Genomic DNA, 57,671 nt, shown 5'->3' with positions numbered 1-57,671 from the left:
ACTATTTAAATAAGCTTGAGATTTGTCTTGATATTGCTGCTGATTAACATGATGTTGGGTATTCATTATTATTCCAAAAAAGAATCGTGGTGCTTTTTAAAATAGCCAACTCATTATAAAAATAAAAATGATGAATTTTAATAAAATCAATAAAAATAAGTTATCAATTAAAACCCGATCAGACTTGCTGCAACATTGATTGCGACCGCCAAAATCACCGTATTAAAAACAAAAGCCAGCACACAATGAAAAATATTAAGATGCCTGACTTGAGAATTGGTAATCGAAACATCAGCTGTCTGCGCCGAGGTACCAATAATATAACTAAAATAAATGAAATCGAGATAATCAGGTTGTTCTGTTTTAGGAAACTCCAAGCCAGTCTCATCTGAATGACTTTTTGCAAGGTAATAATCATGCGCATAATGAATAGCAAATAAGGTATGTAATAACAACCATGTAGAAAAGATTGTCCCGATTGTTAGTAAAATTAGAATACCTTTCAAGACGGCATTATCTTTGGGAACATGACTCAACTGCACCACAATTGAAATAAAACACACGACAATCGCGATTAATACAGCGACCAAGATCATCCATTTGCCTTCATCTTGCTGTTTCGCTCGCTCAAGAATATGTGCCGCATCTAAATGCCACATCATTTTTAGCGTCAAAAATAAATACAGCCAAATCGCAATATTCCATCCTAGTTGCAAGCATGTTGCCCAATGCCACTGAGTAAAAAAATGCAAAACTGCATAAATCAACAAACCCAATGAAAAAGTTGCTGATAAATATGGGCGGTGCTTCACCCCTCTGGCGAAACGAGATGCAAATGCTCGCATGATCGACCTATCTATTATGTTTTTACTAAAATTATTTCTTCTATTTTTAGCACTGAATCTCGCTGAATAATTGAGTTAAAAGCCTTCTTTTACTGAAACTAAACAAAATAAAGAAATGCTCCATATTTACATCGGACAAAAATGTCCGTTAAATATTAGTTAAGTTTCTAATCGAATTTCTCTCATGGTCAAACGTCAACAATTGGCAGCTCACAATCGTGATGAATTACTGAATGCTGCTGAAGAAGTCTTCAGAGTACAAGGCGTTCATGTGCCATTACAGGTGATTATTGATCATGCAGGTGTTGGCCGAGCAACCTTTTATCGAAACTTTGCCGATCGTAAGGCACTGATAGCAGCATTATTAGAACGTGCAATTACACGTTTAGAGCAAAGAGCACAGGCTTTGATGCCCTATGACGATGGTTTCATTCGTTTGATTGAAAGTAATTTGGAACAACTTCCTCAGCTCGTTGTACTGATTGATTACTGGCGCATTATTGATCGCCAAGACCCAATCATGCTAAATATTTATGAACGGCGAGATAAAGCATTACAACCACTCATTGATCAAGCTATACAACATCATTTATGCCGCCCTGATTTAACCACGCGAGATTTTGCGATGATCACGGCGATTTTAGGTTCTTCATTTCAAGGACATACTGCTGCCGATCAAGTTAGGCTCGCTAGACGTGCAATAGAATTATTATTAAACGGCATTAAAATTTAGTTCGAGGATAATATGGATAAAACACCTCGCTATCTTGAAACCCCTCCAAACTGGTCTGTGGATGAGCGTCCAACTTTGCCCGGGTCACCTGCGGCTATTGCCCATGCAACACCGAAGCGCTTGGCCTATTTTGTTATTGGTTTATTTATCGCGATTGCAGCAAGTCTAAGTAACGGCTTTATTGTTGCAAACTTACCCATTTTTCAGGGTGAATATGGCTTAACACCATCACAGGCAGCATGGTTACCTGCTGTGTATGTGATGGCGAATGTCAGTTCCAACTTGATTCTATTTAAAGCGCGTCAGCAGTATGGTTTACGCTTATTTTCAGAAATTGGTCTGCTGGTTTTTATCGGCGTTTTGATTCTGCATATCTTTGTTAAGACCTATGAAATGGCACTTTTCGTGCGTTTCATCGCGGGTTTAGCTGCTGCCCCACTCAGTTCATTAGGCATGTATTACACCATGCAAGCCTTTAGCCGTGCAGATATGCCGAAAGGGATTTATTTGGCTTTCGGTTTCCAACAACTTGGGCTGCCATTAGCTTGGATTATTTCGCCTTTTCTTTTGAGTGCGAATCAGTGGGATGTGATTTACACCTTTGAATTAGGCTTAGCAATTTGCTGTTTTGCAATGGTCGTGTCGCTCAAACTACCACGAAGCTTACGTTTAGATGTTTTCGAGAAACAAGATTTCTTTACCTTTGCTTTACTCGCACCCGGTTTTGCTTGTTTATGTATTGTTTTAACTCAAGGCCCTATTCTTTGGTGGTTCAATAGTCCATGGCTGGCCTATATCTTGATTGTCGGTTTTTGCCTCATCGTACTTGGCCTAACCTACGAACACTATCGTAGCAACCCACTGATCATGACTCGATGGCTTGCAGCAGGAGAGTTATTAAGCTTTATCGTGAGCGCCTTTGCTCTACGCTTATTAATGTCGGAACAAAGCTATGCCGCAGTGAACTTTTTGAAAACTATGGGAATGGGACCTGACCAATTTGTGCCACTTTATGTTGTGATCTTCTGCGGAACGATTGCTGGTTCGGTTTTCAGTGCGATTACCTTTCATCGTGAGCGTTTGATTTTAAATTTATTCCTCGCCGAAATTTTAATTTTAATTGCTTGTGCATTGGACTATCACCTGACCAGTGATGTCCGTCCAGCAAACTTTTATCGTAGTCAATTTTTAGTGAGTTTTGCAGGCGGTGTATTCATTGGTCCACTGCTACTAATGGGTTTCATGCGGACATTACAACGCGGTCCACAATATGTCGTGACCTTTATCGTGTTGTTCTCGGCAACACAGAACTTTGGTGGTTTGGTTGGCTCATCATTTTTTAATACCTACCAACAACACCAAACCAATAATTATAAAGTTGAGATCAACAGCAACTTGGATCCAACAAACCCACTTGTCGCACAACGTTTACAGACTTATCAGCATAGCGCCATGGTTACAACCAATGATCCTGTTTTGCAAAGTAATCAAGCTGCTCAGAACTTAAATAAAGTCGTCACTCGTGAAGCACAAGTTCGTGCCTATAACGATGTGATCGTACTGAATGGCATTTTTGCCGTCATTTTACTGCTATGGGGCTTGTTTAAGTATGTCCGCAATAAGTACATCACCCGAAGAAATCAGCAAGCAGCAAATTAACCCTTATAGTATTTGATTGAGAAAAGATTATGTCAGACGAAAATCAAGAGAAACCCGAAAATCAGGCAACCCAAGTGGAGCAAGCCAAAGCGGAGACGGAGACGGAGACGGAGACAGCGAAAGCATCTGAAACACCAAATCAATTGCCTCCTCCGCCACCTCCTCCAACGAGTAAACTGATTAAAACCAAACGCTCAACCTTGTGGTGGATGTTATTGGTATTGCTGGTCGGGATTACCATTATTTTATGGGCTTGGAGGATTGGGCCATTCCATACAGCTGTTGAACAAACAGATAACAGCTATGTAAAAGGAAAAACAACGATTCTCTCGTCGCAAATCAATGGTTATATCAAAGATGTGTTAGTAAAAGATTTTGATCACGTTAAGCAAGGTCAAGTACTAATGCATATCGATGCAACAACCTATGACCAAAAAGTGACTCAGGCTGTTTCTGGCGTAGAACAAGCACAAAATAGCCTTGCTAATCAAACTCAAGCGATTGCACAACGCCAAGCAGATGTAGTTTCAGCACAAGCGAAACTGGATCAAGTGAAAGCACAATACGATTTGTCTGTTGCACAGCTTAAACGCTATCAACAACTTGGAAATAGTGGTGCTGCTTCAAAATCTGAACAGGATAAAGCTGCGGCAGATGCACAAAATAATTTGGCTTTACTCAAACAAGCTCAGGCCAATATTTTAGTTGCTCAAGAAGCGTTAAAAACGGCTCAAGTTGCCGAGAGCGGATTAAAAGCGCAGGTCAATAGTGCTCAAGCTCAATTAGATCAAGCCAATACCACCAAAGATTACAGCACGATTACTGCACCGCTTGATGGTCAACTGGGTGAGGTCAATCCTCGAGTTGGACAATATGTCGCCGCTGGAACACAACTACTTTATTTGATTCCCAAACAAACTTGGGTGATTGCCAACTTTAAAGAAACTCAAATTGCCAATATGAAAATTGGACAAAAAGCCTATTTCACAGTAGATGCGCTCAATCATCAAAAGTTTACAGGACACGTTGAGCAAATTTCTCCTGCTGCTGGTTCAGAGTTTAGTGTGCTTAAACCAGATAATGCGACGGGTAATTTTACGAAAGTCGTTCAACGTATCTCAGTACGTATCACGATTGATCCAAATCAAGAAGGTATCGAAAACCTACGTCCAGGGATGTCTGTGATTACCTCAGTCAACACAGATTCCTAAAGACCTACTGACAGTCTCAATCAAATACATTTACAATGTGATCAAACCGATTTCTGATGTTGAAACATGTTTGATCACATTGCTTTTCCTACCCCTTATCAAACATTAGATACCCCTTATCCTGTTCAGATCACGGTGAAGCGCCTTGACCTGATTCATCCTCAAATCTCAGGAAATAAGTTTTTTAAACTCAAATACAATCTACTCGAAGCACAGCAACTAGGTTTTAAGCAAATCCTTACCTTTGGCGGTGCTTATTCAAATCATATTGCAGCAACGGCGTATGCGGCACAGTTATTCGGCTTTCAAAGCATCGGCATTATTCGTGGTGATGAGCTACACACACAATCACTCAATCCCACCCTACAAACCGCCAATGATTTTGGTATGCAACTTCATTTTGTCAGTCGAGCTGAATATCGACTACGGCATGACACGGATTATCAGCTACAACTAAAACAACACTATCCTGATGCGTATATCATTCCTGAGGGTGGAACAAATACATTTGCACTCAAAGGAACACAAGAGATTTTATCGCCCGAAGATCAAACAAATTATGATGTCATTTGCTGTCCAGTAGGTACTGGCGGAACGATTGCAGGAATCATTGAAAGCAGTTCAAATCGACAACAAGTTTTGGGGTTTTCTGCATTAAAAGGTGAATTTCTTCGACACGATATTCAACAATGGACTGATAAACTTAATTGGTCGCTCACTGATCAATATTGCGGTGGTGGCTATGCAAAGAGCTCTCCTGAGCTGCTGCAATTTATGCTGCAATTTGAACAGCAACATGCCATTCCCTTGGAGCAAGTCTATACGGCTAAAATGATGATGGGTTTATTTGATTTAATTGGAAAAAATCATTTTCCTACTCATACTAGAGTTTTAGTGATTCATACAGGCGGGTTACAGGGGCGCATCAAATAAAAAAGCCGCCCGCAGGCAGCTCTGATTTTTTAAAAATGAAACTTAAAACCAACCATCCCCAATCGGTTTGTTATCCATAAACACGACCAAGCCTTTGACAATTCGATAAATAAACCAAATCGAAGCCGCAAGTAAAACAGGTATGCCAATCAAAACAAATGTCAGGACAAAACCAATCAGTCCAGCGATTAAAGTAATCCAAAATGTTTTTATCTGCCATTCAAAATGACTCTCAAGCCATGTGCCTTTAACCTCATCACGCTTGATATAATTCATAATCACAGCCGCAATACTGGTCAAACCGACAAAAATACTGGCAGCATATAATCCATAAGCAATCAGTGTGTATTGTCTCAATTGATCTTGTTTATTTGGCGAAGTATCTTCTAAAAATGTCTTATCATTCATTATTCTAATCCCCTCTATCGAGACCAACTTTATAACATGCTTTAATTTTAAAAGTATATTTTTTAACCCAACAATCAACATACTCAAAATGCTTTAAATCTTTTATAATTGCCCGCTTTTCATATTCTATCGAGTATTGCTCATGGTTCATCAAGTGGATGTTGTCGTTTTAGGTGCTGGTGCATCGGGCTTGATGCTGGCTGCCGAAGCAGCTAAACGTGGGCGCTCCGTGGTGGTACTCGAAAAAGCCAATAAAGTAGGCAAAAAGATTTTGATGTCTGGTGGTGGTAAATGTAACTTTACCAATCTTGATGTTGAGCCATCCAACTATCTTTCAGAAAATCCACATTTCGTAATTTCCGCATTGACTCGCTACACCAATTGGGACTTCATTGCTATGGTCTGTGAATATGGCATCGAATATGAAGAACGCAAGCATGGTCAGCTTTTTACTTTAAAAGGCGCAAAAGAAATCCTAGAAATGTTGCTCACAGAATGTGAAAAAGCAAAGTACGTGAATATTCAAACGCATTGTGAAGTTCAGAATGTCCAAACCAAATCTGATTCAGGTTTTATCGTTGATACCAATCAGGGAACTTACCAATGTGAATCTCTTGTTGTCGCGACTGGCGGTTTATCTATTCCAACTTTGGGTGGTTCTGGATTCGGCTACGAGCTTGCACAACAGTTTGGACACCATGTTTATCCAACCCGTGCGGGTTTAGTTCCATTTACCTTTTCAGATCAGTTTAAAGAAGTAACGACTCGCTTGAGTGGTAATGCTTTAGATGCAACGTTGATCAATGACCGTCATCAATTCACCGAAGCCCTACTCTTTACACATCGTGGTTTAAGTGGACCAAGTTCATTGCAACTGTCTAACTATTGGCATGTCGGTGAAAGTTTTAAAATTGACTTCTTCCCAAGCCAAGATTTAACTGAATTTTTTAAAGAAAAGAAAAAAGCGCAACCTAAAGTTCTACTCAGGACTTTACTGAATGAATTCACCGCGAAAAGTATTGTCTTAGAATTGCAGCAACTGATTTGGGCAGAACAAAGCGAAACCGCGATAGGAAATATTAGCGATGCTCAGCTTGAACACATTGCAACACATCTTCATGCATTTTCAGTAAAACCATCTGGCACAGAAGGCTATCGAACAGCCGAAGTCACACTAGGTGGTGTCGATACCAGCGAAGTGTCATCCAAAACGATGGAAAGCAAAAAACAGAAAGGCTTATATTTTGTCGGCGAAGTACTGGATGTGACAGGTCATTTAGGCGGATATAACTTCCAATGGGCATGGTCATCCGCACAAGCTGCTGCTCAATTCGTTTAATTCCAGTGTCGATTCGGCAGATTATGATGGATTTAACTATGGTGATCTGAGGAATTGGCCGCCTCTGAAGAAGGTGCTTGCTGTGCATTCGAAACCGTCTTCTCTTTGCTTGGACTGGATTTAGCAACCACAAATTTATAAGCACTAGCTAAAAAGCCAACAGTGATTCCAGCAATAATAATTGGCGCAAATACGCGGTTAGGCTTCTTCATTTAATTCTCCTATAGACTTTTTATTTAGAGACTATTGATACTTTATCTATAAATGAATTGCATTTTAGGTCAAGTTTTTCTTTCTAGACATTTAACACTCAAAAAAATTGCTTTATATCTGAATAAAATGTCACTTAACTGCCTTGTCGCAATACCCAATAGTGACCAATAGCGCGTATACAAACAAAACGACCACCCTGCTTAGAGTGGTCGAATTGATTAAAAAAATCAAAGATTATTTTTACTATTCATCAGAATATGGCGACGATGGTGGTGTAGATGTCGGGTTTACACTCGATGTCATTTCATTCTGTTTCAGCGGATTAGGCTGTTTTCCTTCAGCTTTCGCTTTGTCCAACAAATCACCTAACAAACGCTCAGCAGGCTGACGACCACCTAGACCGAATGCCAGTGCGAACGCGACTGCAACTGAACCCAACGTTAAACCAAATGCTAAATTGACGATAGAGTCTGCAATGCCCATGGCTTTTAAACCCATCGCAATCACTAAGCCCATGATCAAAATACGAACTAGATTTCCCAACCAACGAGAACTATTGTATTCACCACGCTGAACCACGTTTGCAACAATGTTTGCTAACCAGAAACCAATCACTAAAATCACAGCACCAAGCAAGATATTTGCACCGAAATGGATAAACATTGCGATGAGTACACTCACCTGCTCAAGTCCAAGACGATTTGCAGCTTCTGAAACAGCAAATAGCATTGTGAAGAAAACAATCAAATAGCCAACAATATCCGAAACGCGTGTTTGACCAAGGAAACGTTGTAAATCCAATTTCATTGGAATTTCATCAACGCCTGCACCCGAAATTAACTCAGCCACTAAGCGTCCAACAAAACGGGAAACCACATACGCTACGATTAAAATCAAACCAGCAGCAATAATTTGTGGTATCGCATGCATGATCTCATTCAACATTGCAGTTGCTGGTTGAGAAATAGCTTCTATACCCAATGCTTCAAATGCAACGATTAACGTCGTGATAATAATGATCGCGAAAACAAAAGAACCTAAGAACTTAGATACGCTTGAGCTTTTAAATAATCCAATTTTCTCAGCTTGTGCTTGCAGCCCCAAACTATTGGTTAAGCCCTCAACAATACCGCGTACAATTTTTGCAAGAATATATCCGACAAAAATAATCACACCTGTAATGAATAAGTTCGGAACAAAAGCAATTGCCTCATTGACCATATTTTGAACAGGGATCAATAAGCCTGTTAAGCCAAGAATAGAAAGTACAATTGGTAAGAATAATAACAATACTAACCAATAGAAAATCTCGCCAATATTACTACTCAGCGAACTGACACCAACTTCACTACTTAGTTTTTCATCCAAGTCCGTTTTAGCCAATACATTGGTCAATCCAACTCTCACGAGACGAGCAATAATCCAACCAATAAAACCAACAGCAACAGCAGCCAATAGATTTGGTATATAGGCAAGCACTCGCCCGACCATATTACTGAATGGGTCACTTACACCACTAATATTTAATACGTTTAATGCTCCAACGACAGCGAGAATCATAACGAACCAAAACACCAGTTTTGAGATTAGATTTTCAATGTTTGAAGGATGGCCTGTAGCCGACGACAATTTATGATTGGTATCAAGTTTTTGTAATAGCTTCTTCACGCCAGCGGCAACAACTAAAGCAATAATCCAACCTAACAGTAAGATTACAACTGCCGCTAAAATCGGATGAAATTGATCCCAATAATACATTGCATCAAATCCCCCTCTCTGAGATGGACCACCAAAAAAATCATTCATATGTTTTTATCCTTATGTCGTGTTTTAAAGTAAAACCCAGCTACCCACGATTATTCTTTGAACGAATAACAAGAATTATGGATGCCTAAACCTTAGTTTTTGTCTATTTATCAATCAATAAATGGCAGCACTAATACAACAAAAAGCACTCAAAAATAAGCAAAAAAGCCCACCAGTTCACACCAATGAGCTTTCAAATCAATTTAAATGGTCTGAAAGTATGATTGGCTAAGCATTCAATAATGCCGGCTGCAAATGTGACATCATCACTTGTGCAGTTGGATTTGCAGAATGGTCAGCAACCATATAAACAAGTAAAGCGATCAGAAATATTCCAACAATGATTAACATATACACTGGCAATTTCCGTTTTTTCGCAATTTCCTCTTTGCTCGCCACATGAGGATGTGGCTTACTAAAATCATGCATGATAGCAACCCCTCATCTTTTATTTCTCACGTAATCATCTTAGCAATAGGCTTTGTTGCATTGTGTGAAAAATCTTCGGACTATCGTTGTTCTGGTTGCAGAACTCTACTTTTTCTCGTTTAGGTTATTGTATAAAATATAGGCGCTTTTAGAATGCAGTAAAAATAAGCTATAATGTTCGATTGCCGTTTCTTTAATGTTTTGCTCTATGTCCTACAGCCGAGAAAGTGTTTCTCTTGATTTAGACACTGATGTTACACATCAATGTTTTTTGCATCACACTCGTGATGAACATTTGATTGGGATTATCGAGTTTAATAAACCGAGCTATATATTAAAGTGGGGAGATCTAGAGTATTTCCGTCGTCGTACAGAAGAGTTTTCTGTGATGCCACTACCTGATTGTATCAACGCGATGATCGTTGATATTCGTAATGTACAGCCATTTTTAGACAATGAAGTGCCGATTCTTCCTTGGCGTTTACTTGAAGAAGATTGTCCTGTACGTTTGGTTGTTCCACAAGAACGGTTAGAACATTATATTGGTTTATTTGAACCGACTTGGCTCACGACTGACGTTGATACCGCCATTCAAGAAATCCGTGAAGTTATGGATATGTTTGTTCATTAAACATATCCATCATCCCTAACCTATAGCAGCCTTAGCGCTAGTTCATTACCAATAATTCTCTACTGCGATATTTCCTTCACCACGACGATTCATGGTTAAACCGCGTTGTTTAAGCGCCTCTTTGGTATCCTCCACCATTTGAGGATTACCACAGAGCATCACATGACTAGTTTCAGGATCGAGTGCTAAGCCTACAGACTTTTCTAGTTCACCATTTGCAATCAGAATCGGTAAGCGATCATGTAGTGCTGCATTTGGATCACGCGTAATGATCGGAATAAATTTGAATCCTGAATGTCCATCACCAAACATTTCAGCAATTTCCTGAATCCGCTCAACGTAAGCCAACTCTGAGGCTGTACGCACGCTATAGACTAAATTGATATGCTGATATTTAGTCCACGTCTCAAAATCTTGCAACATAGATAGAAATGGCGCTAAACCCGTCCCTGTGGCCAGTAACCATAAATCTTGCGGTAACGGTTGCTGATAACGCGCCAATGTTAAATAGCCATAAGATATTTTTTCAAGATAAAGTTCATCGCCAACACTGAGGTGTTGCAAATTCGAAGTGAAAGCACCATCAGGAACAACGATTGAGAAGAACTCTAAGGTTTCATCAAAGGGCGAAGAAACAACAGAATAAGCTCTCACCACTAGTTCGCCCTCGACCATCAAGCCAATACGGGCAAACTGCCCCGCAGTAAACTTAAAATGAGCTGGGCGGGTCATCGTGAAGCTAAAAAGATTGTGAGTCCAACGGTGTACAGATAAAACTTTTTCTACGCTAAATTTTTCAATTGACATGATTTGAACGTGGCACGAAACAGTAAGCTCATGTTAGCATGATCGAATAATTGATGGATACTCAAAACATTAAGGCTATTTAACATGCGCATGACCTTACGCCAATTGGCTGTTTTTGTGGCGGTCGCTCAGGAAGGAACCGTAACCAAAGCTAGTGATGCTGTCCGACTCACCCAAAGTGCGGCAAGCATGGCCTTAGCTGATTTAGAAGATGGTCTTGGTGCACCTTTGTTTGATCGTTTAGGCAAACGCCTACAACTCAATGATTTGGGACGCTTCCTACTCCCACAAGCTTTAGAGATTTTAGGTCGTTGTGAATCATTCGAGCAAGCAGCTAAAGGCGAATTGCAAAGTATTGATTTACGTCTAGGTGCAACACTTACCATCAGTGATTATTTGATGCCTGATCTTATGGCTGATTTCTTACAGCGCCATCCACAAGCACATCTACAATTACAAGTCGGTAATACCCGCCAAATGATTGAAGCGGTTAATCAATTCCAACTTGATTTAGCATTAATCGAAGGTTCATGCCATTTACCACAATTACAGTGCATTCATTGGCGAGATGACGAGTTGGCTGTGTGTTGCGCACCTGAACATCCATTAGCGCAATTAAATCGCCCAATCACACCCACTGATTTCCATGATGTTGAATGGATTTTACGTGAAGAAGGTTCAGGTACTCGAGAAGTATTTGATAACGCGATTTTGCAAGACCTACCTGATGCAAATATCCGTTTAACACTTGGTCATAACGAAGCTATTTTAAAAATCGTTGCAGGTGGCTTAGGCATGTCATGTGTATCAAGACTCGCTATTGAACCTTTAGCTGAAAAAGGACAACTTGTTATTTTAGATACACCATTTTGGCAGCTTACTCGCCCACTCTTTATGCTGGTACATCGTCAAAAATATCAAGGTCCTGGCCTAAAAGCATTTCTACAATTCTGTGAAGATCAGGTTTAAACCTGATCTTTTTTATCTCCAACGAGAATCATTTTCACACGGTTCTCCATCATTATCACCATCCATTTTAGTATTCGGACAGTTTCTGACAAACCATCGAGCTTCCTCAAGCGACCTCATTTGTGAACAGTGCTGTCGTCCATCACAACTAAATTTTTGAGTTGCAGTTACAGGAGATGCATTATATGTCTGTACTGGCGGTGTTGGTGGGGCTTTCAAAGCATGTTCCGTCTTTTCCGAGAGTTTAACTTCAGGCAGCTCACCCACTGCTTCTCGTTGTTGCTCAACTATTCTTTTTTGCTCTTCAATTAATTGAGCCGTTTTCAATGCTTTGGCTTGTTGAAAAGTTTGATACTTTTGGAAAACGAGCCCTGCTAAAATTGCAATGATAATAAGGCCAACGATGGTAAATGCCAGTCCCTTTTTACTACTCTGAGTAGGTTTTAACATCAGCTTTGGATCACTTGCCCCATTATCAGAATGATTTGGATAGTTTGTACTGACTGTCTTCAAATCCAAACGTACAATATTCGCAGCTTTAAATTTTCCGTTATCCTCAACAATCAAAAACTTTAGCTTTTCACCAATTTTAGGTTCGCCTGCTGTTTTAGGAAAATCTTTAATATGGAAGAAAACATCAGCGTGATCACCATCAACGTCAATAAAGCCAAAACCTCTTTCTGAATTGTATTTTTTAATTTTTCCCTCAAGAAACATCTTTCACACTCTATTTTTATATTGACACTATTCTAATAAAAAAGAGGCTAAAAAGCCTCTTTTTCCATGATATTTCAATGAAAATCAACGTCTAAAATTTGATAATAATTCCGATGTAATTGCTTTATTATGATTTGAGATTTGAGTTTTCTTAGTTTTTGCTGGATTTGGATCAATACGCTCAATCTGAATCGCTTTAAACTTGCCTTGATTTTCTACTACAGCAAATTTCACTTTTTCATTGCGCTTAGGCTCACCCTCTTCCGCAGGGAAATCTGAAATATGAAAAAAGACATCACCCTCAGTTGTACCGATAAAACCAAAGCCCTTGTCAGGATTATATTGTTTTACTTTGCCTTGATAAAAATCTTGTTTCATGACGTTTACCCTACTTTTAAAAACCGATATTCATAGTATATAGAAAATAAAAAAGAGACTTTAGATCTCTCATAAAATTTATGACAAGATCTTGTCTCTTTTATTTATTTTTAAAAATTAATCTTTTTGGACACTACCAAAAATCTTATCACCAGCATCACCTAAACCAGGCACGATATAACCATCTTCATTTAAGCCTTGATCGATTGAAGCTGTATAAATGCGTACATCAGAATGTGCGGCTTCTACTTTTGCAATTCCTTCAGGTGCAGCAACAAGAACCATCACACGAATATCCTTACAACCGCTTGCTTTTAAAACGTCAATCGCCGCGATTAGAGAGTTACCAGTCGCCAACATTGGATCAATAATCATGGCAATACGATTCGCAACATCAGGGACTAATTTTTTATAGTAGGTACGAACTTCTAAAGTTTCTTCGTCACGCTCTAAGCCCAAAACACTGACTTTAGCACTTGGGATCAAGTTCAGCACCCCTTCTAGCATACCAATACCAGCACGAAGAATCGGTACAATAGTAATTTTTTTCCCTGCGATACGTTGAGTTGAGACTTTCCCTGCCCATCCATCAATTTCATGATCAACAACAGGAAGATCCTTTGTTGCTTCATAGGTCAATAACATCGTGACTTCTTGCGCTAACTCACGAAAATTCTTGGTACTAATGTCTGAACGACGTAATAGACCAATTTTATGGCGAATAAGCGGATGGCGAATTTCTTGGATAGACACGAGTGGGTACCTAGGTAATATTAATCTTCGGTTATTATAAAGTGTTTTTTTACTCTTCAATAAAAAAGCCCCCAATTTTTGGAGGCTTTTTTGTACAAATCAGATAATTACTGTTGTTGTGACAACATAAAATGCAATGGAGAAAGAATCTCTGCCTTCAATGCTAAGTTAATCATTGGATCTGGATAGATACCTAGGAATAACACAAGCAATGCAGCACCTAATACCATGATACCGCCTACTTTAGTACCCCAATGTGCATCTGCATCAATACGTGGTACGTCTGGTGGTGTCATATACATCACAACCATTACACGTAAATAGTAGTATAAACCGATACCACTACCCACCACGATCATTGCAGCTAAGAACCAGTGTTGTGTTGTCACCGCAGCCATAACGACGAGGAATTTACCAATGAAGCCTGCTGTTAGTGGAATACCCGCTAAAGACAACATCATCACAGTCAGCGTTGCAGTTAAAATCGGACGGCGCCAGAACAAACCACGGTAGTCTGCAAGGCTTTCAGCCTCATCAACGTTGTTGTATGGACTCGACATTAAAGCAACTGCACCGAATGCACCAATTGTCGTTAATACATAAGTGATCACATAAACAGTTACACTACCTAAACTTGCATAAGTCATGCTGAGTAATGCAATCAGTAAATAACCAAAGTGTGCAATTGATGAATAACCTAAAATACGTTTTAAGTTTACTTGACGCACAGCAAGTAAGTTACCCACCAAGATCGATAACACTGCAATCACGGTTAACACAGTAACTAGCGATTCAACTAAGATCGCACCTGAAGTTAATAAGTAACGTACAAACAGACCAATCGTTGCAACTTTTGCAGCCGTTGCCAAGAATGTCGCCATTGGCGCTGGTGCACCTGCATATACATCTGGCGTCCATTTATGGAACGGTGCAAGTGAAAGTTTAAATGCAACTGCAAAGATGATTAAGCCTAAGCCTAATAACACCATTGGTTGTTTAATCGCAGTCATCAACGCTTGAACAGAATCATAGAATGACAATGATCCTGTGTACGCATAGATATATGCCATACCCATCAGCAACATTGCAGAAGCCGTTGCTGAAAGTACAAGGTATTTAATCCCTGCTTCCAAAGACTGACTACGTTGATACGTGTACGCCAACATGCCGTATACAGGAATCGACATCAACTCTAAGCTGATGAAGAAAGCTGCATAGTGAGAGCTTGCAACCAATAACATTGCACCTACAACTGAAGACAGTAGCAAGATGTAAAGTTCTTCGCGGTTTTCTTTATAGGTCTCAATATAAGCATGCGACAAAGTACAGCACGCTAATGCAGCAATCAAAATCAAGAATTGATAGAGCATGGTAAATGGATCAACCATAAACATGCCCATGACATTTGTAGGTGCAAAATGTCCTGTATATGCAGTGTATGCGATATAAATTGCAGCGAGGTTTAAACCTACGACTGAAGTTGTCGCGATAAGATTGTGATTACGTTTGATCGCAGTCAACAACATCACAACAATTGCAGTCAATGCCACAATCATTACTGGAGCAAGAGGCATTAGCTCAGAAAAAGAAATTGTGAAGTTCATGATTTATTGCATCTCCACATGTTCAAGTTGAGTTGCAGCCTGTTGAACAGTTTCAACAACTTCTTGTACTGGCATATAACTATTTACTAACCATTGCATGCTTGAATGAGACATATCCAAGAATGTTTGTGGGTAAATACCTAACCAAACTAGACCGATCACACAGATCATCAAAATACCAACTTCACGCGCTGATAGATCTTTCAATGGACTTGTATAGTGCTGCTGTTGCTCTGGATTTGGTGTACCAAACAATGCTTTATGAATCAAAATCAAACCATAAAGACCAGCAAACACCAAGCTTACTGCCGCAATAATCGTGAATACAGGATAAGCTTTGAATGAACCCATCAAGATCAGGAATTCACCAATAAAGTTACCTAAACCTGGTACACCCACAAGTGCAGCTACAAAGAACATTAAGAAAAATGGAAGGTACTGCAACTGACCGCGTAAACCACCCATTAAGCGTAAATCACGTGTATGTAAACGCTCATAAACCTGACCAGACATGATAAATAATGCAGCAGATGATAAGCCATGTGCCAACATCATGATCATAAGCCCCTGGAATGTCAGGATATTACCTGCGTAAATAGCAAGTAAGATGAAACCCATGTGCGAAATAGACGTATACGCAAGCAAACGTTTCATATCTGTTTGCTGGTACGCTAAGAATGCACCGTAGAAAATACCAATCAAACCAAGAATGATCGCAATATCAGCAAATTGTGCTGATGCTGCTGGGAAGAATGGGATAACGAAACGAAGTAAACCATAGGCTGCTGTTTTAATCAAAATACCAGCTAAGTCCACAGAACCTGCAGTTGGTGCTTGTGCATGCGCATCGGGTAACCAACCATGTAATGGGAACACAGGTAATTTCACAGCAAAACCGATGAAGAAACATAGCATAAATGCATAAGCAACTTCAGGCGGTAAGTGGTTCGCCACAGCCAATAAATAGTTGTAATCGAAGCCAATCATACCTGTCATCATGTATCCATAAACCACAAGGCCTAAGATACCGATCAACATAATCAAACCAGCAATTTGCGTGTATAAGAAGAACTTGGTTGCAGCATAAACACGTGAACGACCATTCGAGCCTTTATGACCCCATAACGCAATCAAGAAGTAGATTGGTACGAGCATCATCTCCCAGAAGAAGAAGAACAAGAATAAGTCAATCGCCAAGAATACACCGATAACACCACCTAAACTCCACAGGAGGTTTAAGTGGAAGAAACCAACATTCTTTTGGATCTCACCCCATGAACAGCCAACCGCAAGTACACCAAGTAATGCAGTCAGTAATACCATGAGTAAAGATAAACCATCCACTGCCAAGTGAATGCTAATGCCTAGTGTCTGAATCCAAGGTAAATGGAACTCAGCCGCCCAAGTTGGAACTTTACCACCCAGCTCGTAACTAAATGTACCACTTTGCCAAAGTGCAATGCCTAAACCAAAGGTAATAAGCATACCAATTAAGGCAATCCAACGCGGTAATTGTTGGTCGAATTTATCAACCAACCAACAAATAAAACCAGCAATGAAAGGAACTAAAATCAGTGCGGGTAAAATTAAATTGTTTTCCATTTTATTTCCCCACAACCTGAATCACGATCAAGATCATCAATAGCACCACTACACCGAGTGACATGCTTGATGCGTATTCACGTAATGAACCAGTTTGACGCGAACTAGTAAAGGTATTACCACCTTTCACAATCGCAGGTAATACTAGCCATAAACCATCAACTGGATCACGACCTAAGATTTTCGCAATCAATAAATAAGGTTTGACGAATACGATGTCATACAAAGCATCAAAACCAAATGCTGTACGGCAAATATGTGCTAAACCAGCGCCCAATGATGTTTGAGCAAATGATTTAACAGCACCATATGCAAAGGCAAATAGGAAGATACCTACTGCTAAACCAGCAAGTGCAATACCACTCGCCAAATGTTCTGCATGCACAACAGCTTCATGTAAAGCTTCAGGGATAACAAAACTTGGAATACTTGCAGCAGTCAATAAATTTGCAACTGGTGCTTGCAAGAAGTAACCAATTCCTGTTGATAACACAGCAAGAATCGCAAGTGGTGCCCAATATGTCACACCATGAATTGCATGAGCGTGAGTTTTTTCTTCACCGAAGAATACGACCCAAATTAGACGGAACGTATAAATAGAAGTTAAGAACGCGCCCGCTACACCAACCCAATACAATGTGTTGTAAAGTGGAATGTTTGCAATTGTAGACTGTGCATATACTGCACCCAAGATCGCATCTTTAGAGAAGAAGCCAACAGTCACGATTGGAAGCGCGGCTAATGCACCACCACCGATCACAAAACACCAGAATACGAATGGAATCCTATGACGTAATCCACCCATTTTGAAAATATTTTGTTCGTGATGACATGCCAAAATCACTGCACCTGAAGAAAGGAACAATAACGCTTTGAAGAATGCGTGAGCCAACATATGGAACAAACCAGCTTGGTACGCTTCAGCACCCACAGCCATGAACATATAACCGAGCTGACTCATAGTTGAGTATGCCAAGATACGTTTGATATCGGTTTGAACCAATGCCGCAAAACCAGCAACCAGTAAAGTCACAGCCCCTGTAATCGAGATGAACTGCATTACTTCTGGCGCCATTTCCATCACAGAGAACATACGGCAGCATAAGTACACACCCGCTGTAACCATTGTTGCAGCATGGATCAATGCAGATACTGGTGTAGGACCAGCCATCGCATCAGCTAACCAAGTTTGTAATGGAATTTGCGCTGATTTACCCGCCGCACCTAAGAACAACATCAATGCTGTCCAGATCGACAATGATGAGCTTTGCGTCATTACAGTTGCTGCATTTTCAACGATGTACTGTGTATTCAACGTACCAAATTGTTGATAGAGCAAGAACAATGCGATGAGTAAAAATACGTCACCCACACGTGTTACTGTAAATGCTTTGATTGCTGCCCAACCATTTGCAGGGTTAGAGTAGTAGAAACCAATCAACAGATATGAGCACAGACCAACACCTTCCCAACCTAAGAACAATAACGCTAAGTTATCACCCAATACCAACAACAACATGCTGGCAACGAATAGGTTGAAATAAGAGAAGAAACGCGCATAACCTTCTTCACCACGCATATACCATGATGCGAAAATATGAATCAGGAAACCCACACCTGTGATCATGCCTGTCATGAGTAATGACAAACCATCCAAATGTAAACTGATACCTGGCTCAAAACCGCCAACACTGAACCAAGTCCAAAGGTGTTGAACAAACACTGCTTCGCCACTGTTGGTAAATGCAATACCCGCAATTAAAGCAAATAGAGCAGATAAACCAACTGAACCCACACCAATAATAGCGGCTACATTTTCAGAAAGTTTGTCACGCCCTGCCGCTAACAGGATAAAACCAATGAGCGGAAATAAAACGGTTAAATATAATGTACTCATCCGCGCATCTCACTAGCAGCATCCACATCCAAGTGATGGAAGCGATGATAAAACTGAAGGACGATCGCAAGACCGATACACGCCTCTGCAGCAGCAAGCGTCAGAATCAAGATGAACATGATTTGTCCATCTGGCTGCGCCCAAACGCTACCCGCTAAAACAAATGCTAACGCAGCAGCATTCATCATCACTTCGAGGCTCATAAGCATAAATAAAAAGTTACGTCGTACCATTACACCGTAAAAACCCAGTGCAAAAAGGATGGTCGCAACGATCAAACCATGTTCTAAAGGGATGTGTCCCATTATTCTTTATCCTCTTCTGCACCTGGTTCACGTTTGCCTAAGTGGAATGCTGCAACAAGTGCTGCAAGCAATAACATCGCGGCAACTTCTACCAATAATAGATAGTGAGTAAATAGTGCTTGGCCGACTGCTTTAGGCCCAACAATTTCTGTACCCATAGGTGCAGAAATTGTGGTGTATTCACCGCCTAGCATCCATACCAAAATCAAGCCTAAAATAAAGCTCAACATTGCTGGATAAGCCCAAGCATCCGAAGACAACCATTTGCTTTCTTGTTCAATCGTATCTTGTCCAAGATTCAACATCATGACAACGAAGACGAACAAGACCATGATCGCACCAGCATAAACAATGATCTCAAGCGCAGCCGCAAACGGCGCGCCCACGATCATGAAAATACCAGCAACAGCAAGAAGTGAAACGATCAAACTTAAAAGTGCATGCACAGGATTCGTATTGGTTACAACACGAACTGTTGAAACGATGGCCACGAGCGCCATCAAATAAAATGGCCACATCATGGTAATAAGCTCCGTACATCAACTGGTGCACTTTCTTTCTGTGCTTGACCTTTCTCTTTACCGCTAACCGCCATACCTGTTACACGGTAGAAGTTGTAGTCAGGATATTTACCCGGTCCAGAGATAAGTAAGTTTTCTTTCTCATAAACTAAGTCTTGACGTACATATTCACCAAGTTCGAAATCTGGTGTGAGCTGAATTGCAGTTGTTGGACATGCTTCTTCACACATACCGCAGAAAATGCAGCGTGAGAAGTTAATGCGGAAAAACTCTGGATACCAACGTCCATCTTCTTTTTCCGCTTTTTGCAATGAAATACAGCCAACTGGGCAAGCAACCGCACAAAGGTTACATGCCACACAACGCTCTTCACCATCAGGATCACGCGTTAAGATAATGCGACCACGATAGCGTGGTGGAACAATTTGTTCAGCCGGTACTTCTGGATATAAAATCGTGTCACGTTTACGCGTTACATGGCTAAACACCATCCATAACGAACGAACAATCGATCCGAATCCAGCTAGAATTTTATACATTTTGTACTCCCTGCTGTCCTAGGCCTGATTCATCAGAATCACAGCACCAGTCACCAACAAGTTGACCAACGCCAATGGCAAACACACTTTCCAACCAAAGTTCATGACTTGATCATAACGAGGACGCATTAACGAACCACGCGCCAAGACAAACATCATTACAAAGAATGCTGTTTTAATCACGAACCAGAATACTGGTGGAACAAATGGAATTTCTAAGTTAAATGGTGCAAGCCATCCGCCGAAGAATAAAGTCACGATCAAAGCTGAGATCAAAACAACGTTGACATATTCCGCAACGAAGAACATCCCCCACTTCATACCACCATATTCAACATGGTAACCTTCGGCCAACTCTTGCTCAGCTTCTGGTTGGTCAAATGGATGACGGTGAGTCACAGCAACACCAGCAACCACGAAGATTAAGAAACCTAAGAATTGCGGAATGATGAACCACATATCACGTTGTGCTTCAACGATTTCACGAAGGTTAAATGAACCTGCGATTGCAACCACACCCATCAACGAGATACCCAAGAACACTTCATAAGAAATGGTTTGAGCAGCCGAACGAAGACCACCGAGTAATGAGTATTTGTTGTTTGAAGACCAACCACCAAATAACACCGCATAGACTGCGATACCCGCCATTGCCATAAAGAACAATAGGCCGATACTCATATCAGCAACACCTAGTGTAGGACTCACTGGGATGACCATGAATGAGAGTACCGCAGTTGCCATCGCAACTGCTGGTGCTAAACGGAAAGTGAGCTTGTCAGCAAACTTTGGTGTCCAGTCTTCTTTAAACATGATCTTGAGCATGTCGGCAACGATCTGGAACATACCACCCGGACCAACACGGTTTGGACCGTAACGGTCTTGCCATAATGCTAACAGACGACGCTCAATGAATGACATCAAAGCAGCAACCAAAACCACCACAAGCAAGATCACAATGGCTTGAATCACTGAATAAGCAATTGGCCAATTTTCAGCCCAAAGTGGCGTTTGACGTATAATTTCTTGATTCATGAATTACACTCCTACCGCCACAGACACTGGCTCTGCCAATGAAACTGTTGGTGCTAAACCAATTGGATAACCAATATAGCCTGTTGGTAAATATTCAATCACTTGTACAGGTAAACTGATGCTAGTTTCGCCCGCTTGAACTGTAATTCGTTGACCATCTTGAACATTTAAACGTGTCGCATCTTGTTCACCCACCGCAAACATTGCTTCAGGGATACGAGATTCCATCGCAGGTGTTTTAATGGTGAATTCGCCAGAACCAAAAATATGGTGCATTGGTACAAGACGGAAGCTTTCAGGATTCACAACAACAGCCGACGGTGCTACATAGCTACGTGCAGGACGTTTTGCTAAGCGATCAAATAGACGTACACCTGAATCACCACCTTTTAAGTGACCACCCACCTCATCTTGGTATTTGTTCCAAGCTTGAGGAGAGTTCCAACCCGCAGACCATGCGAATGGTACTAATGAAGATGCTGTCTGATTACCCACATAACCTTCCATAGAGAACGTTAATGCTGAATCTGGATCAGTCGGTTGTTTTGGTTCATGAATCGATAAAGGCGCACGAATTGCTGTACGACCAGAATAACGGCGTGGTTCACGTGCAATTTTCAAACCGTGAATACGATAGCCAGCATCTGGAGCAACATCTTCAATTGCAGCAAGCACAGGAACATTTTTCACGATGTCTTCAATGACATCGTCCAACAATGTCCAATCGACTGCTTTGCCTTTAAGACCCGTCTCAACGGCATGTAACCAGCGCCATGATTCTTTGATCGCATATTCAGGCTTGTAATAGCTTGGGTCATACACTTGATAGAAACGTTGCGCACGGCCTTCTTGGCTCACAACAGTACCATCACCTTCAGCAAAGCTTGCAGCAGAAAGTACGATATCAGCAAGTTTCAAAGTCTCAGTTTCACTATGATCCAAAACGATCACAGTTTGAGCTTTATCAAATGCAGCTTGAACTTGAGCAACTGGCAAACGACGCGTTAAGTCATTTTCTACAACAACGACTGCATCATAATCTAGTGCAAAAGCTTGTTCTAGGCTTAAACCACCGAACAATGCCAAGCCCATTGTGTTCACTTCAGGAACAGTCAATGACAAGCCCGCATTTTCACCTAGATTCTGTGCAACTTGTGCAGCTGCTTCCATAATCGCTGGATCTTGTAAGCTTGTACCAGAGATAATCAATGGCTTTTTCGCTGCTTTCAACGTATCCGCAATGGTTTGAGCAAATGCTTTTGCATCATCAGCTAGGCCAGCAAGTGACTCACCTTTAACCGCAGCAGCAACAGCAAAACCTAAACGTGCAATATCGTTTGGCGATGCGACGACTTCACCCGTTGCTACATCTGCTAAACGAGTTTGCGTAGCCGCAAGGATATAAATTGGAGATTTTGCATCTTGACCAATACGTTGTACAGGTTCAGCTAACCAGTCTGGCGTACGTGTTGCAGCCGCCATTTCTTTGGCTTTATTTTTCGCCGCTTGACGTACTGACAAAGCCATACGTGGTGCAGTTTGCGTTAAGTCTTCACCTAAGATCAACACCGCATCATAGCTTTCAATTTCACGCATGTTCGGGTTGTAAATACCCTGCGTTTGCATGATTGATGCAGCTAACTCAGCCAATTTCTGCTCTTTTTGAGACATTCCTGTTGAGTAGTTGTCTTGTCCAACCAATTCGCGAAGTGCGTAGTTTGATTCCAAGCTTGCGCGTGGAGAACCAATACCTAACACTTTTTTACCTTGAAGCTGTGCAATCACTTGATCAAGTGCTTGATCCACAGTCACATTCGCAACAGTTTCACCATTACGGAATTGTGGTTGACGTGGACGATCTTCACGGTTGACATAACCCACACCGAAACGACCTTTATCACAAAGGAAGTATTGGTTTACAGAGCCATTGAAACGGTTTTCAACACGACGGATTTCACCATAGCGTTCACCCGGAGAGATGTTACAACCCGAAGAACAACCATGACATACACTTGGTGCATATTGCATATCCCACTTACGGTTATAACGTGCTGAATGTGTTTTATCCGTGAATACACCTGTTGGGCAAACTTCAGTCAAGTTACCAGAGAATTCAGATTCTAAAGTACCTGACTCTGGACGACCAAAGTAAACACGTGAAGCATTGGCATATACACCAAAGTCCGTACCACCCGCATAGTCTTTGTAGTAACGCACACAACGATAACACGCGATACAACGGTTCATCTCATGCGCAATGAACGAACCTAACTCTTGGTTATAGTGAGTACGTTTGGTAAAGCGATAGCGACGACGATCGTGCTGAGTCATTACCGTCATATCTTGTAAATGACAGTGACCACCTTCTTCACACACTGGACAGTCATGTGGGTGATTCGTCATCAAGAATTCAACGATCGACGCACGGAAATCCGTTGCTTCTTTGTCTTCAATCGAGATATAGGTATTGTCAGCAGCGGGTGTCATACATGACATCACCAAACGTCCACGTGTGTCCTCAGGATTTGCATACTGAGTCACCGCACATTGACGACAAGAACCAACAGAACCTAAGGATGGGTGCCAACAAAAATACGGGATGTCGATGCCAAGGCTAAGACATGCTTGTAGCAAGTTTTCTGAGCCGTTGACTTCATACGATTTTCCATCGACATGAATTGTAGCCATAGTCGAATTCCTTAAGCTTGTTCTACGTCTAGAGCTGGAGCATGGGTCTTAACCTTTGCCTCAAACTCGCTACGGAAATATTTAAGTGCGCCCATAAGCGGCTCCATCGCACCTGGTGCGTGAGCACAGAAAGTTTTACCGATCCATAATTTACGAGTCAGTTCTTGTAAATGGTCGATATCTTCTTTCTTACCTTCGCCTGTTTCGAGTGCTTTAAGCGCTTTCACTGCCCAAGGTAAACCATCACGGCATGGTGTACAGAAACCACAAGATTCACGCGCAAAGAATTCTTCTAAATTACGTGTAGCAGAAACCATACATTGAGTTTCATCAACAACCATCAACAAACACGTACCTAGACGTGAACCTGCTTTCATGATGCTTTCAGCATCCATAGGCAAGTCAATATGTTCAGCCGCTAAGAAATCTGTTGATGCACCACCCGGTAACCATGCTTTTAACGTTAAACCGTCACGCATACCGCCCGCATGATCTTCAATCACTTCGCGCGCAGTTGTACCAAAAGGCAGTTCCCAAAGTCCTGGGAATTTAACTTTGCCAGATGCACCGTAAATCTTAGTACCTGGGTCTTTAGACTTATGTGCTGATAAGTTGATGTACCACTCAGGACCACGCAACATAATTGCAGGCAAGTTATTGTAGGTCTCAACGTTGTTTACAATCGTTGGGCGACCCCATGCCCCTGCAACTTGCGGGAATGGTGGCTTAGTACGCGGGTTCGCACGACGGCCTTCCAATGAGTTGATCAATGCCGTTTCTTCACCACAGATATAACGACCAGCACCTGTGTGAACATGCATATCAAAGTTCCAGCCTGTTCCAAGGATGTTGTCACCCAAGTAACCTTTGGCACGGATTTGCTCTAATGCTTCATTTAAGTATTGAGCCGCTTCAACATATTCACCACGAATGAAGATATAACCTTGAGTTGCTTCTAAGGTATAACCTGCAATCAGCATACCTTCGATCAATTGATGAGGAAGTTTTTCCATCAACAAACGGTCTTTAAAAGTACCAGGTTCCATTTCATCAGCATTACAGATCAAATAGCGTGGACCACCATCATTTGGTGCCATCAATGACCATTTAATCCCTGCTGGGAAACCTGCACCACCACGACCTTTGACCGTTGCAGCTTTAATGACTTCAAGCACGTCTTTTGGTGGCATGCTCAATGCTTTTTTAAAGCCAGCATAACCCTCAAGTGCTTCGTAGTCATCAGCAGCGCGAACGTGTTCTTGTTTGCTCAAACGCCAAGTCAGCGGATGAGTTTCTGGATTACCGTCGCCATAAATTGGTTTTGGTTCAGTATTCATACATACTTCTCCAATAACTGTTTAACTGATGATACGTCTACAAGACCATGCGTATCTTCATCAATCATTAACGTTGGACCTTTATCACAGTTGCCTAGACAGCAAATTGGAAGCAAGGTAAAACGACCGTCTGCTGTGGTTTGTCCATACTGGATACCCAACTCACGCTGAAATGCTTCAGCTAAAGTCTCTGCACCCATCAAGAAGCATGCAATTGAGTCACACAATAGAATTACATGGCGACCAACTGGCTGACGGTAGATACGGTTATAGAAAGTTGCAACACCTTCAAGATCCGCCACGCTCATAGTCAACAACTGCGCAATTGCATTCATTTGTGCATCATCTACCCAACCATTACGGCGTTGTACACACTTCAATGCATCTAATGATGCTGCACGTGGGTACGGATAGTGACCAATGTGATGTTCAATTTCATGAATTTCGTCAGCAGTCAAAATTCCTTCAACATTCACACGTGGTTTTTTATCAGTCAAAATCATCATAATCGTTTACCCCTAGCGATCCACGTCAGCCATAACCACGTCAATGGTTGCCAAGTAAATGATCAAGTCAGATACCAAGCTGCCGTTAATCACGGAAGGAATTTGCTGTAAGTGTGTGAACGTTGGTGTACGAATACGGGTACGATAGCTCATTGTTGACTTATCTGATGTGAGGTAATACGTACTTGCCCCCTTCACCACTTCAGTCATAAATGATGCTTCACCCGCAGGCATTACAGGGCCCCATGACACGCTTAAGAAGTGCGTAATCAAGGTTTCAATATCTTGTAATGTCTTATCTTTCGGTGGCGGAACTGCCAATGGGTGATCCGCTTTATATGGACCAGAAGGCATATTATCCAAACACTGCTGAATGATTTTTAATGATTCAGTAATTTCACGGAAGTGAACCAAGACACGTGCATAAGCATCGCCTTCATATTCCACTGGAACATCAAAGTCAAAGTTTTCATAGCCACTGTATGGACGATATTTACGAACATCAAAATCAATACCTGTCGCACGTAAACCAGTACCTGTAATACCCCAAGCCAACGCAGATTTTGCATCGTATTGCGCAACATTGCGGGTACGACCAATAAATACTGAGTTTTTAAGCGCAGCGGTATAGTACTCATTCAAGCGTTTCGGCATCCACTCCAACAGTTCCTTAACTAACTTTTGCCAGTTATTTGGAAGGTCGTGTGCTGTACCACCGATACGGAACCATGCTGGGTGCATACGGTAACCCGTAATCGCTTCAACGATGTCATAGACTTTTTGACGGTCAGCGAACATGTAGAATACAGGGGTCATACCACCCGCATCCTGAATTGCTGTACCACAGTAAAGTAAATGGTTGTTGATACGGAATAATTCGTTCAACATCACACGAATCACTTGTGCACGTTCAGGTACTTTAATCCCTGCAAGCTGCTCAACAGCCATCACATATGGCATGTTTTGCGCACAACCACCAAGGTAGTCGACACGATCCGTATAAGGAATGAATGAATGCCATGTTTGACGTTCAGCCATCTTTTCCACACCACGGTGGTGATAGCCAATATCAGGCACACAGTCTTTAACTTCTTCGCCATCTAGCTGTAAAACGATACGGAACGCACCATGTGCAGATGGGTGGTTAGGACCTAAGTTCAAGAACATGAAGTCTTCGTCATCGTTCCCGCGTTTTAGACCCCAGTCTTCTGGCACAAAGCGTAAATGTTCTTGTTCGAAATCTTGCTTCGCTTGGTCTTGCATATACGGGGTGTATTCTGTCGCACGCGCAGAATATTCTTTACGTAAAGGATGACCTTTCCAATAAGTTGGTAGCAAGATACGACGGAGCATTGGATGCCCTGCGAAATCAATACCGAACATATCGTATGCTTCACGTTCGTACCAGTTGGCATTTGGCCAAATGTTGGTTGCAGTTGGAATGCTTAAATCATTTTCATTCAATGCAACTTTAATACGAATGTCACTATTACGCTCTAACGATAATAAGTGATAGAACACAGTGAAATCAGATGCTGGTAACCCGTCACGATGAACACGTAAACGCTCATCAACCGCAGACAAGTCAAACAACATCACATAAGGACGTTCCACTTTACGGAGGAACATGAGGACTTCTTGCACGCGTGCGCGCTCAACCCAGACTGTTGGAAACTCTTCAAAAGTCGCCTGCACGTAGAAATTCTCACCAAATTTGGTTTTGAGCTCTTCTACGATTGCAAATGCTGGGCGTGAATCAACTTGCGTTGATTCTGGCATAGCAATGTCAGTTTCAGCCATTGGCTTGGCTTCCTATTTAATACAAATTCTGGCAATTTTTCCGATGACCATACTCATCACGAATATGTCAAAAACTCATCGTTAAAATTATTTAATTTCATCCATAGAGCGTAGGTTTTTCACCGCAATACGATCAGCATTTTTACGATCACGTTCTGGCATCATCTTTGGCTTATACACAGGCTGAAGATCATCACCAATAACGGCTGAAAGTGGACGGCGCTCTAATTGAATTTGGTCTTGAAGTAACATCAATGCTTGGATTAATGCTTCTGGACGAGGTGGACAACCCGGGATGTACACATCAACAGGAATGATTTTGTCTACACCTTGAACCACAGAATAGATGTCGTACATACCACCAGAGTTAGCACAAGCACCCATTGAAATCACCCATTTAGGCTCAAGCATTTGTTCATACAAACGTTGAATTACAGGTGCCATTTTGACAAAGCAGGTTCCTGCAACGATCATCAAATCCGCTTGTCGTGGTGAAGCACGAATAACCTCAGCACCGAAACGTGACAAGTCATGTACGCCTGTTAATGTCGTTGCATACTCAACGTAGCAGCAAGATGTACCAAAGTTAAATGGCCACAAAGAGTTTTTACGCCCCCAGTTCACTGCTGTATGCAACACATCTTCAAGACGTGTCATCATCACGCTTTTATTAACTTCTTCCTCAAGAGGATCAGTTACGATTTGACGATCTTGTAATGGATATTGATCGGCATCCGGATTCGCACGGGTTAAAGTATATTTCATCCCGACTTACTCCTGTTCAGATGATGATGTAGTCGGTGTTTTAGATTTAACACGACCAGAAGACTGTGCTGGAATATGACCAGTAGGATCGACAACCAACTCTTCAATGTTATTGAATCGAGTAATGTCAGCAATATTCATATTTGGCGAACCGATATTCGTTTTAATACCAGCCGCTTTACGACGATCAGAAGGTGCCCAGTTCAGCGCGCCAGTTGAAAGTTCATAAATCAGACCAATTAATAAAACGAGAATAAAGACTGCAGCAGTTGCAAAACCAACCCAACCAACTTCACGTACTGAAGTTGCCCAGGCATAGAGATAGAGGGCTTCTAAATCGAAAACCACAAAGAAAATTGCAACTAAATAGAATTTGGCTGACAAGCGGATACGAGCACCGCCCGCACTAACTACACCTGATTCAAACTGCTCTTGCTTTGCACGTCCCCATGCTTTACCCCCTAGGAGTAAGGGAACAGTGAGCATAAAAACGCAAAGAAATGTAACGCCGATCACGAAGGCAATAATTGCCCAATCGTATGGAGTAATGGCACTCATGCGGGGATAACTCCTGGCAGGCCTATTTTTAACAAAGAATGTATGTATTGGCCTTCAAATACACCAAACACAAAATTAATCCCGCCAATTGTACCTGATTTCTAATTTCTCATGCTAGTTGAAGCGCTTTAGTCTTTCGGATGATTTTGTCCATAAATTTGTGGATATATCCAAGATCACTGTTAATTCGCCCCTAAAAATCGAATAATCAAATCAAATGCACAATATTGATCATTTTTTTCTTTATCCATGCATTAAAAACATTCTTATTTTGTAGCCAATGTTCAAAATTCTTGCGCGATGAACTAAATCACTGCATTAATATAAATTTATGATGAAATTTTGAACAAAATTTATATAATAACCAACCTTATCCCCCTATAGAAATACGTCAGGATGTCACGAGCGAACCTTGCGTTAAAACCACAATCATTTTTTAAACTATTTGCACTCTTTACTGGAGTCATTCTGCTTTGCTGTCTGCTAGGGATCGCCACACGTCATCTCACTTTTCTTGCTTCATTTTGGCCAGCAAACTCTGTATTTCTTGGGTTATTAATTCGATTTCCACAAACCCGCCATCCAATTAGTTTTATCGGTGCTGCGGTAGGTTATCTTCTGGCAGATGCGTTACAAGGTACGCCTTTTTTATTAAATATATGCCTAAACTCGGCCAATTTAGTTTATGTCATCACCACACTAATACTTTATATAAAGTTTAATTCCTACATCCGCTCGATGCACCAAGGCTACTTTTATTTAACCTTATTTAGCTTTTGCTGTATTGGTGGTTTAGCAAGTTCGTTGTTTGCGGCAAGTACACTTCCATATATGAATACTCAATTTTCTTTAGGTTCATTTTGGATAGATTTTGGTTATTGGTTTACCGCCGAAATTCAAAACGCACTATTGCTTTTACCCGCAATCATTAGTGCGCCACGTTTTTCAGAATTCAAGCAACAACTTATTGAGTTTAAAACACAAACTGTTCAAGAAAGCCTCCCCCTATTTGCCGTTATTTTTTCTATTGCTATAGGTTATTACGACAATGGCCCCGGCTCACTTCTTTACCCAATCGCTGCACTGATTTGGTGTGCACTTCGATATCGTCATTTTTCAGTTGCTATTATCACTTCGATAAGCTGCGCTTTTGTGATTTACCATGTATCGCAAAACTATCTACTACTTTATCCAGAACAATATCTCAACAATACGATTTCCATTCGCCTTGGATTAATTATGATGACGATCGCTCCTTTGACCGTCTCCAGCATCAATATGGTTCGAAGCAAATTGATTCAAGAGCTACAACATACCATTGCTCATGATGAGTTAACGTCAAGCTTAACACGTCGCCAGTTTCTACAGTCTGTGCAACTCTTACAGCACCAAGCATCCAATGCTTCGCAAACCACTGCTTTTCTAATGCTAGATATTGATCACTTCAAACAAGTGAATGATAACTATGGCCATCAAGCAGGAGATCTCGCACTACAAAGTTGTGTGCAAAATATTCAAGCACTGTTAGCTCCAAATGATTTACTGGGACGATTAGGAGGTGAAGAGTTTGCAATATTTATTACCGATACAAATCCTGAAGCAGTTTATCAATGTGCTGAACGTATTCGTCAACAAGTCAGTAACACCCCTATTCAACTCGACAAAAAACAGCAGTTTTCTATTCAACTCAGTATCGGAATTTGCATTTGCACACCTGAAAATCAACATTCGATTGAGCAATTATTTAAACAAGCAGACGATGCGCTTTATCAAGCAAAACGACAAGGTCGTAACCAAGTCGTATTTTCGACATAATATGTTGCAATTCAGCTACATGGTTTAATTAACTTTATACACTGCTGACCGAATAGATGAGTATTCTAAAAGAAGCAAACAAGGAGAAAAATATGCATCTAGAATACACACATGACTCAGATTATTTCTTTTTTTCACAGCTCTTGATGCGTCACGTTGAAAGTTATATCCGAAAACATCCCGATGCTGACAATGCGATTTTCGACTTAAGAGATATATACGAAGTTTTTAGAGAGGATTTTGCTGCGACAACGACAAATCTTGAAGGTATTCTGAATATTGCTGATGCGTATAAAGTAGAAACACTGAATGGTGACACGGCACTTATTGAAAAATATAAAATTGATATTAAGAACAATGCACTACTCATTGACTTTAATGCAGATGCGCTAAAAAACTTAAAGTCTGGCCATCCATTGATAGAACCAGACTCTTCGGTGCAAGAATAGTAAGCTTTTGATCAAAACCCCAATATTGGGGTTTTATTTTTTCACATGCTGTTTATAACGTTTTGCTGGCCATGTCATGATAAATCGAGCACCACCGAGGTTAGGACTTTGATCCACTTGGATTTCACCACCAAACCAATATGCAATTCGACTTACAATCGATAAACCTAGTCCATAACCGCCAGAAGCACGGGTTCGACTATCATCTAAACGTGCAAAGGCTTCAAAGATCCGCGCTCGCTCTTGCTCAGGAATCCCAGGACCATCATCTTCAACGCATACATAAGCCTTGCCATCAGCACGAATACCACCACTGATGCGAACTTTATTGTCACAATAGCGCACTGCATTTCCAACGAGATTCTGTACAACACGATGCAGATAACGTCGCTCAGCATCAACTCGCAATGATAATGGCGGTGCAATCAACTCGATTTCTTTTTGAGTTTTCAATGCTTCCGTTTCCATCGCAACTTGATCAAGCACTTCCACCAAGACAATATCTTCAATATCAAGTGATGGTGTCCCCTGCTCTAGCTTGGCATAGGTCATGATTTCATCAATCAAAGTATTCAAAGCTTCGATGTCTTTATCAATCATATCGACTTGTTGAATACGATAACTATAATCATCTTCCTCAGCCAACATTTCCATACCAAAACGAATACGGGCAACAGGTGTCCTTAACTCATGCGACACCGCACGCATTAATTCTCGCTGTGCTTCGATCAAACGCTGGATATGATCTGACATGTTGTTATAACTTGACGCCAAGTTTGCCATTTCATCCGTACCTTCAATAGGCACACGCAATGAAAGGTCACCAGACTTCATTTTATTCAAGGCATAACGTACCTGACGAATCTTACGTTCAAGCGGTAAAATTAAACCATATACACCAAGACTCAATAAGAACAAGCTAAATAAGGTAATACCAGCTGAAAGCTGGAACGGCATCCAGTTAAACATTGGAACTGGGCCAAGTATCAGCACTTGGGCAGGATGATTTGGCATTGGTGAAACAATCGAGATCGTCGTACCACGCACAGTTGCACTATCTTTATATAGAAGTACACTCTGATCTTGACGCAGACGACCAATTTGCTCTGAATCTAAATTGATATCTCGAATATTTGCAATTTCAATAGGATAGTAGAAATGCTTTTTGATTTTAGCTAAATATTCTCGTTCTTGTCCTGGATAAAAAATCAAATAATCCAGCACAAAAATTGGCAGCGCCTTCATTTGACGCTCACCGATCTTATCTACTTTTATATAAATAAAATGCTCTGGATCATCTTTTAATCCAATAATGATATAACCAATACCATTATTTGCATCGTAGCGAACCACCGATTTTTGCTCAGCAATTCGTTTCTTCTCCGTACGAGAAAGTTCTACGCGCTCAGCGCCAACATAATAGATCGGCAATTCCAACAAATCAGAAGCATCTGAGATCCAATCTAATTTTTGTTGTTTTTCTGGCTGACGAGATACCCCCTCACTGATGACATACGAAATACCATCTGTAAGAGACTCGCGATATTCTTGCGCTCTTTGGTAGTTAATGATTTGCACCAACAAATAACAAAATGCGGCAACCACAACAACCAATACAACCAACCCAGCATAAATACGCAAGAATATGCTGTTTTTAAGTACTCGACTCACCATAAGGTAAATAGTTCCAAGCTAATTTTGAATCACCCCTCACCTCCCACTGATCAAGGGAGGTAAGCTTTTCTTTGAAAAGTACGGCGTGATTAAAGCTCTGAAGAATGAGATTTACATCCCGTTGGTTTCTTTAACGAATAAATAACCTTTACTACGCACTGTTTTAATACGCTTTGGATTTTCTGGGTCATCACCAATTTTTGGACGAATACGAGAAATACGAACATCGATTGAACGATCTTGACCATCGTATTCAATACCGCGTAAACGTTCAAAGATATCTTCACGAGATAAAATACGACCAGCGTTTGAAGCTAATAACCATAATAAGTCATATTCAGCACTTGTGAAGTCTACTAAATCGCCATTTAACGTTACTGAGCGACCACCGTTATCAATGACAAGATCGTCAAACTCAATACGCTGTGCAACTTCATCTTCTACAGTTTTGTCTGTACGACGCAATAATGCACGGATACGCGCGAGTAATACACGCGGTTGAACAGGCTTGGCAACATAGTCATCTGCGCCCATTTCTAAACCAAGTACCTGATCCATATCTTCAGTACGTGCAGTAAGCATCAAGATCGGTTGGTGATAATGTGGACGAACTTCTCGACAAACGGTTAAACCATCTGCACCCGGTAACATCACGTCTAGCACCACTAAATCTGGTTGCTCACTAATAATGCGACGAATGGCACGATTACCATCAGTTTCAACCCCAACTTCTAAACCGTTACGGATCAAATACTCTTGTGTTAAGCGCGCTAAACGTTCGTCATCTTCAACGATCAAAATCTTCGGTAACTTTTCTTCTTGGCTCATTTGTTTGCCCCTACAATTGGAGAGAATCTATCTATAAAAATCTGACAGATACATTGGTTTATGATTTGCAATATACACACGTTTACATTGTAAACAAGTAGGCGTTCACCAAACTGATACACGCCTACATAGTTTTGTTATATTTTTATTAAAATTATGAATTTTAATATATTTTTCTATTTTTACAGCTACTTTTAAATAGGATGAATATTGAGTATAGATTTTGTACCAGTATTAAACAATTTGTTTCTTATCTATCCAAAAATAATTTAAGTGTTTGTTTTTTGAGTTATCCACAGAGTTATCTATAAGCCTTTTTTAACTGCTTTGATATGCTATGTGCCTGTGAATTCAGCAGTTAAGACATGAAAAAAACTTTACCAAAATGTCAAGGATTGATCTGCTGCCAAAAATCCCGTATCTTGTGTTGAAAATAAACTTTAACCACTAAGTATTGTGTTTATCCCTCAAACATCGTGGCATACTTTTTGCTCGATTCAAACGGTCCATGAACATAAAAATAGATGATAATGGAGCTATGCTGACATGAGCATCATCACTTCTACTCCTGGCCAACTTCAGGTCATTAAGCGCACCGGTGAGATTGCGACATTTAATGCCGAGAAAATTTCTGTTGCGATTGGGAAAGCATTTTTAGCCGTTGAAGGTCAACAAGGTACTGACTCTAGTCGTATCCATGACCGTATCTCTCAACTCACAGAGATGGTTATGAATACCTTCAACCGCCGTTTACCTTCTGGCGGTACGATTCATATTGAAGAAATTCAAGATCAAGTTGAGTTAGCGCTGATGCGTACTGGCGAACAAAAAGTTGCTCGTGCATACGTCATTTATCGTGAACAACGTGCCTCTGCTCGTCAGCAAGCAGGCGCAAACCACCATCCAACATTACAAATCACTGACAGCAATGGCCAGCTCCAGCCATTAGATCTTGATGCGTTGACTGCAACCATCCAGACTGCAAGTGAAGGTTTGGAAGGGATAGATGTTCAAGCGATCGTTGATGAGACCGTTAAAAACTTATATAACGGCGTAAAAGAAAGCGATATCGCGACGACCATGATGATGGCGACCCGTACGCGTATCGAACAAGAGCCAAACTATACTTATGTGACTGCACGTTTATTATCAAATGAATTGGTGAGCACAGGTCTTGAATTCTTGGGTCTACCTTCAGATACACTTGAAGGCAATGCTTTAGAAACTTTCTTAAAGAAAGGTATCGAGCTTGATTTACTTTCAGAAGATTTGCTGAATTTCGACCTTGCTAAATTAGCTGCTGCGATCAAACCAGAACGCTCAAACCAGTTTACCTATTTAGGTCTACAAACTTTATTTGACCGTTACTTCATCCATTCAAATGGCGTGCGTTTTGAGTTACCACAATTATTCTTTATGCGTGTCTCAATGGGCCTTGCGCTCAATGAAGAAAATAAAGAAGACCGTGCAATCGAATTCTATGACTTATTGTCTAGCTTCGACTATATGGCTTCTACGCCTACCCTGTTTAACTCAGGTACATTACGCCCACAATTATCAAGCTGTTACTTAACAACTATTGGTGATGACCTGTATGACATTTACGGTGCAATGCGTGATAACGCAATGTTATCAAAATGGGCAGGCGGTTTAGGAAATGACTGGACACCTGTTCGTGCGTTGAACTCTTATATCAAAGGCACAAACGGCAAGTCTCAAGGTGTTGTGCCATTCCTTAAAGTTGCCAATGATACTGCTGTTGCGGTAAACCAAGGTGGTAAGCGTAAAGGTGCAGTCTGTGCATACTTAGAAACTTGGCACTTAGACGTTGAAGAATTCCTAGAGCTACGTAAAAACACGGGTGATGACCGTCGTCGTACACACGATATGAATACTGCAAACTGGGTTCCAGACTTATTCATGCAACGTGTGTTTGAAGATGCTGAGTGGACATTATTCACGCCTTCAGAAGTACCTGATCTACACGATCTAACTGGTGCTGAGTTTGCTGAGCGCTATGCACACTATGAAGCGGTAGCAAAAGAACAAAACATGCTACACAAGAAAGTACGTGCAAAAGATTTATGGCGCAAAATGCTTTCAATGTTGTTTGAAACTGGTCATCCATGGATCACATTCAAAGACGTATGTAACTTGCGTTCACCACAACAACACGTTGGTGTAGTTCACTCATCAAACTTGTGTACAGAAATCACTTTAAATACAAACCAAGATGAAATCGCGGTATGTAACTTAGGTTCGATCAACCTTGTACAACACGTTCAAGGTGGTGTGTTAGATCGTGAGAAATTAGCTCGCACGATTAAAACAGCAGTACGTATGCTCGATAACGTCATCGACATTAACTACTATGCTGTACCACAAGCGAAAAACTCAAACATGAAACACCGCCCAGTGGGTATGGGTATCATGGGCTTCCAAGATGCACTTTATGAAATGGGCATCGCTTATGGTTCAGATGCAGCTGTTGATTTCGCTGACGAATCGATGGAAGTGATTAGCTATTACGCAATCGAAACTTCAAGCAACCTTGCGATCGAACGTGGTTCCTATTCGACATTCAAAGGTTCATTGTGGGATCAAGGGATTCTTCCAATCGACTCTTTAGAGCTTGTTGCAAAATCTCGTCCAGAGCGCATGTTTGAAGTTGACCGTACACAACGTTTGGACTGGGACAGCTTACGTTCTAAAGTTCAAAAAGATGGTATGCGTAACTCAAATGTAATGGCGATTGCACCGACTGCAACTATTTCAAACATTTGTGGTGTGTCTCAATCTATTGAGCCAACATTCCAAAACTTATATGTGAAATCGAACCTTTCTGGTGAGTTCACTGTGATCAACCCTTACCTTGTTCGTGCATTAAAAGAACGTGGTCTTTGGGACACAGTGATGGTAAATGACCTAAAACACTTCGAAGGCTCAGTGCAAAAGATCGCGCGTATTCCTGAAGAATTAAAAGCAATCTTTGCAACTGCATTTGAAGTGGATACACGTTGGATCGTAGATGCTGCTTCACGTCGTCAAAAGTGGATCGACCAAGCACAGTCTCTTAACCTTTACATCGCTGGTGCAAATGGTAAGAAACTTGACATCACGTATAAGATGGCATGGTTACGTGGTCTTAAAACGACTTACTACCTCCGAGCTTTGGGTGCGACATCTGCTGAGAAATCAACCATCAATACGGGTGCATTAAATGCTGTTAAACCAGCATCTGTTGAAGCGCCTGTGGTTGCAGCTCAAGCAGTTGAAGATAAAAAACCAGAGGTTCAAGCTGAAGAAGATGGTTTTACTACAGCAGCTCCAGTGCCAATGGCATGTTCAATCGACAATCCAGATTGTGAGGCTTGTCAGTAAGACTCGCTTACCCCCTCCTCAACGGAGGGGAATTTCTCGAAACAAATGCGGAAATAAAAATCCGCTTTGTTTAAAGGAAATTTGAGAGCGTTAAAATATTGAAGTAGAGGCAAAGATTATGTTGCATATCAGCCATAACTATATGTTGGGACTTGCGGTTTTAATCTTTGCTTTTATTTTCTTTTATGTACCGATGGTCTATGCATTTTTAGCCATTCGTAAACAACAGCGTAAGCAAAATAAGTCTTAGGGATGTTGGCGTGAATTCGCCTTTGAAATAAATATCAATAAAACTTAATTTTGCTTACACAAAATAAGCGTATATTTTAAGACATCGTTGTTTAGTGATGTCTAACGGCTATACACAACGAAGAGAGAACGAAAAATGTCTATCCTAAGTTGGGACGATTTTGAAGATGATTCGCAAAAACCGACTACACCTGAACACAAGTCTACGTCCCTCGACTCGCAAAAAACGGTTAATACGCAGGTGGTATCTGATGCAGAGCCATCATCGCCGCGTGTGGCAGCTGCACAACCCGCTGGAACCGATTCCGTGCGATCAACAAATCCAACCAATTCGTTGGCTCGAGCATCTGAAGCCTTAGAACATTTAGATGTTGCACCTGGTTTAGAAGAACTCGAAATGGGCGCACAGCGTGTTCAAGTTGATGATAAAGCAATGATCAACTGTCGTGCGGACTTGAACCAACTTGTTCCATTTAAATACGAGTGGGCTTGGCAGAAATACCTAGACGGATGTGCAAACCACTGGATGCCACAAGAAGTCAACATGAACCACGATATCGCGCTTTGGAAGTCTGAAAATGGCTTAACTGAAGATGAGCGTACGATCATCATGCGTTCTTTAGGTTTCTTCTCGACTGCGGACTCGTTAGTTGCAAACAACTTGGTATTGGCTATTTACCGCCATATTACGAATCCTGAATGTCGTCAGTACATCTTGCGTCAAGCATTTGAAGAAGCGATTCACACACATGCTTACCAATACTGTATCGAATCTTTGGGTATGGACGAAGGCGAAGTCTTCAACATGTATCGTGAAGTTCCGTCTGTTGCGCGTAAAGCAGCTTGGGGCTTGAAATATACACAGTCTTTGAGTGATCCAACTTTCCATACAGGCACGCCTGAGAACGATCAAATTTTACTTCGTAACTTGATCGCGTTCTATTGTGTACTTGAAGGGATCTTCTTCTACTGTGGTTTTACTCAAATCTTGAGTATGGGTCGCCGTAACAAAATGAATGGTGTTGCTGAGCAATTCCAATACATCTTACGTGATGAATCAATGCACTTGAACTTTGGTATCGACATGATCAACCAGATCAAGATCGAAAACCCTCACTTGTGGACAGCGACTTTCCAACAAGAAGTGATTCAAATGATTCTTGAAGGTACAATGCTTGAGATCGAATATGCTCGTGACACGATGCCACGTGGTGTATTGGGTATGAATGCAAGCATGATGGAAGAATACTTGAAGTTCATCTGTAACCGTCGTTTGTCTCAGCTTGGTTTACCAGAGCAATTTGCTGGTGTAACAAACCCATTTGCATGGATGTCTGAGATGATGGACTTGCGTAAAGAGAAGAATTTCTTTGAAACGCGTGTAACTGACTACCAAACTGGTGGTGCGTTAAGCTGGTAAGTTGAATTATGTGCCCTCACGCGACACATATGTTGTCATTTGCGACACATAAGTTGGCAAAGAACGACACATAAGTTGTCATAAACAACCAAATAAAAAGGCTGCAATTCGCAGCCTTTTTACTATCAATAATAAATTATATGATTCAAAACCTAATAACGACCTTTAATCAGAGAAAAGGTCAAAAGGTGGGAATTTTTCAGAATGTCCTGTTAACAGTTGCTCTTGTCCCCATTGTTTTAATCGTTGCTCACTAATTATTCGTCCATCTTTAGAAAAGATCGGAGCGGAAAAGGCAAATTGTAAATGAAATCCTAACTTACCACTCAACCAATCAGCGGTTGCGTGAACCCCATCTTTTTCATTCATCCCCACTCTACCTCGGTCTTCCATGGCAAGCCGAAAATTACACAGTTGTCTCACCTCATGAAAGAATTGATTTTCACACTGAATATGAATCCTCTTTCTCCCATCATGTGCAAGTGGAAAGACATACACTTGCATCAATTTTATCAACTCAGCACAAAAACTAGATGAACAGAATGGAAGATATGTGCACATAATTAAAAGCGTTTGATAAATCGATTGCCCTATTTCTAGTGCTAGAGTCCTTTCATTTCTATTATCGGCGATTCGAAGAAAAATTATTTGTGCTGCCAAAGAATCTAAGTTTGCTAAGCGTATCAATCGAGAAATATTTTTTCTGGTTAAAGTTGATACTAACTCACGAGAGTTCTTAGGTTTATTTGTTTTATATAGAACATTCTCAACATCCCATGATAATTGCCTAATACCCTCTTTAAGCATCCAATCTAACTTTTTCTTTCCTCTTATGGCCTCCCATAAAACACTATTAATAATAGTAGAGCTACCAGGAACATGAAACTCAGCAGCAGCAACTAAATTTGGCTTTGGTGTATGTATGCCTGACCGATAAACCACCCATTTATTGTGGTGATAAGGAACACCATAAACACTTTGGCCAAAAGCCTCTGGTTCAATAATTCTTTCGAGTTGACAAGACTTAGTAGCCGACAAATTAAGCTTCAGATACTCATACCACAGTGACACCCTTATGTCATCTATATGATCTCTTCTTGGTCGACCAGGCATTTTTTTGATTTTCGTCATCATCTACGAAAAATCCGAAAATAAAAACATTATCATTAAAAATCAGATATATGAATAAAAAAATAAGATTAAAGTTTTACTATTTCGTAACTCATGGACTCTCTAATGAACAAAATATATGATGTTATTTAGACTAGACAGGACATGGCATGACAGGAATGCAACACATTACCCCAGTTAGTGTAGAAACCATTGAACATGAGCTTTTTGAACGCCATGGTCCAATGATTGCAGATGAAGCATTAAGAGTGGCTCTAGGCTATCGATCCACTGATGCCTTCAGAAAAGCACTTACAAGAAAAACTGTACCTATCCCAGTCTTCTCTGTTGAAAACCGTCGCGGAAAATATGCACTAGTCAAAGATGTAGCGGAGTGGTTAGTCAAACAGCGTAATGCTGCTATAACGCAACAAGAGCTTAAAAAATAAAAAAATTATTAGAACTACTGATTAGTCAGATTAAAAGCCAACGACATAAGGAGAAGTAAGCCATGACATAAAATTCTGCCCAAATAAAAACGGATCCTTTCGGATCCGTTGGTTCTATACGTGAAAGTACAGAGATGTGAGAATCCTAGTATCTTCCGTATAGAGCCAACAGTCAAGTTTTGCGTATTTTTTACGCAAGAATTAACTCATCCCTAAAAATGGGATGAATGGCTATACATACTGGAAATACAACATGTACGCTTTTTCTTTTGATGATAAACACAATCCTCATCAATCTATTCTTGATCAAATTAATAATGCTTTTAAAGCAAAGCCGAATCTTGCCTCTACAATCCATGGTCAAAGGAAAATCTATCAAGGCTGTTATGGCCGAAGAACTGCACTTTTCCCCAGCGCAAAATCTGGAGGCTCCATTCCTACTGAAAGTCGTCTTGAATTGGCACATGCTATTTGTCTTGAGCAAAACCCACAGGTTAAATGTTTTAGATCTCAAGCTCTCAAAATCGCTCTTGGGGAAAAAGAATTCTGCTACCCAGATTTCTTAGTCAAAACAATCGATAACCAATATGAAGTTCATGAAATTAAACCTAATATCTCCAGTCTATCCGTAAATGATCTAGACAGATTTCTTAGGTTAGCAAACTTACTACATCCTTTAGACATTACATTTCGACTGATTGACCAGAAAAGCTTGCCATCGAATAAGGATCTACAACAATTACAACATTGGTATCAACGAGGTCATACATGCTCTTGGACAAAATACGAAATTGAACTCGCAACAGAAGCATTGAAGCCACATAAATTCAAATATTCCGAGCAAATATATCAAGCCCTACAACAAGCAGATCTCGATCCCCGATTAGGTGACTACTTACTTTTTCATGAAGTAATCACTTTGATTAGCCACAAAAATTATTATTCAGGTGAGGAGGTTTAAAATGGAAAAACCATTACTCATCCCCCAACCAGGACTTCGATTTACTATTGCTGATCATGAACATGTATTTGAAATCACCTCATCTAATTATGGTGTAATCCGCTATGCAGCAATTGCAGGAGGAAAACCATGTTCTATTCCCTCCAGTACATTTGAAACTCGATATAAAAATGGAGAGATTCAATGTGTCTTCGCTCCAGAAAAACTATTCATCAATCCAGATAGTTGTTCAACCATTCGTCGCAAGGAACGCTATGTACTCACTGCCCTAGCAAAACTGGCAGCCCCCACTTCTATTGAACCACTACGAGAACTCATTCAAGAGATTGCAGCAGAGATTAAAGATTCCTCTCCACCATCAGCAAGAACTGTTGCACGCTGGATATTGCAATATCGATTGAGTAGTAATAGCGCTCTCAGCCTAAGTGAACAAGGTAAAGGCAACAAAACACTAAGATATCCACCTGAAGTCTATCAAATCATCAATCAAGGAATTTTAGAAATATATCTACAACCAGAACATCGAACAAGCAAAGATGTGAGGGCATTCGTATTAGGTAAGTTTATAGAACAAAATATTTCTCTTGAATATTTACCCAGCCGTAGATCCATACAACGTGCCATTGCAAGATTAGACCCATATATTGAAATGCGTGTTAAGAAAGGGAGTAGAGTCGCTCGTAAATATTTTCAAGCTGCTGGCATAAGTACTCCAAGCCCATTTGCTCTATATACCGTAGAAATAGACACCCATTATTTAGACATCATTGTCATTGATCCTGAAACTGGGCGAGCACTCGGACGACCGTTCCTCGCTTGTGCCATTGATACATATTCACGTGCAATTGTCGGGACTTACATCAGTATGTTTCCGCCTAGTGCATTGACAACTTTAGCATTAATCAAAGACATGATTACACGCCCTAATCGAGATTTACCAGGTGGAATTCCGCCTACTATCATTCCAGATAATGGAGTCGAATTTAAAAATAACTCACTAGCACGCGTATGTGAACAACTCAGAATTACTATCACACCATCGCAAATCGGGACACCAAATAACAAACCTCATATTGAGCGTTTTTTTGGCACATTGACAGAAGGTATTCTGCAAAAGCTTCTTGGTACAACTTTCTCCAATCCTACGGCACGAGGAGAATATGACTCATCCAGCAAAGCAAGCCTTACTTTAGACAAGGTTAAAGAATACGTCGATTCTTGGATAAACACCGTCTATCAGCAAACAATACATGGGACTACTGGACGAGCACCTATTGTTGCTTGGAATGATGCTATTGAACAGATTAAGCCCTCCTCATTAACAGAAACCGATGCCGATATTATTTGTAGAAGACCTGTTGACCGAAATATCAATCATGGGCAAGTGGTTATTGATGGACTTAGCTACTTTTCACATGCACTCACCACATTGAAAGCTGACGGCATCAAAAAAGTCACTGTACTTGTTGATGATTTAGACCTGAGCAAAGTTTATATCATACACCCAGATAAAAAGGATCTGGTTATTCAAGCAGACTCTACCCAACCTGAATACACGTATAACCTATCTCGCAGTGTTCATCTGGAAGTTCAGAAGCGTAAAAAACAAATGTCTGAATCCGATAAACAAAGACTGGGTAAACACGCGGATCTTTATAATTTGTATCTGCTTATGAAAGATATACAAAATGATCTTGTCCGTAAAAAACCAAAACTGAAGCAACTCAAAATTGAGCTACCTAAGCAGCTTACACGACTGGAGTCTGAGTTAACTTCTCATCCAAGTAATGAAGAACTCACAGCTATCCCCCAGCAACAGAATGCTCCACAACCAGCTTTAAGTTTTGGTTCACTTAAGGTGAAAAGACATGATAAGTAATCAATCTATCTATGAACACGTAAGTCAGCTTAACGAAATCGTAATCACTTCTGATGAATTCATGCAGGCGTTTAATGGAATCCAACAATGTGCGGAGCGCAGTATCGCGTACAAAGAACCTATTGGAAGTATGCTTCTGGCAAAAGGTGGTCTTGGGAAAACAACCCTATGTAATACGATTGTGAGTCAAATGCCACGATCCATCAAAGTAGAAAAAGATCGTAAAAAAACGATTATTCCAGCATTCTATGTTGAAGTTCCTTCACCCGCTACCGTGAAGTCTTTAGCAATAACAATGTTACATAAGTTAGGGGATCCATCTCATCACACAGGCACAACCTCCTACCTAACAGATCGGTTAGGTTATTTACTACAGCAGTGTGAAACCAAGCTTGTTTTTCTTGATGAGTTTCATCATTTATTTGAACGTAAAGCAACATCTACCCGTTTAAACATTACAGTGGGCAATTGGCTTAAGACCTTAGTCAATGAAACAGGTATAAGCTTTTGTCTCGTTGGTTTACCTGAATTTGCCGAACTCATTCAAGTTGATAGTCAAATCGCGAGGCGATTTCCTTTTCATTATCAATTAAATCCTTTGACTTTAGGTACTCAAACCTCGCCAGGAACACTTTACCCTTTTCTCAAAGAAGTCAGTCATAGGGCATCAGAAATTCAAATTTCGTTTTCGCCAGATTTTGATAACTTTCAATTGAGAGTACAAATATATACAGCAACGAAAGGCTATCATGCTTATGTCATGAGCATGATACGTGAAAGCATGGCAATTGCCTTGGCTGAAAATAGAAATACCATAACTATTAATGACTTTAGCCAGGCTTGGAACTTAGGGATTACGTCATTTATCAGTAAACAAATAACCAATCCTTTTGAAATGTCTTTATCAAACCTAGCTAGTACTCTAAAAAAGGAGTACTCATGACATCAGTTAGTAACCTTCTTATTCATCCCATTCCTTATGATGGCGAATCGGCAGTGAGCTTCTTAGCTAGAGTTGCTGAGCTTAATAGGCATTCATCTATCGAGAGATTAATTAATAAAGAGCAGCGCCATTTCCTGGCAAAAAGCGCACCGAATTGTAGATTAGCAGATCTTCCGCGTTTTAAATATGTCTTACAACTACTTAATATTGACCCAAATCATCAAAGTCTTGCCTTTGCAAAAGCTGGCCCCACGAGCCGATCAGCGAGAAAATGGAGCAATATAGAACTACATGAAGATTTATTAAAATACTATCCTTGTTCCTATTGCCCACAATGCTTAGAAGAACAGCCATTTTTTAAAAAAATTTGGCTTTTACAACCCTTATATGCATGTCCAATACACTCTATTTTCCTTGTCGATAAATGTTATCAATGTGGATCCTCAATATCGCTTAGCTCAGGAGTGACAAAATGCCGTCATTGCCATGCGCTATTGCAAGATGCACCTAAGATTGAATGTAGTTCAATACGAGCAATCAGATGGTTTGTAGAAACTTTGAACCAAGATTCGAACGATTTTTTTCAATATTTCACTGCCTTTTGGCTAGCAATACGAGGTTTTTTTGAGCTTGATAACGTTATAGATAATGAAACTACATTAGAACTGATATACGAATATTTTAATAATCATAATCAATCCATCATTAGCTTAAGTACTTTGATTAATCAAAGAATTAACCTAGCTCATCCAAGAATCCAATTGCTCCCATTTTTGAAACATTCTAGATTTTTTAAAAATTATGCAGCTTTAGTTGAGGCAAAATGCCATACATATACCCCAAGTGATAAAAGTCATATCGTTGGGGTAAAAAAACGTGAGTTACAACTTGTTTTAGGAGTTACTCATAACACACTCGAAGATTGGATTGAGCAAGATTTTCTAAAACTAGGTGATATTAATCATTACTATGATGTTATTCCTAGCCAATCGATTGAAAAATTTTTAATATTAAACAGACATAAAAATTTATTACGGAAACCACGTACCAAGGAAATCCATCTTCATCCCAAGCAATTAGATTTAAAGGAAATTTCAAATATTCTCGACATAAATTATGAAACTGCACGTAAACTAGCAAATACGGGATGGTTTGATTTGGACAGATTATCTAATGATGCTAAAGCAGCAGAAGGATATTCTTTTACAAAACTCGAAAGTTTTAAGAGTGAATATATTCTAGCTTCAACAATTGCAAAGAAACTAGACATTAATCCAACAAATCTTGTTGAAAAACTAGCAAGCATAGGGATTGTTCCTATTCGAGGCCCACATATCGATGCTTCCCCAGTAAATATATATCTTATGAGCTCTGTTAATCACCTAAGAAAATCTGATCTTGAAAAAATAATACAGTATCCTACTCGTACAGGTAGGCCTAAAAAAAGCTTTACTCCACTAAAAACAAAGCAAGATTTTTTCTCATTAAACGAAGCAGCAGAACACTTAAACATTAGTCCCAATAAAGTTTCTGTTTTGATTAAAAAAGGAATTCTCGTTAAAGATACCAATTATCCTTTGTCCATTAAAATTCCCAAAGTATCCGTCCTTCGACTAAAGCATAAATTGCTGAGTGAAAACTCAATATCCACTAAGCAAGCAGCAAAGCTACTCAATTGCTCAGTGAATTGGTTAGGCGAATATTGGTGCAAATCTGGTTTTTTGACGGTAGAAAATCTGGTGTATTGGAAACTCGTTCAGCAAAAAGATGTCGATGAAGTGCTTAAGTTGAAAGAAACCTATATGACGGGAGCTGAAGCCAGTAAATTACTAGGTATGCCTCACTCACATATTACCAATTTACACACTCAGGGACTGATCCAACCTATTTATCTTGGAACAGGAACTCCAATACGTCTTTTTAAGAGATCAGATGTTCAACGAATAAAGCACAGAATTTTATAGAAAGCTCTGTTGAATTACGCATTAAGTGTGAATTGAATATGTATGCCAATGCACACTTATTTTAAAACTTCCTGAAGATATTTTAATGCATAATCTTGGCTCAAAGCTCTGGCATCCGCTAACGCATTATGAGGAATCTTGGAATTTTTTGTACTAAGTGATAAATCGAGCAAAAAGCCTAGTACTGGCACGTTGATACATTGCCCCTGTCCCAATAGCAGAATACGGTTAAACAACTCTATATCTGAAGGATAATCAGCCACAATCGTGATGAGACCTTCCTCCTGATTATTTACTTCCCATAAAAAACTATACAGCTTATCAACTAACTCCCACATGGGAATGGTAGTTTGCCCTAAAATTGGCATGACATGTTGTAAAACAAAGGGAGTTGGATTTTTGCATCCAACTGCCTCATAAAACTCATATTTACCATCAACGGATACCAAGCCTAATGAAATTAGTTCACCAGTACCTTGATCGTGCCAGCCGTTAAATTCACAATCTAAGAAAAGATTCATTTATCACCACATAATTTATATACGTAAAGTCTAAAATAACTTCAAATATTTTGGTTGATTAATAATCATAGCCGTTAACTCTATCTTTACATATAATTCTAGATGGTAGATTTTTCACAGCTCATCTTTGCTCAACTTTCTTCTTTAATTTTTCTTTATATATTAGCTAAATAGCCTAGCAGCCATATTATCTAACAGTTCCTTTCTTGATTCCCAATCTGGCATCACTTGGCTCATAAGCTGATAAAACCTCTCACTATGGTTATGTTCAGCTAAATGACAAAGTTCGTGCAAAATCACATAATCAATACATTGAGTAGGTGCTTTAACCAGATAAGGATTTAAAACAAGTATTCCTTGAGGTGAACAGCTTCCCCACTGTGTCTGCATCTTAATAACACGAAAATTTGGTTTTTCAGTAACCCATAGGGCTCTATCCAAGACGTGCTCTAAACGTTTTAAAAATACACTCTTCGCCTTTGCCTTATACCAATTATCTAGCACATCTTTAATATGCCCAGCATCCTTTCGGCTTACATAAACTTCAAATTTGCCACGCAATAGTTTTACACTCGGAACGTCATTATTTTCTATAACTTTTAATAAATACTGTTTACCCAGGTAATAATGGCTTTCACCACTGATATATCGACGTGGAGTAATAAACTCTTTCTGTTGACGAAAGGCACGTAGTTGTTGATAAACCCATCGACTACGTTTCTGTATCGCTTTTAACACATCATAATCAGACGCGACTTCAGGAGCATGGACGACCACTCTACAATCTGGATGTACTTTTATTAAAATTTTATTCACTTCTCCAGAACGCGGTACCCTTTCATAGGGGATTGTTTCATCCCCATAAACGAAGCTAAATGATTGAGTTCCGATAGCATCTTTACCCACCATTCAGTCCTACCCGCGTAATTTGCACAATCATTTCTACAATTTTCTTCGCATGATCCATCCCACTACCAATTGCTTTACACTCTTTAAACATCATTGGTAGTAACTTTTTACGAATATCAGCTTCAATGTTTTGTGGATTAATAGAATTTTCTGCAACTGAATTTATTACAGAATAATCAACGTCAAACGCAAGCTGAATCCACTTATCTTGATTCTGTTGATCAGTGATTGAAAAGGCTTCAGGCAATATTTTCTTAAACACACCATAATAAGCTTGTGCGTGTTTATTAGCATTAAATACATCAGGAATTTCAGCTAAACGTCGAGACTCAACTTGCTCTTCAAACTCTCTAAAAAGCATGTATTGTTTCAAAGGATGATCGAACTCCTTTTCAGCATCTTCAATTGCTTGACGTAAAAGTTTAGAAAAAGCTTCTTGAGCATAAGGATCATCTCGTAGCTCTTGTTCAATCATCTTGGTAACACGCGTTTTAATGATATCCGTTTCATTACGTGTTTTCTCTTCACTCCAATCTTCAGGCTGTACAACTTTACCCATCTTGCCTACTTCATAGACACCATTAGGCTCTTTTACCTCAACACCCACCACATGTTTATCAAGAAGCTTTTTAACTTGATCAGTATATTCATCATAATCTACTGTTTCACCAGCATCGTGCTTAGCCAACTGACGTAGACTTGAAAACAACTTGACGGTTTCTTTGTAATGTTGACGATCAGCGTCGGTAAAACTTTTATCTTCAAAAAATGTAGCTGACTGTAATGCAACTTTCAAACAGCTCGCAAATTCAGTTAAAGCTTCATAAAAATCATCACGTACTTTCAAATGTACATCGACTAATTCACCATTTCTTTCCTCAATACGAGGTACTAAAACTTGGCGTAACTGTTCGATATCATTTTTATTTTTTACATTCTCAAAAATTACCCAAAGTACTTTGTATAAACGAGGCAAACGCTTATATTCAGTACTCATTTGAGTATATAAGCCAGCAATATCATTGATGTCGTAACCACCTTGGGTGCGAGCAGCCAAGTCTTGATATTTGAGAATTGTCGTGTCCAATTCTTTTAAAATACCCCGATAATCAATCAACAAGCCGAATTTTTTCTTAGGGTGAAGTCGATTCACACGCGCAATCGCTTGAATCAGATTGTGTTCTTTCAAGTTTTTATCGATGTAAAGAACGGTATTTTTGGGTTCATCAAATCCTGTTAAAAGCTTATCCACTACAATCAACAACTTGAGTGAATCATCTTTTTCAAATCGTTCAATCACGTGTTTTGTATAGACTTGTTCATCTTGATTCCCAACATTGTCTTTCCACCATTGGGTCACTTCAGGTGTTGTCGATTCATCAACATCAGTATTCCCTTCACGACTATCTGGAGGACTCATGACAACTGCTGACTCAAACAAGCCAGCTTCATCCAAATACTTCTTATACTTAATCGCTGAAGCTTTGCTATCACAAGCAAGTTGCCCCTTTAAACCATCATCAATATTTTTAACAAAATGGTTCGCAATATCTAAAGCAATTAACCGAATACGATCATCCGCAGTATAAAGTTGACCTTTTCTCGCAAATTTACGCTTTAAATCTGCTTTTTGCTGATCTGTTAGCCCTTCTGTAATACGCTCAAACCATGTATCAATTGCTCGCTCGTTTACGTCTAAATCAGGGATACGTTCCTCATACAGCAAAGGTGTTACAGTTTTATCTTCCACCGCTCTTTGCATCGTATACGCATGCACAATAGGACCAAACTTATTTACAGTCTTTTCATTTTTAAGTAATGGCGTACCTGTAAATGCCACGAATGCCGCATTTGGCAGTGCGAGTTTCATACGGACATGGTTTTCACCACCTTGGCTTCGATGCCCTTCATCAATCAAGACAATGAACTCAGAACTTGTGTTAACACATTCAGGAAGTTTTGTTGCAGAGTTAAATTTCTGAATCAAAGAGAACATGATTCGCTCTGTACCCTTACCAATTTGTTCAGCCAAGCGTTTGCCTGAAGTCGCCATGGCATTTTGCTTGTCTTTTTTTCCTGCCAGTTCACCACCTGATACAAAGGTTTTACTTAGTTGATCTTCTAAATCGACACGGTCAGTGACAACCAAGATACGGCATTGTTTTAAATCTTCATGTAAGATCAAGGCTTTACTGAGAAAGACCATGGTAAAAGATTTACCCGAACCCGTTGTATGCCAAATCACACCACCTTCACGGCCACCTTTGGTATTCTTAGTACTAATACGCTCAATGAGTCGTTTAATACCAAAAATTTGCTGATATCGAGCAACAATTTTTCCTGCTTTCTTATCGAAAAGCGTATAGAGGCGAACCATTTCGAGTAGTCGTTCAGGCTTTAACAGACTAATCAGCAGTTGATCTTGACCTGTAACAGCTAAGTCTCCACCTGCAATTAGGTTTTCATACCAATTTAAGTCATCGACTGGACGATAAGAAAATAGGCTCTGTTTTTGTGAAGCACTTAATTTCTTATTTTTAAGCGCATACATCTCTGCATCAGAAATATCTTCTTCTCGCCACGCTGCCCAAAACTTAGCAGGGGTATTACATGTGCCGTAACGCCCTTCATGTCCATTTATAGAGAGCAATAGTTGGCTATATGCAAACAGATGTGGAATTTCATCAGGACGTTGATTACGAAGTGTCTGGGAAATACCTTCATTAATCGTTGGACCTTTCTTAGCCTGACTATCAGGGCGTTTTGCTTCAATTACCCCTAAAGGAATACCATTTACAAAGCAAATGATATCGGGTCTTCGTGTATCTACACCACCTGAGCGTGTGACAGCAAATTCTTCAGTATATGAAAAGTCGTTGTTATGAATGTTATGCCAATCAATCAGTGGGATCGTTGGGCTAACTTTTTTCCCGTTTACAAATTCAGTTACAGGAATGCCGTAGAACAAATGGTCATACATTTTTTCGTTGGCGGTCAGTAACCCTTCATTCAAAGCAGGGCTACAAATTTCAGCAATTAAGTTATCCACTGATTTTGGCGATAGTGGATATTCTTTGCCCGCGAATTGAAAAGTACGTTTAGAGAGCTCTTGACGTAAAATTTGGCGTAATACCACTTGGTCTTGTTTACCATCACGAGCAGCGAGTGCCTGTGATGGAGGTAAAAATGACCACCCTAAGTTAGTCAATAAGGCTAAAGCTGGAAGTTTTGCACTGTATTCTTCTTGAAACTTAGGTAAATAAGAGTTCATATAAATTCAACTTATCCTATTTGTTTAGAAACTTCTTCAAACCACATGACCTCATTTGCTGCTCTAGTCTTTGGATCTACCAAAATCACTTTTACATTAGCCAAATGAGTATCTAAACGAAGCTTTTTCCTGACTTCTTTATCTGTTTCATTCGCATCCACTGTAATAACAAAAAGCTTTTTATCACTTTTTTCAATAAGTTCTCTAAATAATCCATTAATATGACTATCATCCTTATTAAACCCAAAACCTATCGCAATAATAGCATCCGTATCTTTATAAGCATCAAATAACTCTACATAACGTCTCGACATTTCTACCGAAGTTAAAGGCTTTAATCCACTTTGGGTTAACATAAATGGAACTAAAATTTGCTTACTCTCATGTGAGTCCTTATCATCAATCTGAATCACTTCGTTTTTATAGGGATTATAAAAATCCTTCGTACTACCATTTAAATGAAAAACATCAATAGATGGCATATGCAAATCATCTGATATTTCCTTAAATAGGTTGTTGTAATTAGATGTTCCAATCACTCCTACTTCCATACCAGAACCCAGTAATTTTTTTACATCATGATAGTAACCATCATCAGGTAAATCCGTCGGCTTTTGCTCAACAATGTAATCATGAGCAATTTCCATAAAGATAGCCATTCGGGTAAATTTCGCCCACTCAGTTGATGGTGAAAATAAGTATCTAAAATGGTCATCAATTAGCTTTTGATAATCCAAAACACTACAAAATATATTCTCTAAAATTTGTTGAGTTACTGCCGAGAATAAATCAATTAAGGTAGCTTCTTCAGTAGTGTTGAATATTCTTTTTTCGTTTAATAATAAATCTAAAGCTGTTGAGCCAACTCGATCAAACTCCAAACGAAACATACCAAAAATATCATCAAAAATTGGAAGATCATCAGGTGCTGACTCAAATAATTCTTCATTCAATTTTTGAACAACATCTTGACCATAAGCCCCTACTAATAACTGCAAAAAAGCAATAATATATCTTCTAAGGTCAGCACAATTAGGTTTCAAACGAATAATTTCTAGGGCAGCTGAGTAGTATTCAGCCCCAAATAGCTTTACATCTGTAGTCAACTTTGCATTGATTTTAATAGCATGTTCATATAACACTTCCCCAATATCCTTACCCATATCATTAGAGAATTTTTCTTTGAGAAAACTTTCCTCGATGCCTAATTGTTTACAAGCCCGCGTAAACTCATTATCAAAATCATTCAATTTTTTAATAATTTCGGTTCTTTTATATTGGATTGATGACTCTATAATGCTAGTAAATTCATTTTTACCAAAAGCAAAAATACTTTTTTTATCATAGTCTTTTGGCAACCATGTACCAACATATGAACTATAAATATCAACGTTAGCCAACTTTTCTCTGAATTTCTTTTTATAAGGTGTGGGATCTTGTCTAAATAAATCGATTGCAAACTTTCCACCACTAGGAAGTCCATAGCCAATCTCTGCACCCGCACCAAAAAACAATCCTACTTTCATTTTATTACCCCATTTATAATTAAAATTAATTTGTTCCCTATGAGTTTTTAATCAGCTTAAAACTCAACTGATAACGATAAAACTCAATATTCTGAGTCACACTTAAAGCACGACGCATTCTTAAGTCATCTTCCAAAGCAATGATCACACCTTTGACCTGCTGATCAGCCTCAGCCAATTCATCTTTCACATAACCCATATAGCGTTGAATCTGCCCAACAACACGATCACTTGCACGACCACGTTTAAGCTCAACAACAAGCAAGGTCTTTTTATCCTTACTAATTGCTAAAATATCGATTGGACCTGTATCCGATGGATACTGCTGACCAACTAACTGACCATCTTCAGTATAGATGTCATAAGTCGCACCCAACTCAGTCTTAGACCAGTTTTCAACTAGAAAATGCTCAAGATGCTTTTCCAAAGCAAAAGCCGCTGGGTCTTCTACAACTTCATCAGGCTCTAAACCTTCAACGGGCTCTTTGCCTTGTATAAGAGTTTTTAGTTCTTCGGCATATTTAGTGATATTACTCACAGTACCGACTGATCCCGACGAGTTTTTTAGCTCTTGAGACATCAATTCTCTAGGCAAGGTTTGCTCAAACCATTCAATTTTTCTTCGATGGCTTAATTCCCCAGAAGGTACATAATAGTAATCTGAAATCACTTTACCTACTAAGTAGTTACCGTCTCCACGAGGCGTTAGAATGATATCTCCCTGTTTAATCCCTTTGCAGATGGTATGTAGCATGCCACATGCTAAGCCTGCTGAAATCTTACTTTTTTCAGGCAAGGCTGTTAAATAAACAGGAATAAAACGATGATTAAACTCACGCCAATCATCAGGTAAGTCATGGGTTAAGTCTTGGTCAATGTTCCAGTTGGCGGCAATAAAGCCGCCCTCTAGAAACTCTTGAGCAAATACAGACTTCGCACCCGCCATAATGCGGTAGTAGCTAGGATTGATTTGCATCATTAGGCAGTCACCTTGACACGTTTTTTACCTGTCAAAAGTTGTTGCATAAGTGCTTTTTTCTCTTGCTTTAAGCAATCAAGTTTTTTCTGCAGCAATTCAATTTGTTGATCAGCTTTAGAAAGAACAATAGCAATAGCTTGTTGCTCTTTTAAAGATGGTGGGATACTCAGCTTTGTTGCTAAAAATGGTTCAATTTTAACCGCCATTCTTTCAACCAGAGTTCCTTCAACCATTGCAGCAAAACGATTAATTTGATCGTTAGTCATTAACTTTTGTGCTATAAACTCAAGAGATACTTTGTCTTTTTCTGAGACATATAAAACTTCATAAATAGGAGAAACAACTACAGAATGGTTTAAACGACTAAAATTAATTGCCCCCCACCTTAAATTTGCAGGGTTGTAAACAATATCTTTCGGTCTCACAACTTTATATTTTTTCTCTTCAGTATTCTTAACCAAAAATTCACGATTATATCGATCCGACTTTGGTGTAATACCATCTTCAATTGTCAGAGAAAATAAAGGAACCTCTGCTGTTGGAACTTGTCTTTCTTTACGAACTTTTAGCAGATTAGAAACTTTAACAAGCTTCCACTCTCCATCAAATTGTGCTCCACTCTCATCCAATAGCCGCTTCTTACCCGTCAACAATTGTTGCATTAATGCTTTTTTCTGCTGTTGGCTATTTTCAATCAGTTTTTCAGTAGCTGAAATCGCTTGATCCCAAGTTGAAAGGATTTGAGCAATTTTCTTTTGCTCAGGTAAGGGTGGAACATTGACTTTAACAGTATGTAAGTCATTCCGATTTACTCCTGGAACACCTGTCTTATCACTGAATTTCTTGAAGTCAAAGTTGCTTAAAAGATAATAAATAAACTTCTCATAATTTCCGTGGAAATTTTTTACCCATAGAGCTGTATTTAATGGCCAATAATCCTGTTCAATATAAAAAACATCTCCTATAGATCCATATCGTCCAGTTACGACCCCCGGTGATTTTGCTTTAGACTTTGAATGAAATCCTGTAACCCCTCCAGAAGAAACTATAGGAACTTCACCATCTAGTCGCTGGCTACTTGGCAGATCAAAACCACGCTGCAATTCAGCAACATTTTTAAGAGGTAATTTCTCCCAACCATTAGGCACCATAACCCAACTCCTCTAAATACTTGGCCATTTGAACTTCAAGCTCAGCAAGTTGAGTCTTTAACTGCTCACGCTCAGCACTTACAGCAACCAAATCAATCTCTGCCTCTTCTTCAAAGGTATCTACATAACGAGGAATGTTGAGGTTGTAATCGTTGTCTTTAATTTCCTGCAAAGTCGCCAAATACGCATACTTATCTGCGCTTTCACGAGCACGATAGGTTGCAATAATCTTGGTAATATTGTCTTCAGTTAAGTTGTTTTGATTTTTACCTGACTTAAACTCACGGCTTGCATCAATAAACAAAACTGAATTATCATACTTTTGCTTTTTGAAAATTAAAATGGCAGCAGGAATCCCCGTACCGTAGAACAGCTTTTCAGGTAAACCAATCACCGCATCTAATAAGTTCTCGTTAATCAACTTCTCACGAATCTTACCTTCAGATGAGCCACGGAATAACACGCCATGTGGAACCACAACGCCCATACGACCCGTAACAGGTTTTAGCGTTTCAATCATGTGCGAGATAAAGGCATAATCACCTTTGGTCTTTGGTGGTAAACCACGACGGAAACGATCAAACTTATCATTCTCAGCTTGCTCATAACCCCATTTATCTAATGAGAATGGCGGGTTTGCTGTCACAATATCAAACAACATCAAGTCGCCATTTTTATCCAATAATTTTGGATTACGAATGGTATCGCCCCACTCAATTTTGTGGTTGTCTTCGCCATGCAAGAACATGTTCATTTTGGCTAATGACCACGTTGAACCAATCGCTTCTTGCCCATAAAGCGCATATTTTTTGCTGTTGTGATTTGATACAACTTTACGACCACACTTCATTAACAGTGAGCCAGAACCACAAGCAGGGTCACAAATACTGTCACCTTTTTGTGGATCAAGTAATTCAGCAATTAAGTCCGATACTTCAGGTGGTGTATAGAATTCACCCGCCTTTTGACCACCACTTGCAGCAAAGTTTTTAATCAAAAACTCATACCCGTTGCCAATCACATCAAGTGAACCTACACGGCTTGGCTTTAGATCCAATTCAGGAACAGCAAAAACTTCAAGAAGGTCTTTTAAAATGGTGTTTTTTTGCTTTTCTTCACCCAATTTATCCGTATTAAACGAGATATCTTGGAAAACGCTTTTGCCTACATCTTTCAGCTTTGTACCATTGGCTTCTTCAAGTGCATGCAAAGCCATATCAATACGCTCGCCATTGCCGGGCTCAAAGCGACGCTCATGCAAGGTATAGAAATTAGATTCACGAGGCAGTACAAAACGCTCGTTTTTCATCATTTCTTCAATCAGCTCAGGCTCATCACCATATTCATTTTTATAATTGTCGTAGTGGTCTTGCCATACATCAGAGATGTACTTTAAGAACAACATTGTCAAAATATAGTCTTTATAGGTATCTGCACTCACCGTGCCACGGAATACATCACATGCCGACCACAAAGCTTTATTGACTGTATCTTGATTAATTTGAGTAACCATTATTTATTTCCTTTGAGCAGTTGTTGGAACATGCCCATCATCATTTGTTCACGATTTTTAAGTAGTTGTTGGGTCAAGATCTGCTCTTGCTCCCAAATACGGTTTAATTCGATTATGCGTTGCTGAATGTCCAAGCTAGGGACTTCAACCTCAAACTGGCTGACTGTGGATACGCTTAGCATCGGCATCTTAGAACCCTGACTTTCTTTGCGTAACTCGTATTGCACATGAGGTTGATTCAAGTACCAACATAAGTATTCAGGTAATACATTTTGATTTGGCATCAAAATCAAAAATTGACTGCTCACAATGAGTGGTCGTGCTTTTGATTGATCTTGATGACCTACAAAATAATGTGCTTTGAGATACTCTCCACGACAGGGCAATAATACAGAGTCAGGCGATACGATTGCGTTATCCTTACCCTGCCAATCAATTTGCGGTAAAGCATCAGCAAAAAGCGTATAGCCACATGTATCCGTTGAAATGTTGCGAATATCTTTGATCTGCAATACATGCGCATTGCCTGAATCAACTTCTTCAATCTTTTCACGGAATGTAAAACCTGTGCGAATCTCTGCAAGATCGCTCAGTTTTACTACGTTCTTTAAATTAGACATAAATATTACTCTTAAAGCGATTGAGCCATCCTTGGCTCAGGCGATTATGTTGCGCTACTTAAATTCTTCCGCAACCAATTAGTCACTTGACTATTGGTATCAAAATTAAGTTTGTGCCAAGCTGCTTCTCCATTAAGCCTTGTAACTAGTAGGCCATCATCACTATCTATTACAGAACGCAATTCATCTCTAATCTGTACAGCAGTTTTTGCTGTAACAACTATCCAACAAGATTCTAAGGGATGACACCAATCATCATAAGACTTAATTTTTTGATAGAGCGCATCATAATTACGTTGTTTACGCAGGTCATAATTGATCTGATATACTTTCATTGTTCGATTCCTTAATGGTTCACGTCGTTAACAAGTTGAGAACATGGCGGCAGGCTGCAACCTGTCGCCAAATCCAATTCTGAATAATCACAGATTTAATACAGTAGAACACCTATGACTAATCATTGATTTAAGATTAGTCTGTAGTTTCTGACATGTCAAGAATAATTTTTACAGTAGATAATCTATGATATAAATAATTGCGCTATCTGAATAACCATTAGAATACCTTTCCCCTTTATAGCTTCACTAGCTGGAAAAATGCATGAGGCGTCATAAAGTGACGTTCTGAATGCTATACAAACTCCCTGCCACCATCTCTTAGAATTTCCCATAAACCAATCTTAAAATTAGTATTTAATAAAATGACAGCTTATGTGTCGTAAAACTCTAAAAATGACAATAGTTGTGTCGCTTAAATTGTCATTATGTGTCGCAAGAATCTCTAAGCTTTTGAATTTCTGAAATGGGAAATGACAACTTATGTGTCGCGTGACGTGTGCCGCTGAATGACAGTTGATGTGAGATTTTTGACACATATTTCGAGATTGTTACAAATCCCATCAACTACATTAATTAAAAAAATAGAGCCTAATGGCTCTATTTTTTATCAGTGAATTAAATCAAAATTTGCTAAATATTGATACTCTTTAGAATCTATAGCAAAAGAAGCCTTTAAACCATCGAAAACTAACTCGCCAACTTCATCATCTAAATTTAGAATCACTTGGATAAT

The 57,671-nt window shown here is 39.8% G+C and carries 53 protein-coding genes (2 of these 53 cut by a window edge); 17 read left to right on the top strand and 36 right to left on the bottom strand.

What is annotated here, in order from left to right:
• A protein-coding gene (locus ACT4_RS07080; protein WP_007480988.1) for a class I SAM-dependent methyltransferase crosses the window boundary here: on the bottom strand, positions 1-66 show its beginning. It extends 693 nt beyond the left edge of the window; 66 of the gene's 759 nt are visible here — the first part of the coding sequence; it begins with the start codon at positions 64-66; its stop codon lies beyond the left edge, outside the window.
• Positions 67-167: 101 nt separating this feature from the next.
• Positions 168-845: a DUF1345 domain-containing protein gene (locus ACT4_RS07075; RefSeq protein WP_034604740.1), complete on the bottom strand. Its 678-nt coding sequence runs from the start codon at positions 843-845 to the stop codon at positions 168-170.
• 184 nt (positions 846-1,029) lie between these two features.
• On the opposite strand from ACT4_RS07075, the gene ACT4_RS07070 reads away from it, so the two are divergent.
• From ACT4_RS07070 to ACT4_RS07055, 4 genes are all read left to right on the top strand, one after another.
• Complete coding sequence (locus ACT4_RS07070; protein WP_007480985.1) at positions 1,030-1,578, top strand: TetR/AcrR family transcriptional regulator; 549 nt, start codon at positions 1,030-1,032, stop codon at positions 1,576-1,578.
• Positions 1,579-1,590: 12 nt separating this feature from the next.
• Positions 1,591-3,237, top strand: a complete 1,647-nt coding sequence (locus ACT4_RS07065; RefSeq protein ID WP_007480983.1) for an MFS transporter — start codon at positions 1,591-1,593, stop codon at positions 3,235-3,237.
• Positions 3,238-3,266: 29 nt separating this feature from the next.
• Positions 3,267-4,448 (top strand): HlyD family secretion protein, encoded by a 1,182-nt coding sequence (locus ACT4_RS07060; RefSeq protein WP_007480981.1) that lies wholly within the window; start codon positions 3,267-3,269, stop codon positions 4,446-4,448.
• Positions 4,449-4,514: 66 nt separating this feature from the next.
• Entirely contained in the window at positions 4,515-5,381 is an 867-nt protein-coding gene (locus ACT4_RS07055) for a 1-aminocyclopropane-1-carboxylate deaminase/D-cysteine desulfhydrase (RefSeq protein WP_007480979.1), read from the top strand.
• Between the two features lie 42 nt (positions 5,382-5,423).
• Here ACT4_RS07055 and ACT4_RS07050 read toward each other — a convergent pair whose 3' ends face one another.
• Positions 5,424-5,789 (bottom strand): hypothetical protein, encoded by a 366-nt coding sequence (locus ACT4_RS07050; RefSeq protein WP_007480977.1) that lies wholly within the window; start codon positions 5,787-5,789, stop codon positions 5,424-5,426.
• 142 nt (positions 5,790-5,931) lie between these two features.
• Between ACT4_RS07050 and ACT4_RS07045 the strand changes: the two genes are divergently transcribed.
• Positions 5,932-7,128 (top strand): NAD(P)/FAD-dependent oxidoreductase, encoded by a 1,197-nt coding sequence (locus tag ACT4_RS07045; RefSeq protein WP_007480975.1) that lies wholly within the window; start codon positions 5,932-5,934, stop codon positions 7,126-7,128.
• 32 nt (positions 7,129-7,160) lie between these two features.
• Here the strand turns inward: ACT4_RS07045 and ACT4_RS07040 are convergent, their stop codons facing one another.
• The 3 genes from ACT4_RS07040 to ACT4_RS07030 all read right to left on the bottom strand — a co-directional run bounded on the left by ACT4_RS07040 (position 7,161) and on the right by ACT4_RS07030 (position 9,576).
• On the bottom strand, positions 7,161-7,340 hold the full coding sequence (locus ACT4_RS07040; RefSeq protein ID WP_004881297.1) for a hypothetical protein: 180 nt from the start codon (positions 7,338-7,340) through the stop codon (positions 7,161-7,163).
• A gap of 244 nt (positions 7,341-7,584) precedes the next feature.
• Positions 7,585-9,147, bottom strand: a complete 1,563-nt coding sequence (locus ACT4_RS07035; protein WP_007480974.1) for a mechanosensitive ion channel — start codon at positions 9,145-9,147, stop codon at positions 7,585-7,587.
• A gap of 228 nt (positions 9,148-9,375) precedes the next feature.
• A complete protein-coding gene (locus tag ACT4_RS07030; RefSeq protein WP_007480973.1) occupies positions 9,376-9,576 on the bottom strand; it encodes a hypothetical protein in 201 nt (66 codons plus the stop codon).
• Positions 9,577-9,784: 208 nt separating this feature from the next.
• Between ACT4_RS07030 and ACT4_RS07025 the strand changes: the two genes are divergently transcribed.
• The gene (locus ACT4_RS07025; RefSeq protein ID WP_007480971.1) at positions 9,785-10,207 is read left to right on the top strand and encodes a hypothetical protein; all 423 of its coding nucleotides are present in this window, start codon (positions 9,785-9,787) and stop codon (positions 10,205-10,207) included.
• A 45-nt stretch (positions 10,208-10,252) separates the two neighbouring features.
• On the opposite strand, the gene ACT4_RS07020 is transcribed toward ACT4_RS07025, so the two are convergent.
• Positions 10,253-11,014 carry a ferredoxin--NADP reductase gene (locus ACT4_RS07020; RefSeq protein WP_007480969.1) on the bottom strand — a complete coding sequence of 254 codons (762 nt, stop codon included), beginning with the start codon at positions 11,012-11,014 and terminating at the stop codon, positions 10,253-10,255.
• Positions 11,015-11,098: 84 nt separating this feature from the next.
• Between ACT4_RS07020 and gigC the strand changes: the two genes are divergently transcribed.
• Complete coding sequence (gigC, locus tag ACT4_RS07015) at positions 11,099-11,983, top strand: LysR family transcriptional regulator GigC (protein WP_004881307.1); 885 nt, start codon at positions 11,099-11,101, stop codon at positions 11,981-11,983.
• Positions 11,984-11,995: 12 nt separating this feature from the next.
• Here the strand turns inward: gigC and ACT4_RS07010 are convergent, their stop codons facing one another.
• From ACT4_RS07010 to ACT4_RS06935, 16 genes are all read right to left on the bottom strand, one after another.
• Positions 11,996-12,700, bottom strand: a complete 705-nt coding sequence (locus ACT4_RS07010; protein WP_007480967.1) for a cold shock domain-containing protein — start codon at positions 12,698-12,700, stop codon at positions 11,996-11,998.
• An 84-nt stretch (positions 12,701-12,784) separates the two neighbouring features.
• On the bottom strand, positions 12,785-13,078 hold the full coding sequence (locus ACT4_RS07005) for a cold shock domain-containing protein (RefSeq protein WP_007480965.1): 294 nt from the start codon (positions 13,076-13,078) through the stop codon (positions 12,785-12,787).
• A 117-nt stretch (positions 13,079-13,195) separates the two neighbouring features.
• The gene (upp, locus tag ACT4_RS07000; RefSeq protein WP_007480963.1) at positions 13,196-13,831 is read right to left on the bottom strand and encodes a uracil phosphoribosyltransferase; all 636 of its coding nucleotides are present in this window, start codon (positions 13,829-13,831) and stop codon (positions 13,196-13,198) included.
• Positions 13,832-13,938: 107 nt separating this feature from the next.
• A complete protein-coding gene (gene nuoN, locus ACT4_RS06995) occupies positions 13,939-15,435 on the bottom strand; it encodes an NADH-quinone oxidoreductase subunit NuoN (RefSeq protein WP_007480962.1) in 1,497 nt (498 codons plus the stop codon).
• 3 nt (positions 15,436-15,438) lie between these two features.
• Positions 15,439-17,037: an NADH-quinone oxidoreductase subunit M gene (gene nuoM / locus ACT4_RS06990; protein WP_007480960.1), complete on the bottom strand. Its 1,599-nt coding sequence runs from the start codon at positions 17,035-17,037 to the stop codon at positions 15,439-15,441.
• A gap of 1 nt (position 17,038) precedes the next feature.
• Positions 17,039-18,934: an NADH-quinone oxidoreductase subunit L gene (nuoL, locus tag ACT4_RS06985; protein WP_007480959.1), complete on the bottom strand. Its 1,896-nt coding sequence runs from the start codon at positions 18,932-18,934 to the stop codon at positions 17,039-17,041.
• The gene (gene nuoK / locus ACT4_RS06980; protein WP_004881318.1) at positions 18,931-19,239 is read right to left on the bottom strand and encodes an NADH-quinone oxidoreductase subunit NuoK; all 309 of its coding nucleotides are present in this window, start codon (positions 19,237-19,239) and stop codon (positions 18,931-18,933) included. The genes nuoL and nuoK overlap by 4 nt, the downstream gene beginning before the upstream one ends.
• Positions 19,239-19,757: an NADH-quinone oxidoreductase subunit J gene (gene nuoJ, locus ACT4_RS06975; protein WP_017196614.1), complete on the bottom strand. Its 519-nt coding sequence runs from the start codon at positions 19,755-19,757 to the stop codon at positions 19,239-19,241. Before nuoJ ends, nuoK begins: the two co-directional genes overlap by 1 nt.
• Positions 19,757-20,299, bottom strand: a complete 543-nt coding sequence (gene nuoI, locus ACT4_RS06970) for an NADH-quinone oxidoreductase subunit NuoI (RefSeq protein WP_004881322.1) — start codon at positions 20,297-20,299, stop codon at positions 19,757-19,759. The genes nuoJ and nuoI overlap by 1 nt, the downstream gene beginning before the upstream one ends.
• 18 nt (positions 20,300-20,317) lie before the next feature.
• On the bottom strand, positions 20,318-21,334 hold the full coding sequence (gene nuoH, locus ACT4_RS06965; protein ID WP_004881324.1) for an NADH-quinone oxidoreductase subunit NuoH: 1,017 nt from the start codon (positions 21,332-21,334) through the stop codon (positions 20,318-20,320).
• A gap of 3 nt (positions 21,335-21,337) precedes the next feature.
• Positions 21,338-24,022, bottom strand: coding sequence for an NADH-quinone oxidoreductase subunit NuoG (gene nuoG / locus ACT4_RS06960; RefSeq protein WP_007480957.1), 2,685 nt, complete (start codon positions 24,020-24,022; stop codon positions 21,338-21,340).
• A gap of 11 nt (positions 24,023-24,033) precedes the next feature.
• Complete coding sequence (nuoF, locus tag ACT4_RS06955) at positions 24,034-25,359, bottom strand: NADH-quinone oxidoreductase subunit NuoF (RefSeq protein ID WP_004881327.1); 1,326 nt, start codon at positions 25,357-25,359, stop codon at positions 24,034-24,036.
• Positions 25,356-25,865, bottom strand: a complete 510-nt coding sequence (gene nuoE, locus ACT4_RS06950) for an NADH-quinone oxidoreductase subunit NuoE (protein WP_004881330.1) — start codon at positions 25,863-25,865, stop codon at positions 25,356-25,358. The genes nuoF and nuoE overlap by 4 nt, the downstream gene beginning before the upstream one ends.
• Positions 25,866-25,877: 12 nt before the next feature.
• Positions 25,878-27,665, bottom strand: a complete 1,788-nt coding sequence (nuoC, locus tag ACT4_RS06945) for an NADH-quinone oxidoreductase subunit C/D (RefSeq protein ID WP_007480954.1) — start codon at positions 27,663-27,665, stop codon at positions 25,878-25,880.
• 87 nt (positions 27,666-27,752) lie between these two features.
• The gene (locus ACT4_RS06940; RefSeq protein ID WP_004881335.1) at positions 27,753-28,430 is read right to left on the bottom strand and encodes an NADH-quinone oxidoreductase subunit B family protein; all 678 of its coding nucleotides are present in this window, start codon (positions 28,428-28,430) and stop codon (positions 27,753-27,755) included.
• A gap of 6 nt (positions 28,431-28,436) precedes the next feature.
• On the bottom strand, positions 28,437-28,988 hold the full coding sequence (locus ACT4_RS06935; RefSeq protein WP_004881337.1) for an NADH-quinone oxidoreductase subunit A: 552 nt from the start codon (positions 28,986-28,988) through the stop codon (positions 28,437-28,439).
• Positions 28,989-29,384: 396 nt separating this feature from the next.
• Between ACT4_RS06935 and ACT4_RS06930 the strand changes: the two genes are divergently transcribed.
• Together ACT4_RS06930 and ACT4_RS06925 are read left to right on the top strand one after the other, a co-directional pair.
• Positions 29,385-30,803: a GGDEF domain-containing protein gene (locus tag ACT4_RS06930; protein ID WP_007480953.1), complete on the top strand. Its 1,419-nt coding sequence runs from the start codon at positions 29,385-29,387 to the stop codon at positions 30,801-30,803.
• 92 nt (positions 30,804-30,895) lie between these two features.
• A complete protein-coding gene (locus tag ACT4_RS06925) occupies positions 30,896-31,252 on the top strand; it encodes a hypothetical protein (RefSeq protein ID WP_004881341.1) in 357 nt (118 codons plus the stop codon).
• Between the two features lie 33 nt (positions 31,253-31,285).
• On the opposite strand, the gene bfmS is transcribed toward ACT4_RS06925, so the two are convergent.
• Both bfmS and bfmR read right to left on the bottom strand, forming a co-directional pair.
• Complete coding sequence (gene bfmS, locus ACT4_RS06920) at positions 31,286-32,926, bottom strand: sensor histidine kinase BfmS (RefSeq protein WP_007480951.1); 1,641 nt, start codon at positions 32,924-32,926, stop codon at positions 31,286-31,288.
• A 111-nt stretch (positions 32,927-33,037) separates the two neighbouring features.
• Complete coding sequence (gene bfmR, locus ACT4_RS06915; protein WP_004881343.1) at positions 33,038-33,754, bottom strand: response regulator transcription factor BfmR; 717 nt, start codon at positions 33,752-33,754, stop codon at positions 33,038-33,040.
• A gap of 546 nt (positions 33,755-34,300) precedes the next feature.
• Between bfmR and ACT4_RS06910 the strand changes: the two genes are divergently transcribed.
• The 3 genes from ACT4_RS06910 (at position 34,301) to ACT4_RS06905 (ending at position 38,804) form a co-directional block, all read left to right on the top strand.
• Positions 34,301-37,135 (top strand): ribonucleoside-diphosphate reductase subunit alpha, encoded by a 2,835-nt coding sequence (locus ACT4_RS06910; RefSeq protein WP_004881344.1) that lies wholly within the window; start codon positions 34,301-34,303, stop codon positions 37,133-37,135.
• A gap of 115 nt (positions 37,136-37,250) precedes the next feature.
• Entirely contained in the window at positions 37,251-37,385 is a 135-nt protein-coding gene (locus ACT4_RS16900; protein ID WP_167317666.1) for a preprotein translocase subunit YajC, read from the top strand.
• 135 nt (positions 37,386-37,520) lie between these two features.
• Positions 37,521-38,804, top strand: a complete 1,284-nt coding sequence (locus ACT4_RS06905; RefSeq protein ID WP_004881351.1) for a ribonucleotide-diphosphate reductase subunit beta — start codon at positions 37,521-37,523, stop codon at positions 38,802-38,804.
• A 165-nt stretch (positions 38,805-38,969) separates the two neighbouring features.
• Here ACT4_RS06905 and ACT4_RS06900 read toward each other — a convergent pair whose 3' ends face one another.
• Positions 38,970-39,938 (bottom strand): hypothetical protein, encoded by a 969-nt coding sequence (locus ACT4_RS06900; RefSeq protein WP_007480947.1) that lies wholly within the window; start codon positions 39,936-39,938, stop codon positions 38,970-38,972.
• Positions 39,939-40,084: 146 nt separating this feature from the next.
• Here ACT4_RS06900 and ACT4_RS06895 point away from each other — a divergent pair, with 146 nt between their 5' ends.
• The 5 genes from ACT4_RS06895 to ACT4_RS06875 all read left to right on the top strand — a co-directional run bounded on the left by ACT4_RS06895 (position 40,085) and on the right by ACT4_RS06875 (position 46,110).
• Positions 40,085-40,363, top strand: a complete 279-nt coding sequence (locus tag ACT4_RS06895) for a hypothetical protein (protein ID WP_007480945.1) — start codon at positions 40,085-40,087, stop codon at positions 40,361-40,363.
• A gap of 253 nt (positions 40,364-40,616) precedes the next feature.
• The gene (locus ACT4_RS06890) at positions 40,617-41,324 is read left to right on the top strand and encodes a hypothetical protein (protein ID WP_034604731.1); all 708 of its coding nucleotides are present in this window, start codon (positions 40,617-40,619) and stop codon (positions 41,322-41,324) included.
• A gap of 1 nt (position 41,325) precedes the next feature.
• Positions 41,326-43,203, top strand: a complete 1,878-nt coding sequence (locus ACT4_RS06885) for a Mu transposase C-terminal domain-containing protein (RefSeq protein WP_007480941.1) — start codon at positions 41,326-41,328, stop codon at positions 43,201-43,203.
• Complete coding sequence (locus ACT4_RS06880) at positions 43,193-44,146, top strand: TniB family NTP-binding protein (RefSeq protein ID WP_007480940.1); 954 nt, start codon at positions 43,193-43,195, stop codon at positions 44,144-44,146. Before ACT4_RS06885 ends, ACT4_RS06880 begins: the two co-directional genes overlap by 11 nt.
• Positions 44,143-46,110 carry a TniQ family protein gene (locus ACT4_RS06875; protein ID WP_007480938.1) on the top strand — a complete coding sequence of 656 codons (1,968 nt, stop codon included), beginning with the start codon at positions 44,143-44,145 and terminating at the stop codon, positions 46,108-46,110. The genes ACT4_RS06880 and ACT4_RS06875 overlap by 4 nt, the downstream gene beginning before the upstream one ends.
• 56 nt (positions 46,111-46,166) lie before the next feature.
• Here the strand turns inward: ACT4_RS06875 and ACT4_RS06870 are convergent, their stop codons facing one another.
• The 10 genes from ACT4_RS06870 to ACT4_RS17265 all read right to left on the bottom strand — a co-directional run.
• Entirely contained in the window at positions 46,167-46,631 is a 465-nt protein-coding gene (locus tag ACT4_RS06870; protein WP_007480936.1) for a hypothetical protein, read from the bottom strand.
• A gap of 162 nt (positions 46,632-46,793) precedes the next feature.
• On the bottom strand, positions 46,794-47,540 hold the full coding sequence (locus ACT4_RS06865; RefSeq protein WP_007480935.1) for a M48 family metallopeptidase: 747 nt from the start codon (positions 47,538-47,540) through the stop codon (positions 46,794-46,796).
• A complete protein-coding gene (locus tag ACT4_RS06860) occupies positions 47,530-50,811 on the bottom strand; it encodes a type I restriction endonuclease subunit R (protein ID WP_007480933.1) in 3,282 nt (1,093 codons plus the stop codon). The genes ACT4_RS06865 and ACT4_RS06860 overlap by 11 nt, the downstream gene beginning before the upstream one ends.
• Positions 50,812-50,822: 11 nt before the next feature.
• Entirely contained in the window at positions 50,823-52,337 is a 1,515-nt protein-coding gene (locus ACT4_RS06855) for a hypothetical protein (protein WP_007480932.1), read from the bottom strand.
• Between the two features lie 37 nt (positions 52,338-52,374).
• On the bottom strand, positions 52,375-53,316 hold the full coding sequence (locus tag ACT4_RS06850; protein WP_007480930.1) for an endonuclease NucS domain-containing protein: 942 nt from the start codon (positions 53,314-53,316) through the stop codon (positions 52,375-52,377).
• Complete coding sequence (locus ACT4_RS06845) at positions 53,316-54,467, bottom strand: restriction endonuclease subunit S (protein WP_007480929.1); 1,152 nt, start codon at positions 54,465-54,467, stop codon at positions 53,316-53,318. Before ACT4_RS06845 ends, ACT4_RS06850 begins: the two co-directional genes overlap by 1 nt.
• The gene (locus ACT4_RS06840; protein WP_007480927.1) at positions 54,457-55,980 is read right to left on the bottom strand and encodes a type I restriction-modification system subunit M; all 1,524 of its coding nucleotides are present in this window, start codon (positions 55,978-55,980) and stop codon (positions 54,457-54,459) included. The genes ACT4_RS06845 and ACT4_RS06840 overlap by 11 nt, the downstream gene beginning before the upstream one ends.
• Positions 55,980-56,600, bottom strand: coding sequence for a restriction endonuclease subunit S (locus ACT4_RS06835; protein WP_007480926.1), 621 nt, complete (start codon positions 56,598-56,600; stop codon positions 55,980-55,982). The genes ACT4_RS06840 and ACT4_RS06835 overlap by 1 nt, the downstream gene beginning before the upstream one ends.
• Positions 56,601-56,644: 44 nt before the next feature.
• Positions 56,645-56,935 (bottom strand): hypothetical protein, encoded by a 291-nt coding sequence (locus ACT4_RS06830; protein WP_007480924.1) that lies wholly within the window; start codon positions 56,933-56,935, stop codon positions 56,645-56,647.
• Positions 56,936-57,545: 610 nt separating this feature from the next.
• Positions 57,546-57,671, bottom strand: partial view of a hypothetical protein gene (locus tag ACT4_RS17265; protein WP_007480922.1) — the 3' portion only. The gene runs 45 nt beyond the window's last position; only the last 126 of its 171 coding nucleotides appear in the window; its start codon lies off the right edge, out of view — the gene reads right to left on this strand; the stop codon is at positions 57,546-57,548.

Origin of the sequence: Acinetobacter sp. NBRC 100985 (assembly GCF_000241225.1) — a bacterium.
Classification (GTDB): Bacteria; Pseudomonadota; Gammaproteobacteria; order Pseudomonadales; family Moraxellaceae; genus Acinetobacter; species Acinetobacter venetianus.
The sequence above is the reverse complement of the archived record's forward strand: the minus strand, read 5'-3'. Positions and strand labels throughout refer to the sequence as shown.

Coding starts and splice junctions, on each gene's coding strand:
- ACT4_RS06880 (WP_007480940.1), top strand. CDS start 43,193: ATGATAAGTAATCAATCTATCTATGAACACGTAAGTCAGCTTAACGAA.
- ACT4_RS06855 (WP_007480932.1), bottom strand. CDS start 52,337: ATGAAAGTAGGATTGTTTTTTGGTGCGGGTGCAGAGATTGGCTATGGA.
- ACT4_RS06905 (WP_004881351.1), top strand. CDS start 37,521: ATGTCTATCCTAAGTTGGGACGATTTTGAAGATGATTCGCAAAAACCG.
- nuoF (WP_004881327.1), bottom strand. CDS start 25,359: ATGAATACTGAACCAAAACCAATTTATGGCGACGGTAATCCAGAAACT.
- ACT4_RS06940 (WP_004881335.1), bottom strand. CDS start 28,430: ATGAAATATACTTTAACCCGTGCGAATCCGGATGCCGATCAATATCCA.
- ACT4_RS06875 (WP_007480938.1), top strand. CDS start 44,143: ATGACATCAGTTAGTAACCTTCTTATTCATCCCATTCCTTATGATGGC.
- ACT4_RS06860 (WP_007480933.1), bottom strand. CDS start 50,811: ATGAACTCTTATTTACCTAAGTTTCAAGAAGAATACAGTGCAAAACTT.
- nuoC (WP_007480954.1), bottom strand. CDS start 27,665: ATGGCTGAAACTGACATTGCTATGCCAGAATCAACGCAAGTTGATTCA.
- ACT4_RS07060 (WP_007480981.1), top strand. CDS start 3,267: ATGTCAGACGAAAATCAAGAGAAACCCGAAAATCAGGCAACCCAAGTG.
- ACT4_RS06830 (WP_007480924.1), bottom strand. CDS start 56,935: ATGAAAGTATATCAGATCAATTATGACCTGCGTAAACAACGTAATTAT.
- ACT4_RS06900 (WP_007480947.1), bottom strand. CDS start 39,938: ATGATGACGAAAATCAAAAAAATGCCTGGTCGACCAAGAAGAGATCAT.
- ACT4_RS07055 (WP_007480979.1), top strand. CDS start 4,515: ATGTTTGATCACATTGCTTTTCCTACCCCTTATCAAACATTAGATACC.
- nuoJ (WP_017196614.1), bottom strand. CDS start 19,757: ATGTGGCCATTTTATTTGATGGCGCTCGTGGCCATCGTTTCAACAGTT.
- bfmR (WP_004881343.1), bottom strand. CDS start 33,754: ATGAGCCAAGAAGAAAAGTTACCGAAGATTTTGATCGTTGAAGATGAC.
- ACT4_RS06890 (WP_034604731.1), top strand. CDS start 40,617: ATGTACGCTTTTTCTTTTGATGATAAACACAATCCTCATCAATCTATT.
- ACT4_RS06870 (WP_007480936.1), bottom strand. CDS start 46,631: ATGAATCTTTTCTTAGATTGTGAATTTAACGGCTGGCACGATCAAGGT.
- ACT4_RS07075 (WP_034604740.1), bottom strand. CDS start 845: ATGCGAGCATTTGCATCTCGTTTCGCCAGAGGGGTGAAGCACCGCCCA.
- ACT4_RS07010 (WP_007480967.1), bottom strand. CDS start 12,700: ATGTTTCTTGAGGGAAAAATTAAAAAATACAATTCAGAAAGAGGTTTT.
- ACT4_RS07005 (WP_007480965.1), bottom strand. CDS start 13,078: ATGAAACAAGATTTTTATCAAGGCAAAGTAAAACAATATAATCCTGAC.
- ACT4_RS07045 (WP_007480975.1), top strand. CDS start 5,932: ATGGTTCATCAAGTGGATGTTGTCGTTTTAGGTGCTGGTGCATCGGGC.
- nuoM (WP_007480960.1), bottom strand. CDS start 17,037: ATGGAAAACAATTTAATTTTACCCGCACTGATTTTAGTTCCTTTCATT.
- nuoN (WP_007480962.1), bottom strand. CDS start 15,435: ATGAACTTCACAATTTCTTTTTCTGAGCTAATGCCTCTTGCTCCAGTA.
- nuoL (WP_007480959.1), bottom strand. CDS start 18,934: ATGAGTACATTATATTTAACCGTTTTATTTCCGCTCATTGGTTTTATC.
- nuoI (WP_004881322.1), bottom strand. CDS start 20,299: ATGTATAAAATTCTAGCTGGATTCGGATCGATTGTTCGTTCGTTATGG.
- ACT4_RS07020 (WP_007480969.1), bottom strand. CDS start 11,014: ATGTCAATTGAAAAATTTAGCGTAGAAAAAGTTTTATCTGTACACCGT.
- ACT4_RS06835 (WP_007480926.1), bottom strand. CDS start 56,600: ATGTCTAATTTAAAGAACGTAGTAAAACTGAGCGATCTTGCAGAGATT.
- ACT4_RS07070 (WP_007480985.1), top strand. CDS start 1,030: ATGGTCAAACGTCAACAATTGGCAGCTCACAATCGTGATGAATTACTG.
- ACT4_RS06930 (WP_007480953.1), top strand. CDS start 29,385: ATGTCACGAGCGAACCTTGCGTTAAAACCACAATCATTTTTTAAACTA.
- ACT4_RS06845 (WP_007480929.1), bottom strand. CDS start 54,467: ATGGTGCCTAATGGTTGGGAGAAATTACCTCTTAAAAATGTTGCTGAA.
- ACT4_RS07030 (WP_007480973.1), bottom strand. CDS start 9,576: ATGCATGATTTTAGTAAGCCACATCCTCATGTGGCGAGCAAAGAGGAA.
- ACT4_RS06850 (WP_007480930.1), bottom strand. CDS start 53,316: ATGATGCAAATCAATCCTAGCTACTACCGCATTATGGCGGGTGCGAAG.
- ACT4_RS07035 (WP_007480974.1), bottom strand. CDS start 9,147: ATGAATGATTTTTTTGGTGGTCCATCTCAGAGAGGGGGATTTGATGCA.
- ACT4_RS06925 (WP_004881341.1), top strand. CDS start 30,896: ATGCATCTAGAATACACACATGACTCAGATTATTTCTTTTTTTCACAG.
- ACT4_RS07065 (WP_007480983.1), top strand. CDS start 1,591: ATGGATAAAACACCTCGCTATCTTGAAACCCCTCCAAACTGGTCTGTG.
- ACT4_RS06885 (WP_007480941.1), top strand. CDS start 41,326: ATGGAAAAACCATTACTCATCCCCCAACCAGGACTTCGATTTACTATT.
- bfmS (WP_007480951.1), bottom strand. CDS start 32,926: ATGGTGAGTCGAGTACTTAAAAACAGCATATTCTTGCGTATTTATGCT.
- nuoG (WP_007480957.1), bottom strand. CDS start 24,022: ATGGCTACAATTCATGTCGATGGAAAATCGTATGAAGTCAACGGCTCA.
- ACT4_RS06935 (WP_004881337.1), bottom strand. CDS start 28,988: ATGAGTGCCATTACTCCATACGATTGGGCAATTATTGCCTTCGTGATC.
- gigC (WP_004881307.1), top strand. CDS start 11,099: ATGCGCATGACCTTACGCCAATTGGCTGTTTTTGTGGCGGTCGCTCAG.
- ACT4_RS07025 (WP_007480971.1), top strand. CDS start 9,785: ATGTCCTACAGCCGAGAAAGTGTTTCTCTTGATTTAGACACTGATGTT.
- ACT4_RS06865 (WP_007480935.1), bottom strand. CDS start 47,540: ATGGTGGGTAAAGATGCTATCGGAACTCAATCATTTAGCTTCGTTTAT.
- nuoH (WP_004881324.1), bottom strand. CDS start 21,334: ATGAATCAAGAAATTATACGTCAAACGCCACTTTGGGCTGAAAATTGG.
- nuoK (WP_004881318.1), bottom strand. CDS start 19,239: ATGGGACACATCCCTTTAGAACATGGTTTGATCGTTGCGACCATCCTT.
- ACT4_RS07050 (WP_007480977.1), bottom strand. CDS start 5,789: ATGAATGATAAGACATTTTTAGAAGATACTTCGCCAAATAAACAAGAT.
- ACT4_RS06910 (WP_004881344.1), top strand. CDS start 34,301: ATGAGCATCATCACTTCTACTCCTGGCCAACTTCAGGTCATTAAGCGC.
- nuoE (WP_004881330.1), bottom strand. CDS start 25,865: ATGATGATTTTGACTGATAAAAAACCACGTGTGAATGTTGAAGGAATT.
- ACT4_RS07040 (WP_004881297.1), bottom strand. CDS start 7,340: ATGAAGAAGCCTAACCGCGTATTTGCGCCAATTATTATTGCTGGAATC.
- ACT4_RS06840 (WP_007480927.1), bottom strand. CDS start 55,980: ATGGTTACTCAAATTAATCAAGATACAGTCAATAAAGCTTTGTGGTCG.
- ACT4_RS06895 (WP_007480945.1), top strand. CDS start 40,085: ATGACAGGAATGCAACACATTACCCCAGTTAGTGTAGAAACCATTGAA.